This window comes from Roseobacter sp. HKCCA2468 (assembly GCF_037805105.1).
GTDB lineage: Bacteria > Pseudomonadota > Alphaproteobacteria > Rhodobacterales > Rhodobacteraceae > M30B80.
The window spans coordinates 1,079,401-1,135,826 of record NZ_JBBLYN010000001.1; the positions used below are offsets into that span (position 1 = coordinate 1,079,401).

Annotated in this window: 54 protein-coding genes (2 of these 54 only partly in view); 23 read left to right on the forward strand and 31 right to left on the reverse strand. The window is 56.3% G+C overall.

The genetic code is table 11. From position 1 onward, the window contains the following. Positions 1-147: the 3' end of a phytanoyl-CoA dioxygenase family protein gene (locus tag AAC620_RS05405; RefSeq protein WP_340243230.1), read on the forward strand. Its footprint begins 744 nt before the window's first position; the window shows 147 of its 891 coding nt (coding positions 745-891); its start codon lies off the left edge, out of view; it ends in the stop codon at positions 145-147. Between the two features lie 18 nt (positions 148-165). On the opposite strand, the gene AAC620_RS05410 is transcribed toward AAC620_RS05405, so the two are convergent. From AAC620_RS05410 to AAC620_RS05430, 5 genes are read right to left on the reverse strand one after another with little or no spacing between them, the layout of a single operon-like run. Then, a complete protein-coding gene (locus tag AAC620_RS05410) occupies positions 166-930 on the reverse strand; it encodes an SDR family NAD(P)-dependent oxidoreductase (protein ID WP_340243231.1) in 765 nt (254 codons plus the stop codon). 15 nt (positions 931-945) lie between these two features. Continuing rightward, positions 946-1,650 (reverse strand): RraA family protein, encoded by a 705-nt coding sequence (locus AAC620_RS05415; RefSeq protein WP_340243232.1) that lies wholly within the window; start codon positions 1,648-1,650, stop codon positions 946-948. Positions 1,651-1,665: 15 nt separating this feature from the next. After that, complete coding sequence (locus AAC620_RS05420) at positions 1,666-1,995, reverse strand: AzlD domain-containing protein (protein WP_340243233.1); 330 nt, start codon at positions 1,993-1,995, stop codon at positions 1,666-1,668. Then, entirely contained in the window at positions 1,992-2,717 is a 726-nt protein-coding gene (locus AAC620_RS05425; RefSeq protein ID WP_340243235.1) for an AzlC family ABC transporter permease, read from the reverse strand. Before AAC620_RS05425 ends, AAC620_RS05420 begins: the two co-directional genes overlap by 4 nt. Next, positions 2,717-3,244, reverse strand: coding sequence for a hypothetical protein (locus AAC620_RS05430; RefSeq protein ID WP_340243237.1), 528 nt, complete (start codon positions 3,242-3,244; stop codon positions 2,717-2,719). Before AAC620_RS05430 ends, AAC620_RS05425 begins: the two co-directional genes overlap by 1 nt. Positions 3,245-3,367: 123 nt before the next feature. On the opposite strand from AAC620_RS05430, the gene AAC620_RS05435 reads away from it, so the two are divergent. After that, the gene (locus AAC620_RS05435; protein ID WP_340243238.1) at positions 3,368-5,149 is read left to right on the forward strand and encodes an IlvD/Edd family dehydratase; all 1,782 of its coding nucleotides are present in this window, start codon (positions 3,368-3,370) and stop codon (positions 5,147-5,149) included. A gap of 36 nt (positions 5,150-5,185) precedes the next feature. Then, on the forward strand, positions 5,186-5,923 hold the full coding sequence (locus tag AAC620_RS05440; RefSeq protein WP_340243240.1) for an SDR family oxidoreductase: 738 nt from the start codon (positions 5,186-5,188) through the stop codon (positions 5,921-5,923). Positions 5,924-5,979: 56 nt separating this feature from the next. Here the strand turns inward: AAC620_RS05440 and AAC620_RS05445 are convergent, their stop codons facing one another. The 8 genes from AAC620_RS05445 to AAC620_RS05480 all read right to left on the reverse strand — a co-directional run bounded on the left by AAC620_RS05445 (position 5,980) and on the right by AAC620_RS05480 (position 14,755). Next, positions 5,980-6,882: a DMT family transporter gene (locus tag AAC620_RS05445; RefSeq protein WP_317656131.1), complete on the reverse strand. Its 903-nt coding sequence runs from the start codon at positions 6,880-6,882 to the stop codon at positions 5,980-5,982. 7 nt (positions 6,883-6,889) lie between these two features. Continuing rightward, positions 6,890-7,612, reverse strand: coding sequence for an SDR family oxidoreductase (locus tag AAC620_RS05450; RefSeq protein WP_317656133.1), 723 nt, complete (start codon positions 7,610-7,612; stop codon positions 6,890-6,892). After that, positions 7,609-8,499, reverse strand: coding sequence for an NAD(P)-dependent oxidoreductase (locus AAC620_RS05455; RefSeq protein ID WP_317656135.1), 891 nt, complete (start codon positions 8,497-8,499; stop codon positions 7,609-7,611). The genes AAC620_RS05450 and AAC620_RS05455 overlap by 4 nt, the downstream gene beginning before the upstream one ends. Positions 8,500-8,519: 20 nt before the next feature. Beyond that, positions 8,520-9,584: a Gfo/Idh/MocA family protein gene (locus tag AAC620_RS05460; RefSeq protein WP_340243242.1), complete on the reverse strand. Its 1,065-nt coding sequence runs from the start codon at positions 9,582-9,584 to the stop codon at positions 8,520-8,522. A gap of 10 nt (positions 9,585-9,594) precedes the next feature. Then, positions 9,595-11,085 carry a UxaA family hydrolase gene (locus tag AAC620_RS05465; protein ID WP_340243244.1) on the reverse strand — a complete coding sequence of 497 codons (1,491 nt, stop codon included), beginning with the start codon at positions 11,083-11,085 and terminating at the stop codon, positions 9,595-9,597. A gap of 103 nt (positions 11,086-11,188) precedes the next feature. Next, positions 11,189-12,817, reverse strand: coding sequence for a TRAP transporter large permease (locus tag AAC620_RS05470; RefSeq protein WP_340243245.1), 1,629 nt, complete (start codon positions 12,815-12,817; stop codon positions 11,189-11,191). A 2-nt stretch (positions 12,818-12,819) separates the two neighbouring features. Continuing rightward, entirely contained in the window at positions 12,820-13,623 is an 804-nt protein-coding gene (locus tag AAC620_RS05475; protein WP_317656139.1) for a TRAP transporter small permease subunit, read from the reverse strand. A 118-nt stretch (positions 13,624-13,741) separates the two neighbouring features. Next, entirely contained in the window at positions 13,742-14,755 is a 1,014-nt protein-coding gene (locus AAC620_RS05480) for a TRAP transporter substrate-binding protein (RefSeq protein ID WP_340243246.1), read from the reverse strand. Positions 14,756-14,987: 232 nt separating this feature from the next. Between AAC620_RS05480 and AAC620_RS05485 the strand changes: the two genes are divergently transcribed. The 3 genes from AAC620_RS05485 to AAC620_RS05495 all read left to right on the forward strand — a co-directional run bounded on the left by AAC620_RS05485 (position 14,988) and on the right by AAC620_RS05495 (position 17,583). Then, positions 14,988-15,683: a GntR family transcriptional regulator gene (locus AAC620_RS05485; RefSeq protein WP_340243247.1), complete on the forward strand. Its 696-nt coding sequence runs from the start codon at positions 14,988-14,990 to the stop codon at positions 15,681-15,683. Between the two features lie 3 nt (positions 15,684-15,686). Then, positions 15,687-16,532: a fumarylacetoacetate hydrolase family protein gene (locus AAC620_RS05490; protein WP_317656143.1), complete on the forward strand. Its 846-nt coding sequence runs from the start codon at positions 15,687-15,689 to the stop codon at positions 16,530-16,532. Between the two features lie 70 nt (positions 16,533-16,602). Further along, positions 16,603-17,583 (forward strand): LysR substrate-binding domain-containing protein, encoded by a 981-nt coding sequence (locus tag AAC620_RS05495; protein WP_340243250.1) that lies wholly within the window; start codon positions 16,603-16,605, stop codon positions 17,581-17,583. 2 nt (positions 17,584-17,585) lie between these two features. On the opposite strand, the gene AAC620_RS05500 is transcribed toward AAC620_RS05495, so the two are convergent. Genes AAC620_RS05500 through AAC620_RS05510 form a run of 3 tightly spaced genes read right to left on the reverse strand, consistent with a single transcriptional unit; the run spans position 17,586 to position 20,237 of the window. Beyond that, a complete protein-coding gene (locus tag AAC620_RS05500; protein ID WP_340243252.1) occupies positions 17,586-18,338 on the reverse strand; it encodes an SDR family NAD(P)-dependent oxidoreductase in 753 nt (250 codons plus the stop codon). Between the two features lie 37 nt (positions 18,339-18,375). After that, complete coding sequence (locus AAC620_RS05505; RefSeq protein WP_340243253.1) at positions 18,376-19,422, reverse strand: transketolase family protein; 1,047 nt, start codon at positions 19,420-19,422, stop codon at positions 18,376-18,378. Further along, entirely contained in the window at positions 19,419-20,237 is an 819-nt protein-coding gene (locus AAC620_RS05510) for a transketolase (protein WP_340243623.1), read from the reverse strand. Before AAC620_RS05510 ends, AAC620_RS05505 begins: the two co-directional genes overlap by 4 nt. 224 nt (positions 20,238-20,461) lie before the next feature. Between AAC620_RS05510 and AAC620_RS05515 the strand changes: the two genes are divergently transcribed. Both AAC620_RS05515 and AAC620_RS05520 read left to right on the forward strand, forming a co-directional pair. Beyond that, on the forward strand, positions 20,462-21,802 hold the full coding sequence (locus AAC620_RS05515; RefSeq protein ID WP_340243254.1) for an NAD(P)H-dependent oxidoreductase: 1,341 nt from the start codon (positions 20,462-20,464) through the stop codon (positions 21,800-21,802). A gap of 10 nt (positions 21,803-21,812) precedes the next feature. Beyond that, entirely contained in the window at positions 21,813-23,762 is a 1,950-nt protein-coding gene (locus tag AAC620_RS05520; protein ID WP_340243256.1) for a transketolase family protein, read from the forward strand. Here the strand turns inward: AAC620_RS05520 and AAC620_RS05525 are convergent. From AAC620_RS05525 to uxaC, 4 genes are read right to left on the reverse strand one after another with little or no spacing between them, the layout of a single operon-like run. Beyond that, complete coding sequence (locus AAC620_RS05525) at positions 23,759-25,186, reverse strand: mannitol dehydrogenase family protein (protein ID WP_445322438.1); 1,428 nt, start codon at positions 25,184-25,186, stop codon at positions 23,759-23,761. The two genes, AAC620_RS05520 and AAC620_RS05525, sit on opposite strands and share 4 nt — an antisense overlap. After that, entirely contained in the window at positions 25,176-25,922 is a 747-nt protein-coding gene (gene kduD / locus AAC620_RS05530) for a 2-dehydro-3-deoxy-D-gluconate 5-dehydrogenase KduD (protein WP_340243261.1), read from the reverse strand. The genes AAC620_RS05525 and kduD overlap by 11 nt, the downstream gene beginning before the upstream one ends. Next, entirely contained in the window at positions 25,919-26,743 is an 825-nt protein-coding gene (kduI, locus tag AAC620_RS05535) for a 5-dehydro-4-deoxy-D-glucuronate isomerase (RefSeq protein WP_340243263.1), read from the reverse strand. The genes kduD and kduI overlap by 4 nt, the downstream gene beginning before the upstream one ends. Positions 26,744-26,756: 13 nt before the next feature. Beyond that, on the reverse strand, positions 26,757-28,160 hold the full coding sequence (gene uxaC, locus AAC620_RS05540; RefSeq protein WP_340243265.1) for a glucuronate isomerase: 1,404 nt from the start codon (positions 28,158-28,160) through the stop codon (positions 26,757-26,759). A gap of 83 nt (positions 28,161-28,243) precedes the next feature. Between uxaC and AAC620_RS05545 the strand changes: the two genes are divergently transcribed. The 3 genes from AAC620_RS05545 to AAC620_RS05555 are packed head-to-tail and all read left to right on the forward strand — an operon-like array spanning position 28,244 to position 30,809. Next, the gene (locus tag AAC620_RS05545; RefSeq protein ID WP_340243266.1) at positions 28,244-28,990 is read left to right on the forward strand and encodes a GntR family transcriptional regulator; all 747 of its coding nucleotides are present in this window, start codon (positions 28,244-28,246) and stop codon (positions 28,988-28,990) included. Further along, a complete protein-coding gene (locus AAC620_RS05550) occupies positions 28,990-29,868 on the forward strand; it encodes a phytanoyl-CoA dioxygenase family protein (protein ID WP_317656158.1) in 879 nt (292 codons plus the stop codon). The genes AAC620_RS05545 and AAC620_RS05550 overlap by 1 nt, the downstream gene beginning before the upstream one ends. A 29-nt stretch (positions 29,869-29,897) precedes the next feature. Further along, positions 29,898-30,809, forward strand: coding sequence for an AEC family transporter (locus tag AAC620_RS05555; protein ID WP_340243270.1), 912 nt, complete (start codon positions 29,898-29,900; stop codon positions 30,807-30,809). Here the strand turns inward: AAC620_RS05555 and AAC620_RS05560 are convergent. Continuing rightward, on the reverse strand, positions 30,806-31,789 hold the full coding sequence (locus AAC620_RS05560; protein ID WP_340243271.1) for an aldo/keto reductase: 984 nt from the start codon (positions 31,787-31,789) through the stop codon (positions 30,806-30,808). The two genes, AAC620_RS05555 and AAC620_RS05560, sit on opposite strands and share 4 nt — an antisense overlap. Positions 31,790-31,939: 150 nt before the next feature. Here AAC620_RS05560 and AAC620_RS05565 point away from each other — a divergent pair, with 150 nt between their 5' ends. The 4 genes from AAC620_RS05565 (at position 31,940) to AAC620_RS05580 (ending at position 35,408) form a co-directional block, all read left to right on the forward strand. Beyond that, positions 31,940-32,719, forward strand: a complete 780-nt coding sequence (locus AAC620_RS05565) for an SDR family oxidoreductase (protein ID WP_340243273.1) — start codon at positions 31,940-31,942, stop codon at positions 32,717-32,719. A 78-nt stretch (positions 32,720-32,797) separates the two neighbouring features. Then, complete coding sequence (locus AAC620_RS05570; protein WP_340243274.1) at positions 32,798-33,730, forward strand: BKACE family enzyme; 933 nt, start codon at positions 32,798-32,800, stop codon at positions 33,728-33,730. Beyond that, the gene (locus AAC620_RS05575; protein ID WP_340243275.1) at positions 33,717-34,463 is read left to right on the forward strand and encodes an SDR family oxidoreductase; all 747 of its coding nucleotides are present in this window, start codon (positions 33,717-33,719) and stop codon (positions 34,461-34,463) included. Before AAC620_RS05570 ends, AAC620_RS05575 begins: the two co-directional genes overlap by 14 nt. Before the next feature lie 117 nt (positions 34,464-34,580). After that, a complete protein-coding gene (locus tag AAC620_RS05580) occupies positions 34,581-35,408 on the forward strand; it encodes a glycosyltransferase family 2 protein (protein ID WP_340243277.1) in 828 nt (275 codons plus the stop codon). 5 nt (positions 35,409-35,413) lie between these two features. On the opposite strand, the gene AAC620_RS05585 is transcribed toward AAC620_RS05580, so the two are convergent. Further along, positions 35,414-35,878 (reverse strand): DUF1178 family protein, encoded by a 465-nt coding sequence (locus tag AAC620_RS05585; protein ID WP_340243279.1) that lies wholly within the window; start codon positions 35,876-35,878, stop codon positions 35,414-35,416. 85 nt (positions 35,879-35,963) lie between these two features. After that, complete coding sequence (locus AAC620_RS05590; RefSeq protein WP_340243281.1) at positions 35,964-36,440, reverse strand: NUDIX hydrolase; 477 nt, start codon at positions 36,438-36,440, stop codon at positions 35,964-35,966. A gap of 157 nt (positions 36,441-36,597) precedes the next feature. Here AAC620_RS05590 and AAC620_RS05595 point away from each other — a divergent pair, with 157 nt between their 5' ends. Then, complete coding sequence (locus AAC620_RS05595; protein ID WP_340243283.1) at positions 36,598-37,155, forward strand: glutathione peroxidase; 558 nt, start codon at positions 36,598-36,600, stop codon at positions 37,153-37,155. Positions 37,156-37,160: 5 nt separating this feature from the next. Further along, positions 37,161-38,294 (forward strand): acetoin utilization protein AcuC, encoded by a 1,134-nt coding sequence (locus AAC620_RS05600; RefSeq protein WP_445322439.1) that lies wholly within the window; start codon positions 37,161-37,163, stop codon positions 38,292-38,294. Positions 38,295-38,348: 54 nt separating this feature from the next. Here the strand turns inward: AAC620_RS05600 and AAC620_RS05605 are convergent, their stop codons facing one another. Together AAC620_RS05605 and AAC620_RS05610 are read right to left on the reverse strand one after the other, a co-directional pair. Then, positions 38,349-39,836, reverse strand: a complete 1,488-nt coding sequence (locus tag AAC620_RS05605; RefSeq protein ID WP_340243285.1) for an NAD(P)(+) transhydrogenase (Re/Si-specific) subunit beta — start codon at positions 39,834-39,836, stop codon at positions 38,349-38,351. Positions 39,837-39,854: 18 nt separating this feature from the next. Continuing rightward, positions 39,855-41,429 (reverse strand): Re/Si-specific NAD(P)(+) transhydrogenase subunit alpha, encoded by a 1,575-nt coding sequence (locus AAC620_RS05610; RefSeq protein WP_340243287.1) that lies wholly within the window; start codon positions 41,427-41,429, stop codon positions 39,855-39,857. A 235-nt stretch (positions 41,430-41,664) separates the two neighbouring features. On the opposite strand from AAC620_RS05610, the gene kynU reads away from it, so the two are divergent. From kynU to moaA, 3 genes are all read left to right on the forward strand, one after another. After that, a complete protein-coding gene (kynU, locus tag AAC620_RS05615) occupies positions 41,665-42,855 on the forward strand; it encodes a kynureninase (protein ID WP_340243289.1) in 1,191 nt (396 codons plus the stop codon). 127 nt (positions 42,856-42,982) lie between these two features. Then, a complete protein-coding gene (locus AAC620_RS05620; RefSeq protein WP_317656175.1) occupies positions 42,983-44,257 on the forward strand; it encodes a DUF3422 family protein in 1,275 nt (424 codons plus the stop codon). 41 nt (positions 44,258-44,298) lie between these two features. After that, entirely contained in the window at positions 44,299-45,309 is a 1,011-nt protein-coding gene (moaA, locus tag AAC620_RS05625; protein WP_340243291.1) for a GTP 3',8-cyclase MoaA, read from the forward strand. Between the two features lie 10 nt (positions 45,310-45,319). Here the strand turns inward: moaA and AAC620_RS05630 are convergent, their stop codons facing one another. Further along, positions 45,320-46,483, reverse strand: a complete 1,164-nt coding sequence (locus AAC620_RS05630; protein WP_340243292.1) for a M20 aminoacylase family protein — start codon at positions 46,481-46,483, stop codon at positions 45,320-45,322. 85 nt (positions 46,484-46,568) lie between these two features. Then, positions 46,569-47,927, reverse strand: coding sequence for an exodeoxyribonuclease VII large subunit (xseA, locus tag AAC620_RS05635; RefSeq protein WP_340243294.1), 1,359 nt, complete (start codon positions 47,925-47,927; stop codon positions 46,569-46,571). 86 nt (positions 47,928-48,013) lie between these two features. On the opposite strand from xseA, the gene purD reads away from it, so the two are divergent. Further along, complete coding sequence (purD, locus tag AAC620_RS05640; protein ID WP_340243296.1) at positions 48,014-49,276, forward strand: phosphoribosylamine--glycine ligase; 1,263 nt, start codon at positions 48,014-48,016, stop codon at positions 49,274-49,276. A gap of 21 nt (positions 49,277-49,297) precedes the next feature. On the opposite strand, the gene phaR is transcribed toward purD, so the two are convergent. The 3 genes from phaR to phaC all read right to left on the reverse strand — a co-directional run bounded on the left by phaR (position 49,298) and on the right by phaC (position 52,388). After that, positions 49,298-49,858, reverse strand: a complete 561-nt coding sequence (gene phaR, locus AAC620_RS05645) for a polyhydroxyalkanoate synthesis repressor PhaR (protein ID WP_340243298.1) — start codon at positions 49,856-49,858, stop codon at positions 49,298-49,300. Between the two features lie 170 nt (positions 49,859-50,028). Beyond that, positions 50,029-50,484 (reverse strand): Phasin, encoded by a 456-nt coding sequence (locus AAC620_RS05650; RefSeq protein WP_317656184.1) that lies wholly within the window; start codon positions 50,482-50,484, stop codon positions 50,029-50,031. Positions 50,485-50,615: 131 nt separating this feature from the next. Continuing rightward, positions 50,616-52,388 carry a class I poly(R)-hydroxyalkanoic acid synthase gene (gene phaC, locus AAC620_RS05655; protein ID WP_340243300.1) on the reverse strand — a complete coding sequence of 591 codons (1,773 nt, stop codon included), beginning with the start codon at positions 52,386-52,388 and terminating at the stop codon, positions 50,616-50,618. 158 nt (positions 52,389-52,546) lie between these two features. On the opposite strand from phaC, the gene phaZ reads away from it, so the two are divergent. Further along, positions 52,547-53,803 carry a polyhydroxyalkanoate depolymerase gene (gene phaZ, locus AAC620_RS05660; RefSeq protein WP_340243301.1) on the forward strand — a complete coding sequence of 419 codons (1,257 nt, stop codon included), beginning with the start codon at positions 52,547-52,549 and terminating at the stop codon, positions 53,801-53,803. Here the strand turns inward: phaZ and AAC620_RS05665 are convergent. Continuing rightward, positions 53,800-54,570, reverse strand: coding sequence for an alpha/beta hydrolase (locus AAC620_RS05665; protein ID WP_340243303.1), 771 nt, complete (start codon positions 54,568-54,570; stop codon positions 53,800-53,802). The two genes, phaZ and AAC620_RS05665, sit on opposite strands and share 4 nt — an antisense overlap. A gap of 135 nt (positions 54,571-54,705) precedes the next feature. On the opposite strand from AAC620_RS05665, the gene thrS reads away from it, so the two are divergent. Further along, a protein-coding gene (gene thrS / locus AAC620_RS05670; RefSeq protein ID WP_340243305.1) for a threonine--tRNA ligase crosses the window boundary here: on the forward strand, positions 54,706-56,426 show its 5' portion. It continues 232 nt past the right edge of the window; 1,721 of the gene's 1,953 nt are visible here — the first part of the coding sequence; it begins with the start codon at positions 54,706-54,708; its stop codon lies off the right edge, out of view.

Here is a 56,426-nt window from a genome sequence, read left to right on the forward strand (position 1 = left end):
TTGCAGGAGCGCATCATCACGGGCAAGGCCTGCCTCACACCGCGCCTCGAAACAGTGCCTGTGCGCATGCCTTTACCGCCTGCGCCTGACAATAGCTCAATTTTCAAAACGCAAGAAAGCGCAGGCGCCAAAAGCGCCTTTCGCTAACCTTAAGGCGTTCGCCCTTTAATAGGTCGCGCGTCCCCCCGACAGATCAAACACTGATGCGGTGGTGAAGGAATTTTCGGGGCTGACAAGCCATGCAATCATGGCGGCAGCCTCATCCACCTCAAGGAAGCGATTGCGCGGAATTTTTGAGAGCATGTAATTGATATGCTCTTCCGTCATCTGGTCAAAAATCGCCGTGCGCGCGGCCGCGGGTGTGACGCAATTCACCGCAATATCGTGGCCTGCACATTCCTTGCCCAAGGATTTGGTAAAGCCAATCACCCCCGCCTTTGAGGCGCTATAGGCGCTAGCATTGGGGTTGCCCTCTTTGCCCGCAATAGAGGCGATATTGACGATGCGGCCAAAATTGCGCGCCTTCATCCCTGCGATCACTGCCTTGTTGGTGAAATAGGTGCCAAGCAAATTGATTTCGACCACGCGGCGGAACTCGTCATTGCTGTAATCCTCAACCACCGCGTTTGCCCCAGCAATGCCCGCGCTGTTGACCAGAATGTCGATACGGCCCAATGCGGCCTCGGTCGCCTGTGCGGCCGCTTCAACCGATGCATAATCGCTGACGTTACAGCCAAAGGCCTGCACTGACCCAAGGCTGGAAAGCTGTGCCACTGCCTTGTCGTTCAAATCGGCATTGATGTCCCAAAGCGCCACAGATGCGCCTGAGCGTAAAAGGCGCGCGGCCACCGCATAGCCAATCCCTTGGGCCCCGCCTGTCACCACCGCGCACAAACCGCTGAGGTCGATTTTGCTTTCTGCTTTTGTCATGTCTTGTCCCTTCCCTTAATCCACTATCTTCGCACGACCATCCGCGATCATCGCGGCAATGGCAGGCATCTCGCAAAACCCATTGCGCACTTTTTCATCAAGCGCATCTTCTGCTGCGCTGATCTCGCCTATGGTGGCGATCACCTCGTCAATCCGCGAGAAAGGCACGACCACAACGCCGTTGATATCCGCCACAATAATGTCGCCGCTGTGAACCTGCCGCCCCCCGACAACCGCCCCAAAGCCCACGCGAGCGGGGCCATTGGAATAAGGCGAATTGGGGCTCAGCCCCGTGCAAAATACAGGCAGGCGCGTTTCTAGAATTCCCTCATAATCGCGCATCTCACCATCTGTGACAAAGCCTGCGGCCCCTTTGTTCTTCAGCATGCCACAGAACCGATCCCCAGAGGCCGAGCAATTCTTACCCCCATTCATTGCAGCCACCACGATGTCGCCCTTTTGGAGAATATGAAGCGCGCCCATCGTAGCGAGGATTTCTGCGGGGCCATTTTCGGCCACCAAGGCCACGCCAACCGTGGTGTAAAGACTGCGATCCCCTGTGGCTGCAAAAAGTGGACGGATAAGGCTTTCCATCGCGCCCTGCCCCTCCATCGCATCACAAACATAGCCCGTTGGGATACCTTCAAAGGCCGCGACCTGCGCCGCTGTGGGACGGGGGAAGTTTTCTCGGATGGTCAAAATCGGCGGCTCGTGGATCATGGTGGTCTCTCTTTCTCACAAATTAGGCAACAGGACTTGCAACGCATAAAGCGTGCCCATGCCCGCACATATCGACCAGATAACGCCAAAGCGCAGACCGATCAGGAAAGCCGCCAAAGCGGCCACGATGCGGATAGGATCAATCTGCCCCCCCGTGGCCTCGGGCCACATAACCAAGGGCGCAACCAAAGCAGGAAAGACCGATACACCGACATATTTCAGGTGCAACTGCGCCCAATCTGGCAGGCTGCGGCCCCCGAATATCCCCAGAAAGGAAAAGCGGATCAGGAACGTGCCAATCCCCAACAAAAGCGTCAAAAGCCAAAAATCGCCCGTATCGATCATGCTGCCCCCTTGGCCTTGCGGCGGCGCAAGAACAACTCGGCCTGCGCGCCAGCAATCAGGCCCGACAGTGCCGCAACGATCAACCCCAGCGACCATGGCAGCCATGCAAAGGCCAAGGCCATCAGGGCGGCGACAAAGGCCGCAAATACATGAGGGGCCGACCGCAACAAAGGCGCGGTCAGGGCGATAAAGCATACAGGCACGGCAAAATCCAAAGATAAGGAGGCAGGAATGGCCTCACCGATGACCGCACCCAAAAACGTGCAGCCATACCAAAACGGACAAATCAGGGCCATGCAGCCAAAGTAATAGGCGACCCGATGGGCGGGCGGCATATCAGGGCGGTCTTCATAGGTGCGCACAGCCACCGCAAAGGCCTGATCTACCATCAAATAGGCCATCAGCGCGCGGGTCGAAAATCGGGCGTGCCCCACATAAGGCACAAGGGCGGCCGAATACATAGCCATCCGCAAATTCACAACAAGCGCGGCCAAAAGTGCGATGAACACGGGCGCTTGGTCGCTTAATAGGGCGACCGCGGTGAACTGTGATGCCCCCGCAATCACCAAAACGGTCATTGTCATCGTTTGCAGCAGATCAAGCCCCGCATCACGGGCCACCACGCCAAAGAGCATGGAATACGGCACGACAATCAGAATAAAGGGCGCGCAGTCGAAATACCCCTTGAAGAAGGCTGCGCGCGTTGTGGTGATCTCGCGCATTAATTCTCCCTGCCGCGCAGGGTCAGCCGTGCATAGGCAAGACCCGAAGTTGTGGCCTGACATTGCGCTTTTTGGCGCTGTATGGCTTCGGCGTCGTATTCAGACAGAGCCATGGCCAATTCCTCCATGCGATCACATTGCAAAAGGCCGCTGAGAATATCGTATTTCAATTCGATACTGACCAAAGTTGAAATCTCATCGGAGGCACTGGCGCGCAGATCGCTCATGCCCGCGCTGATCCCTGCATCCAACTGGCTGCGCGCTTCGCGAAAACACAGGGCCGCAACTGCGTTCATATCATCAGGCTCGGACAGGCATGGTTCGATGGCCGCGCTGACACAATCCAACAGCTGCGCTTCGGTTTCGATTCGCTCGGAAAGGCAGGCGTTAAGGGTTTCGCGGGCATCTTGCGCGGCCACTGGCACGGGGCTAATCAGCCAAATTCCAACAGCAATCGCGGAAACAGCAATCGGTTTCATAATGATTTCCACCTTCAAATCGCTTTGCTCTTGCATTTGGTATACCATTTGAATTTTCTATCACAAGAGAACCATGGAAAATGGTGTACCAAAATCGCGATTGCTTTGAGGGCGTGCAAAGAGACACACCGCTTGGCGCCAAATCGACAGGGAGAGGATTGGGAGAAAAAAATGTCCAACACCCGTGCAAATAAACGCTTCCGCTCGCAAGAGTGGTTCGACAATCCTAACAACCCAGGCATGACCGCGCTATATGTCGAGCGTTACCAAAACTCGACCTTCACCCGCGAAGAATTGCAAAGCGAACGCCCCATCATCGGGATCGCGCAAACGGGCTCGGACTTGGCACCTTGCAACAAGATCCACGTGTTTTTGATGGAACGGATCAAGCAAGGCATCCGCGAGGCAGGCGGTGTGCCAATGGAATTCCCCGTGCATCCAATCCAAGAGACTGGAAAACGCCCGACCGCCGCGCTGGATCGAAACCTGCAATACTTGTCTTTGGTCGAGGTTCTGCACGGCTATCCGATTGACGGGGTTGTGCTAACCACGGGCTGTGACAAGACCACGCCCGCCATGCTGATGGGGGCCGCAACTGTCGACCTGCCAGCAATCGCGCTCAATGGCGGCCCGATGTTAGATGGCTGGTGGAATGGCAAGCGCGCAGGATCAGGCATGATTGTCTGGGAAAGCCGCCGCCTTTTGGCTGCAGGCGAGATTGATTACGAAGAATTCATGTCGCGCGTCTGCTCCTCTGCACCCTCTTTGGGGCATTGCAATACGATGGGCACAGCCTCGACCATGAACGCGATGGCGGAAGCCTTGGGGATGTCTCTCACAGGCAATTCCGCAATTCCCGCCCCATTCCGCGAGCGGATGGCGATGGCCTATGAAACGGGCAAGCGGATCGTGCAGATGGTTTATGAAGACCTCAAACCCTCAGACATCATGACACGCAAGGCCTTTGAGAATGCCATAGTCGTCAACGCTGCGATTGGCGGGTCGACCAACGCCCCACCACATTTGCAGGCCGTTGCCCGTCATATCGGCGTTGAGCTGAATGTGCGCGACTGGGAAAAGATCGGCTATGATGTTCCCTTGATGCTGAACATGCAGCCTGCGGGCGAGTATTTGGGGGAAAGCTTCTTCCGTGCGGGCGGCGTGCCTGCGATCATGGCAGAGCTGCGCAAAGCGGGCCGCATCCACGAAGATGTAATGACCGCAACAGGCCAGAGCATGGGGGAAAACCTAAATGGTCACAGCTCGCGCGATCACAGTGTAATCACCACCTACGACAAACCCCTGCGCAAGAATGCTGGGTTTAAGGTTTTGTCAGGCAATCTCTTTGACAGCGCCTTGATGAAAACATCCGTGATCTCTGCGGATTTCCGCGAGCGCTTTCTCTCGGAACCTGGAAATGAAGGGGTGTTCGAGGCAAAGGCGGTCGTGTTTGAAGGCCCTGAAGATTACCATGACCGCGTGAATGACCCCGCACTTGATATTGATGAACGCACGATCTTGTTTATTCGCGGGGTTGGTGCGGTTGGCTATCCTGGTTCGGCGGAGGTGGTGAATATGCAGCCACCAGATCACATCATCCGCCAAGGCATCAGCCACCTGCCAACAGTGGGCGATGGCCGCCAATCTGGCACATCCGAAAGCCCCTCGATCCTCAACGCCTCACCTGAAAGTGTTGTTGGCGGTGGTCTTGCCTATCTTCAAACGGGCGACATGGTGCGACTGGATTTCAACAGCTCGACCTTGAACGCTTTGGTGGACGATGCCGAATGGCAGGCCCGCATTGATGCTTGGAGCCCACCAGAACTGCGCCATCAAACCCCATGGCAGGAAATTTACCGCACCCATGTGGGGCAATTGGCTGATGGTGGCTGTTTGGAATTGGCGACAGCCTATCAGAAAATCGGACGCGATCTGCCGCGTGATAACCACTAAGGCACGCGCGGCAGCGCAATACGAAGGAGGCCTCTTATGGGCAAGACGATTATCATCACTGGGGGCGGCGGCGGCGTTGGCCGTGCTACAGCGCGCCATTTCCTTGAACGGGGTTGGCGCGTGGGTCTGATTGGACGGCGCGCCGAAGCCTTGGAGGAAACGGCACAGGCCCATGATCACGCGCTGATCCTGCCCTGTGATGTGACCGATGAGGCGCAGGTTGAGCGTGCCTTTCACTCCGCATATGAGGCATGGGGGCATTTGGATGCACTGTTCAACAATGCAGGTGTCAGTCTCGGCGGCGCACCGATTGATGAACTCTCCGTCAGCGATTGGCGCAACCTGATTGATATCAATGTCACAGGCAGCTTTATCGCCGCGCGCGCGGCCTTTGGCATCATGCGCAAGCAATCCCCACAAGGGGGGCGCATCATCAATAATGGCTCGGTTTCCGCCTATGTGCCACGTTGGGGGTCTGCCCCCTACACCGCATCAAAGCATGCGATCACAGGGCTCACCCGTTCCATCAGCCTTGATGGACGTCCCTTCAACATCGCCTGCGGTCAGATTGATATTGGGAACGCCCTAACGGATATGGCCGAAAAGATGACCAAGGGCGTGCCGCAGGCCGATGGCAGCATCGCGATTGAGCCCGTGATGGATGTGGCCCATGTGGCCGCGTCCGTTCTGCATATGGCGGAATTGCCGCTTGAGGCGAATGTGCAATTCATGACCGTCATGGCCACGAATATGCCCTATATCGGGCGCGGCTGATCCGTTCAGCACAAGCAGTAGTGCAAAGGGGGCGCACCATGAGGGTGCGCCCCTTTTCATTCGGGCAGAACGGGGCGCTTTCCCTTTTGCCGCTCGCGCTGCCAAATATAAAGGCCCGAAGCGATGATGATCGCCGCCCCTGCCAAGGTCCAAATTGTGGGGTAAGTGCTGAATATCACAATCCCCACCAAAGCCGCCCAAAAGACTTGCGTGTAAATAATCGGCGCAAGGATCGAGGCATCCGCCCACCGATGCGCGGTGGTGGCTGCAATATGCCCCAACGCGCCAAAGCCGCCGATAATGCACAGGATCACCCATGCCAAAGGTGTCTGGGGCCATACCCAGACATTCAGTGCGAATGGGGCCAAGGCAACAGTGGCAATGCCGCTTGACCAGACCTGTTGGGTGGCATTGGTTTCGATCCCCGCCAAAAGTCGCGTCATGATGAAATAGGTGGAGGCCATCAATAGCGTTCCAAGGCTGAGGATCATCGCGGGGTGGAATTCTGCCCCCCACGGCTGGATCACAATCAACACCCCTAAAAAGCCCACACAAACCGCAATGATACGGCGCAGACCCACCTTTTCACCCAAGATGGGGATCGCCATAAGCGTGATCACAATCGGCCCTGCAAAAGAGATGGTTGTGGTCACAGTAATCGGCAGGAATTTCAGCGCCTGAAAATTCATGATTGTGCCGATAAACAGCGCACAAGAGCGCAGAATTTGTTTTGTTGGCGCATTCGAGTGAAACACGCCCCGCCCTTCCTGCGGCAAATAAATCGCCAATGCATAAATGAAATGACCCGCATAACGGGCAAAGACAATCTGCAAAACAGGGATACCCGCAATGCTCAGCCATTTGGCCGAAGTGTCAATGCATGTGAAAAAGATCACAGCCAAGGCCATGGTCAACACACCTGCAAGCACGCGGTTTTCTCTGGGGGCGGGGGCGCTCATGATTGGGTTACATCGTCATGCCGCCGTCAATGGCCACGCATTGACCCGTCATATATTTGCTTTCATCGCAAGACAGATACACGACCAGTTCGGCAATCTCATCAGCGGTGCCAAGCCGCCCCATGGGCTGCCGTGCCACGAAATCTTTCATCGCTTGCTCATAATTGCCCGTGGCATGCAACCGCCCCTGAAGGCTTGGCGTATCCACTGTGCCTGGCGCGATGCAATTGGCGCGGATCCCGCGGGTAATGTAATCAGCCGCCACCTGTTTGGTCAGCGCAATGGTCGCCCCCTTTGATGTCCCGTAGATAAAACGGTTCGGCAAACCCCGAAGGGATGAGCAGACTGAAGCGATATTCACAATCGCCCCATGGCCCCGCTCAAGCATCCCAGGCACGGCGGCCTGTATGGCATGAAAATGCGCCCGCACGTTCAGGTTCATCGCCAGATCAAACTCGTCATCGGTGGCTTGTTCAATCGTGCCAGAATGCACAACGCCTGAGCAGTTCACCAAGACATCGGGCTGTGCCTTGGTCACGGCTTCAACCAAAGCTGCCTTATCGAGAACGTTCAACGCAAAGCTTTCAGCGACATCGAGATCGGTGAGGAATTTATCATGCAAATCCGTAGCAATGACATGCGCCCCTTCACGCGCAAGGGCGATTGCACTGGCCCGCCCAATCCCCTGCCCTGCGGCTGTTACAAATACACGCTTCCCTTGCAGTCTCATGATGATTTCCTTCCCAAATTTTCTGCCATCCAGTCCACAATCTGTGGCACCATCAAATCCCCCGCACCGCCTGCGACAATCTCAGCCAGTGTCGCATTCGCCGCGCCCGACATACGGCTATTGAGGCCCAAATCTTCGGCCATTTGCCGATAATATCCGACATCTTTGGCCGCATTTTGTGCCGAAAACGCCAGATCAATCTGCCCGTCCGTGGCGTAATTGCGTATAAATTGCATCATGCCCGAATGGTTTGGCCCCGCTGCCATCACCTCATAAAGCGATTGGCGCGCGATCCCCGCCTCATCGGCCAGTGCAAAGGCCTCGGCCATCGAAATCGCCGTGGTCATCGCAAAGTAATTATTGATCAGCTTGATCGTATGGCCGTTGCCAAGTTTGCCGAGATGAAAGACGTTTTCGCCCAAGATATCCAAGATGGGCTTCACGCGCGCATAAGCATCTTCATCCCCCGCACACATGATATTCAACTTGCCCTCATAGGCATGGGCAGGGGTGCGCCCCAAAGGCGCATCAAGGTAAATTGCGCCTTTCTCGGCCAGAGCCGCCCCGATCTTTAGCGTGGAGGCGGGCAATGATGTGCCAAAATCAATCACAATTTGGTCAGGCTTTGCTGCCGCCAAGACACCTGTATCGCCAAACATGCGCGCCTCAACCTGTGCCGATGTTCCCATGCAAAGCATCACAATATCGACCGCCGCCGTTAGGCTTGCCGCATCTGTCGCCTCAACCGCGCCTTTTGCAATCGCCGCCTCAAGGCCGCTGCGGTCTTTATGACCCAAAACCGTGACAGGGTGGCCTGCATCCAAGAGGCAAGACACCATCGCGCGCCCCATAAGGCCGAGCCCGATAAATCCAATATGTGCCGTCATGCGCTCTCCTTTTATGCTCTTTAAATACCACGGAAATCTGGCGGCACTTCACCGCGTGCCACGGGTTGCCCCTGTTTGGCTGATAGGGCGGTGGCCAAAGTGGCCTCCATCGCCGCCAGACCATCGGCACCGCTGCACAAGACATCATCCGCCTTGCCCGCCATTAGGGCTGCAAACCGCTCCATCTGTGCGCGGATTGGGTCAATGCGCGCGAAACTTTGCCCTGCATCCGCCGACAGGCCCTTTGACCATTCCACCTCGCCCTCATAATCGGCGCGCCAGAGTTTCAGCGAAGGGAATTCCAAAGCACCTTTGGTGCCCGTGATACGGAGGTAATCCTGACCCGTTCCTGCAATGGCGGGGTTTTCATATGTGCCTGCCTCAAAGCTCCAAGGTGAGGCACCTGCATCTGAGATCAGAAATGACCCCAACGCCCCGTTTTCAAAGCGGAGCGCAAGGGCGGCTGTGTCCTCAATCTCAAAGCCCCGCCGCGCCGAGGATGTGAGGGCAGTCACCTGTGACAGATCACCGATTAAGAACCGAAGCAGGTCTATCTCATGGCTGAGATTGGTCATCAATGGCCCCGCACCTGCACTGCGGCGCCATAGCGGGTCGTAATAGCGGTCATGTTTGCGCAACGACCAAAGGCCTTGAACCCCAACCAAATCGCCAATGCCAGCAAGCCGTGCGCGGGCGGCAATGGTGAATGGGTGGCAGCGGCGGTGATGACCTGTCACCAAAGGCACGCCTGCTGCATCCGCCGCATGGATTACGGCACGGCCCTCGGCCATGGTCGCGGTTAGAGGTTTTTCTACAATCACCCCCAAGCCCTGACCAATCAGATCAAGCGCGTTTCGGTGATGGGCGGGTGTCGGTGTGGCAATGACAGCGGCAGCGGTGGCCTTTGGCACATCCTCAAGGCTTGCCACCATCGGTAAGCCCTGCGCAGCCAAATCTGCGCGGCGTGTCTCATCTGCCTCGACAATTGCGGTCAAAGCGATAAGCGGCGAGGCCTGCGCCACCTCGACATGGCGCAGGCCGATTGAGCCTGCGCCAATTATACAAAGCGGAAGTGGCTGACCCAAAGCTGCCCCCTTACATCACCGCGCCAACTTGCCATGGCACGAATTCAAAATCGCCCAAGCCCTGCGCTTCGGATTTTGATTTTTCGCCCGAAGCCATGCGCAACCATGCTTCGTAAATCTCGCGGCCAACCTCCTCAACCGAAGCGCCTTCGGTCAAGATGCGGCCTGCATTCACATCCATATCTTCAATCAAGCGATTATACATTTCGGTATTGGTCGCCACTTTGAGCGTGGGCGATGGTTTAGATCCAAAGGCAGAGCCGCGCCCAGTCGTAAAGACGACCAAATTACAGCCACTGGCGATTTGCCCCGTGACGCTTGCAGGGTCATAGCCAGGGCTGTCCATGAAGGTGAAGCCTTTGGCGGTGACAGGCTCGGCATATTTATAAACCCCTGTCAGCGGTGTGGTGCCCCCCTTGGCCGCAGCCCCCAAGGATTTCTCAAGAATAGTGGTCAAACCGCCCTTCTTATTGCCAGGCGAAGGGTTGTTATCCATCGAGCCCCCATTGCGCGATGTATAGCCTTCCCACCATTTGATCAGCTCAATCAGCTTATCGCCCACCGCGCGATCCGCCGCACGGGCCGTCAAAAGATGCTCTGCCCCGTAAATCTCGGGCGTTTCGGCCAAGACACCTGTGCCGCCCTGTGCAACCAAAAGATCACAGGCATAGCCAACCGCAGGGTTCGCCGTAATCCCCGACCACGCGTCAGACCCCCCACATTGCAGCGCCACCATCAATTCGGACGCAGGGCATTTCTCGCGCTTCACATCATTCACCACGGGCAGCATGGCGTTGATCTTTTCAATTCCCCATTCCACCGTGCGGCGCAGACCGCCGATGTCTTGGATATTCATCGTCTGGAACAACGGGCCAGGCTTTAATCCATAGGCCTCGATCAACCAGTCGATCTGCATCATCTCGCAGCCCAGGCCCGCCATCAGAACGCCACCCACATTGGGGTTGCGCGCATAGCCCCATAGCGTGCGCTGGAGCAGTTCAAACCCCGTGCCATCGCCCCCCATGGCGCAACCTGTGCCATGCACAAAGGCCACAACGCCATCCACATTTGGATAGTCGGCCAGACGCTCGGGCGTGAAATGTTCGGCAATCAACCTTGCCGCTGTGGCCGAGCAATTCACACTGGTCAGAACCGCGATGTAATTGCGCGTTCCAACCCGCCCTGTCGCGCGGCGATAACCCATGAAGTAATCGGTTTCTGTCGCAGGGGGCACGGGGTGCAGGTTGGTGGCAAACTCATAATCGGTATCCACATTTCGGAATTCCAGATTATGGGTATGCACATGCGCACCCTGCGCAATATCTTCGGCGGCATAGCCAATGATCTGCGCATATTTGCGCACCGGTGCCCCTTTGGCGATGTCAGCGGTCGCGATTTTATGGCCGCGCGGGATCAGTTCGCGCGCGCCCTCCTCGCCAACCTCCAAGGCCTGCAAGGCCGTAACTACATTATCCGCTTGAGAGAGACGCACCGTTTTCATGGATGAATGACCTAACCTAACAAATGGCCGTTTGACGACAGAGCGCGCGCAAGGTGTGTGACCCTCGCGCGCGCCCCAATGATGTTTGACCTGTCCCCTGAGATCAGAGGAACAATGTCACAATGGGTGGCCAAATCAGCAGAACGCTGAGGGCCAGAAGCTGAAGCGCGATAAAGGGCAAGAAACCACGGAAAATCGCTGTCAGCGTGATATGGGGTGGCGCCACCGACTTGAGGTAGAAGGCCGCAGGGCCAAAGGGTGGCGACAGGAAACTGACCTGCATGTTCATACAGAACACCACGCCGAACCAAATGGCGACCTGACGCGGATCAAGTTCACCGAAGATGCCAATCTCCTCAACAGGCAGACGCAACACAATCGGCAGGAAGACAGGCATCACCAAAAGCACGATACCAATCCAATCCATGAACATGCCCATGATGAGGAAGATCAACATCATCATCAGGATCACGCCCATCGTGGGCAGATCAGAGGCCACAATCAGGTTCGCCACATAGGTGGGGCCACCCGCCAATGTGTAGGCCGCCGCAAGCGAAGCTGCACCAATCGTCACCCAGATAATGGTGCCTGTGGATTTCAGCGTGCGCATGAGGCTGTCCCAGACGATGTCAAAGGTCATCTCACGGCGGATCAGGCCGATGACAAACACCGCGACAACGCCCATGCCAGCCGCTTCGGTGATCCCTGTGATCCCCATGTAAATCGAGCCAAGAACAACCCCGATCACAACAGTCGGTGCAATCAGACCTTTGCCCATCTCCCACCCTTCGGCGGTGCGCTCTTTGCCAACGATGAAATAGACCGTCACAGCCGCGATGACGAAAGCCCCGATAATATAGGGAATGTCAGACACCATCCCCAATGGGATCGGATCGACACCTTCGGTGACCACGTTTTCGCCCGTTACAGTGAAGAACAAGGCGCGCAGCAACAAAACACCTGTGATCCACATGGTGAACTTACCCAAAAAGCCAAGGAACCGCAGCAGCTTCTCGCTGCCTTCTGGCATACCTGGTTCGGCCTCAGGCAAAGGCGCAAGGCTTGGGTTTAGATTGGTGCGCACCAAAATATAGACGATAAAGAAGGTCGCCAACATAAAGCCCGGCAAGAAAGACGCCGTGAACAACGCTTTGATCGAGGTTTCGGTGACAAGGCCGTAGAAGATCAAAACGATGGACGGGGGGATCATGGTGCCAAGCGAACCAGACGCGCAAATCGTGCCGATGGCGAGGTTCTGGTTATACCCCAAGCGCAGCATCTGAGGCAGGGCGATCAGGCCCAAGAGAACAACCTCACCGCCGATGATCCCCGACATCGCCGCCATGATTACCGCCATAATAGCTGTCACCACAGCGATCCCGCCGCGGGTGCGGCTGAGCCAGACATTGAGCGAGGAATACATATCACGCGCGATGCCGCAGCGCTCAAGCAGCGCCGCCATAAAGATAAAGAGCGGCACAGATATGAGAACGTAATTGGTCATTTGACGGTAGACCGCTTGGGCAACAACCGACAAAGGCCCGCGTCCAAAATCTTTGAACAACAGTTCAGGCCCAAACTTCATGACCAAGACAACGATTGCCAAGAAGGCCGAGGCAAAACCCAAGGGCATACCAATCGCCAAAAGGGCGAAGATGCCAAGCAGCAAGACAAGGCTGATCGTAGCGAGACTATCGACCTTGAGCCAAGCAAAGAGTTCTAAAAATTCCATCTTTATTGCTCCAAGGTCTTGCGGATGTTTTCGATTTCGATCTCATCGATATCGTCATGCGCCAGATGTTCAGGGGCTTTGTGCCAATCAGAAATCAGGTTTGAAACAGCCTGCACGGCCACCAAAGCAATGATGAAGAGAATGGCAGGTTTAACAACACCTGGAATGGGTGGATCCCACGCCGTGCCAAATGTCTCCATTCGCATCATGCGCGTCACCGCGTCCGTGTATCCGCCCCAAATCATCGCAACGGCGAACAAAACGATCAGAACGGTTGAAAAAACATCCGCAGATTTCTGTGCCCAACGGGGCATCATGTCATAAATCACGTAGATACGGATATGGCTACGCTGCTGCATGGCGTATTGGCCTGCAAACAGGAACACGAAGGCCGCAAGCCAGAGAGACAGCTCATTGGCCCAAAGCGTAGGCTGGCCAAATACGTAACGCGCGACAACCTCGTAAAACATCACAAGAACGATCAACGCGGTCATCATCATCGCCATACGCGATGTCACAAGCGACAACACATCAAAAAAACCATTCGGCTGGGATTCAATCGCGCCTTTGGTGTCAGACAGGTAGAGTGATGCACAAACAAATGTGCCTAAGATGGCCAACAGCATAACCGCTACAAGCGGACGTCCCGCAGGGCGGATCATCTCATGCATCCCAATGGGATCTTCGAAGGCAAGCTGACCGAAAACCATATAGGCGTAAATCAAGGCCGTAATCACCCCAAAACCAATCGCAGCACTGCGTATCGGTTTTCTCAGCGATCCCAACCAAAGGCTGTCTTGAGCCATTGCCTTCCTCCCCCTTGAGGTAAAAATTTGAAAAGAAGGGTAAGCCCCCGCCATTCGGGGGCTTACATAACTGGTTGGTTTCAGACGCACTTACGCGCCTGAAACCTTTTGGGTCAGATTAGTTGATCAGACCAAGCTCAGTCATATAGGCAACATGGCTATCAACCAGTGCTGCAGCTTCAGGCGAACGGGTCGCCCAGTCAGCCCATGCTTCTTGAGCGGCCGCACGGAAGGTCGCGCGATCTTCAGCCGACCAGTCATAGAGGGTCACGCCCTGCGCAGTCAGCTCGGCTGCAGCGGCCGCGTTGGCGCGGTCGTTGTAGAGAGCGATCTGGAAGGACAGCTTCTGCCATGCAGTCTCAATGATACGGCGCTGCTGTTCTGTCAGACCGTTCCAGACATCAAGGTTACAGGCCAAGTGGTCAGATGGCATCGAGTGGAAACCAGGATAGGTTGCATGGCTTACGATGTCGTAAAGACCAAGACCCACGTTGTTGGCCAGACCAGATGCGTCCGCACCATCAATGATGCCTGTCTCAAGCGCGGTAAAGATTTCGGTGAAATCCATCACGATTGGGGTTGCGCCGAGTTTTTCGAAAATCTCGGTTTCCATGCCTGGAGGGGAACGGAACTTCCAGCCAACCAGATCTTCAAACCCTGCCAATGGGCGCGATGAAGACATGGATTCTTGGCCGTAGATCGACCAACCAATCAGCTGCATGTTATATTCGTTGTAAAGCTCCTGCGCTGCCTCATAGCCGCCACCGTAGTAGAGCCATGAATACTGCTGCCATGCGGTTTCATAGCCGCCCATGATGTCGCCAACGAACTGGAACGCAGGGTTCTTACCTGTCTGGTAAGCACCGCCTGTCGCGTCACAATCTAGGATGCCGTTGATTGCAGCGTCAAAGGTTTCAACCGAGCCAACAACCGAAGACGAATAGAACATTTCGATGGTGATGTCGCCGCCAGACATGGTCTGAACATCATCCACCCACTGGGCCAGACGCTGACCTGTTGGGTGCTCAGTCGCGTAATGCGTTTGAATGCGCAAAGTGACAGGTTCTGCGATTGCAGCACCTGCGAGCAAAGCGGTTGCCGCCGCTGTCGTGAACAAAGTGTTGAGTTTCATCTCTTCCTCCCTTGATGGGGCCATTTCGACCGCCATTTTTCACCAGTTGCGCCAAATTCAGGTGCACAACTACGATGGTATACCATCTGAGAATCAACGCTAGCCAAACCCGTATCGACAATCAACAGGTTTTGGTATACCAAAATCCAAGAAGTCGGTTTTTCTGAGTATATCCGTTCACGCGTGCCTTCTTTAATCATGATTTCACTGCATAAAATGAGGGACAAGACCAGTGCATGATGATGCGACATTAGCGGAACAAGTCGCCCAACAATTGCGGCGCAGTATCTTGCGCGGCGATTTGCTGCCGGGTGAAGCGGTCAAAGAACGCGATACGGCTGCCGCTATGGGCGTGAGTCGTACCCCGATGCGCGAAGCCATCCGAATCTTGTCAAAAGAAGGCTTGCTTGTTCTGCGCCCCTCTCGCAGCCCGATTGTTGCGGAACTGGATTTCAAATCCGTCTCCGATCAGGCTGAAGTGCTCATCGCGCTAGAGAAACTATCCGCAGAATTAGCGTGCCAAAATGCCACCGAAGAGGATCTCGCCCATCTGCAAGAAATCGTGGATTACATGGCCGCGCATTTCTATGAAAGTGATCCGCTTGACATGTTCGAGATTGATATGTCTTTTCACACTTCGATCGCACGCGCCTCGCACAACCAAGCCTTGGAAGAAACCCATCGCGCCTATCTGCAGCGTCTGTGGCATGCCCGTTATTTGGCCGCGCGCCAGCGCCGCAACCGCGAACGCGTGGTGACCCAACATACCGTAATCCTCGCTGCAATGCGCGCCCGAGATGTGCAAGCGGCCCGTGATGCAATTGACGCGCATCTTTGGCAGTTGGCCGAAGACATTCGTCAGCAAATTACAATGCAATCCGCCCAAATGGGCGAGGAGCCAACACTGTCTCAAAAAGTAGGAGAATAAGAGATGAAGTTATTGCGCTACGGCCCCGCTGGTCAGGAAAAGCCCGCTATTTTGGATGCTGATGGCCAAGTGCGCGACCTGTCGGGCCATGTCGCCGATTTCGCAGGCGCAGCCGTGTCACTTGAGGCTTTGGACGCAATCCGCAAAATCGACATCTCAACGCTACCCGTTGTTGCCAATCCTGGTCGGATTGGGGCCTGCCTTGCCTCTGTGCCGAATTTCTATTGCATTGGCTTAAACTACGCCAAACACGCCGCCGAGACGGGCGCAGAGCCCCCAAAAGAGCCCATCATTTTCTCTAAAGCGACCTCATCCTTGTCTGGCCCGTTTGACCCTGTGGTCATTCCGCGCAATTCGGTCAAAGCCGATTGGGAGGTCGAGCTTGGCGTGGTGATCGGCCGCGAGGCGCTTTATGTCAGCGAGGCAGATGCGCTCTCTTATGTGGCGGGCTATTGCACCATCAACGATGTCTCTGAGCGCGAGTTCCAAATCGAAAAAGGCGGTCAGTGGATCAAAGGCAAATCCGCCCCAACCTTTGGCCCTACAGGCCCCTATCTGGTCACGGCAGATGAGGTTGGCGACCCGCAAAAGCTAGGCCTAACCTTGTCGCTCAATGGCGAGGTTGTGCAGGACTCGAACACCGATGATATGATTTTTGGTGTCGCGAAAATCATCTCCTACATGAGCCAATTCATGAAACTGGTTCCGGGCGATATCATCGCGACAGGCACGCCTTCGGGCGTAGGTATGGGGATGAAACCGCAACGATTCCTCAAGCCAGGCGATGTGATGGAGATCGAAGTGAAGGGTCTCGGCGCACAAAAGCAAACAGCCGAAGCTGCAAGCTAAGGCCATCTAAGTTTCCCAAGGCGGGGTTCGCCCGCCTTGGTTTTTTTATGTTTGGCCAGAGTTTGACCCCATGTCGCGCACGCCCAACCTTAACGGCTTTCTGTATTTCGAAACCGTGGCACGGCGGGGCACAATCAGCCGCGCCGCCGAAGAGATGTCCGTGTCACCCTCGGCGGTCAGCCAACAAATCAAACTTCTTGAACAAAATCTGGGCGTAAAGCTGTTCCGCCGCCAGGGGCGTATGTTGAGCCTGACGCTCGAAGGCGAGCAACTGTTTCAATCGGCCTCCGTGGCGCTTCGCATGCTGCGCGACACAAGCCGTCATTTCAAACGCGGGCGCGAAACTTATCAGCTGAATATGCGCGTCACCCCCAGTTTTGGGGTGCGGTGGTTGGGGCCCCGCCTGTCTGATTTCATCGCCCGCCATCCCGATTGGGATCTTCACATTGATGCGGCCCCCGACCCCACCGATTTCGACCGCGAGATGATGGAACTGGATCTGCGCTATGGCACGGGGAATTGGCCCGGTTATCACAGCGAAGCGGTGTTTGACGATTGCGTGGTTCCCCTGTGCAGCCCCGACTACCTAAAAGAGCTCCCACCAAGCGGCGATGCGGCGGCCACCCTTGCCGCGGCACGTCTCATTGGCACGCCACGGGCCTTGTGCCAGTGGGACTATTGGCTGAACCACAATGCCATCACCCTGCCCGAACGGCATATGCCGATTTTGATGGATCGCTCCTCTATGGCGCTGCAACTGGCCGTGGATGGGGTTGGCGTGGTGCTCGATAGCATGTCCTTAGCTATGCCCGAAATCGCCGAGGGGCGGCTTGTGCCAGTTCTGCCGCAAATTCCCGTTTTGCGCTTTACATCCTATTGGGCGATCTGCCCGAGCCGCTATATCAAGCGGCGCGCCGTGCAAGAATTTCTTGCATGGTTAAAATCGCAGACCAAGGATTTCGAAACTGAAATCACCGCTGCCTGCGCCCGCCACGGATTGCGTCAAACCCGTATAGAATTCGACCTCGAGCGGGCGGCAGAGCAGCATTAGGTTTAGTGGATCAGCGATCCGCCATTCACATCCACCTCAGAGCCCGTGACATAGGCCGAAAGATCAGACGCCAAGAACAAGGCGCAACCTGCCACATCCGAGGCTTCGCCTGCGCGCCCCATCGGGATGCCCGCAAGAATCTGCACCTTCATCTCAGGGGTCAGCTTGCCCGCCGTGATGTCGGTCGCGATAAATCCTGGGCAAATCGCATTGGCACGGATGCCATCAGGCGCCAATTCCCGTGCCATTGCCTTGGTCAGGCCCAAAACACCCGCCTTGGCTGCCGAATAATGCGGCCCGCCAAAAATACCGCCGCCCCGCTGTGCCGACACCGATGACATATTCACAAGCTTGCCACTTTGGCGCTCACGCATATGCGGGATTACAGCCTGACTCATATTGAGCGTGCCAAGCAGGTTCACATCCAACACCGCATCATAGTTTTCATGGCGAATTTCCATGATCTTTAACGGCTGTGTGATGCCTGCATTATTGACCAAAATATCTATCTTGCCATAGGCCTCGAGGATCACAGCGACCGCACGGTCGCAATCCTCTTTACGGGTCACATCGCAAGCAAGCCCGAGATGGCCTGCACCCAAATCAGCGGCGGCTTCTTCGGCTTGGCCCTCGTCCAAATCCAAGATTGCCACTTTTGCGCCATGCTCCACGAAAAGCTTTGCCGTGGCCTTGCCCAATCCGCGCGGGCTTGCAGCCCCTGTGATGATGGCAATCTGTCCGTCCAGTAAACCCATTCTCGCTTCTCCTTTGACCGCGCCGCGCGGCGCGTGGTTATTGGTCGACCCAACGGCGCAGTTGCTCTGCAATCCGTTCAACTGTGATCCCGTATTGGTCATGCAGGCTTGGCAATGCACCTGCGTCCAAAAATTCATCTGGCAAGCCAATTTGGCGCAATGGCACGAAGACATCATGCGTCATCAGCGTCTTGGCGACCGCATCACCAAGCCCGCCTGTGATCGAATGATTTTCTGCAACCACCACAAGGCGCCCGTTTTTTTGTGCCTCGGCAAGAATTGTGTCTTGATCCAAGGGCTTGATGGTTGGGCTGTGCAACACCGCAACGCCAATGCCATCTTGCGCCAGAACCTGCGCCGCATCCAAAGCGCGCATGGTCATGATCCCTGAAGAAATGATCAAAACATCCGCGCCCTCGCGCAATATCTTGGCGCGACCAAGCTCAAAACTATAATCATACGCGCCCAACACATTGGCCACTTGTCCGCGCAAAAGCCGCATATATGCAGGGCCGTTATAGTCTGTGATGGCGCGCGTGGCCTGTGCCACATCCACCGCATCGCAAGGGTCAATCACCACCATATTGGGCATCGCCCGCATGATCGCCATATCTTCGGTCGCTTGATGGCTTGGGCCATAGCCCGTGGTCAGACCTGGCAGCGCGCAGACGATTTTGACGGGCAGGTTTTCCTCTGCAATCGCCATGGCGATAAAGTCATAGGCGCGCCGCGCGGCAAAAACCGCGTAGGTGGTGGCAAAGGGCGTAAACCCTTCGCGGGCAAGCCCTGCTGCGGCCGACATCAAAAGCCCTTCGGCCATACCCATCTGATAAAACCGCTCGGGATAGGCCTGCGCAAAAATATGCAGATCGGTGTATTTCGACAAATCGGCAGACAACCCCACGATATCCGCACGGGTCTTGGCCAAGTCCACCAATGCATGACCAAATGGCGCTGCAATTGTCTCGCGACCTTCGGCATCGAGAGAGGCGATCATAGCAGATGTGCGCACTGCATCTGCGCCACTTGCGCGGCTGCGGGGGGTATATTTCGACTTTCTGCGGGAATGGGGAGGGATGCTCATAGCGGCTTTTTCTCCTCATGCTCAGCCAAGGCCTTGGCCCATTCATCGGCTTCGACACGGATAAAATGCGTTTTCTCACGGCTCTCAAGAAAGCTGATCCCATGACACATTTTGGTATTGCAAATAATAACACGAGGGCATGGATTGGGATGCGTTTTGGCCGCATCAAAAGCCGCAACCACCGATGCCAAATCATTGCCATCCACCTCTTGGGCGAACCAGCCAAAGGCCTCCCATTTCGGCGCTTCTGCCCCTTGGGCCAAGGCCGCACGACTTGGCCCATCGGCCTGTTGATTGTTGAAATCAACGATCGCAATCAGGTTGTCCAATTTCCATTGGGTGGCCGACATCACGGCCTCCCAAGTCGAGCCTTCACCCAGTTCGCCATCTGACAACAGATTATAGACGAAGGCAGGGTTATTCTTGCGTTTCAGACCCAAGGCTGCGCCCACCGCAATGCCTAACCCATGACCAAGCGATCCGCCTGTGATCTCCATTCCAGGCGTATAGGCGGCCATGCCCGACATCGGCAGGCGGCTATCATCCATGCCATAGGTGGCGATTTCATCCTCGGGCAAAATCCCCGCTTCAATCAGCGCCGCATAGAGCGCGATCGCATAGTGACCTATGGAGAGATAAAACCTATCGCGCCCTTCCCATTCTGGATCATCGGCGCGCAAGCGCATCGCATGAAAATAGGACACGGCCAAAACCTCAGCGACACCAAGCGCCTGCCCGATATAGCCTTGCCCCTGCACCTCGCCCATCAACAGCGCATTGCGCCGAATGGCCCAAGCCCGTTGCGCCAGCGACATATTTGCTCCGCTCTGGCTCACAACACCCCTCCCTGCATGCTCTGCGGTTTCCCCGTGATATCCGCGCAGAAGATGCGGCAGCGACAGGGCGAAAAACAAGACCAGATAAATGAATTATCTTTAAGCCCTGCTTTAAGATAATGCTCAAAAAAATGATGGTTATTGTCGCAGCCGTCCCGTTATCAAAGATAGGGCTTGTGCCGCAACCAATAGGGAAAAAGATCATGAACCTGTCACGACTGCTTGCCGAATATAACGCCGCCAAGGGGCCTGTGCGTATTGGTTTGATTGGGGCGGGAAAATTTGGCTCAATGATCCTCGCGCAGGCAAAGCACATCAAGGGCTATCACATTGTGGGCGTTGCTGATCTTGATATCAGCAAGGCCAAAGCCTCCTTTGCGCGCGTTCATTGGGCTGCCGAGGCCTATGACGCCCCGACCCTCTCTGACGCGTATAAGACGGGCAAAACCTGCATTACCGATGACGCGCAGGCCTTGATGGAATTTGATGGCATCGACTGCGTGATTGAGGCCACAGGGCATCCGATTGCAGGCATCCGCCATGCGCTTGCCGCCATTGAGGCGGGCAAACATGTGATCATGGTTAATGTTGAGGCCGATGTTTTATGTGGGGCCTATCTGGCCGCGCGCGCCCGTGAAAAAGGTGTGGTCTATTCCATGGCCTATGGCGATCAGCCCGCCGCCATTTGCGAACTTGTCGATTGGGTGCGGGCGAGCGGCTTTGAATTGGTCGCCGCAGGAAAGGGCATGAATTTCTGCCCGCATTACCGCTATTCGACCCCCGACACGGTCTGGGGCTTTTTCGGGTGGAGCGATGAAGAAGTCGCTGCAGGTGATTTCAATCCAAAAATGTATAACAGTTTCACCGATGGCACGAAGGCGGCGATTGAAATGGCCGCGGTCGCCAATGCCACAGGGCTTGACTGTCCAGAGGATGGCTTGGCCTTCCACCCTGCGGGGCTGCATGATCTGGCACGCGTATTCAAACCCCAATCCGAAGGCGGGCAATTAGCCCGTGCGGGTTTGGTCGATATCGCAGCAAGTCGCGAGCCCGATGGGCGGGTGGTGATGAACAATATCCAATACGGAATGTTCGTCACCTTTCGGGCGCCCGATGAATATACGCGGGCCTGCTTTCAACAATATGGGCTCTTGACCGATGACAGCGGGTGGTATGGGTCGATGTGGCGGCCGTTCCATTTGATCGGCCTTGAAACATCGGTTTCCGTGTTGAATGCGGTTTTGCGAGGCGAGGCGACAGGCAGTTCAACGCTTTACCGCGCCGATGCAGTCGCAACCGCCAAAGGAGATTTCAAAGCAGGCGACTATTTGGACGGCGAAGGCGGGTTCAAAGTGTGGGCCAAGGCAATCCCCGCCACGCGCGCGGCCAAGGTCAATGCCTTGCCAATCGGGCTTGCACATCACATCAAACTCAAGCGCGACATCGCCCGCGACCAGATCGTGACCCTAGACGATGTCGAAATTAAAGACGATCTCGATATATTTGAGATGCGCCGTGCCTTGCGCGAAATGGCCAATGGCTAGGGAGGGCAGCATGAACATCCAATCCATGGCGGATTCAATCCGCTTTTTGGCACTTGATACGATTGTGGCAGCGGGTGAAGGTCATCAAGGCGTGCCGCTTGGCATGGCCGAGATTGCCGCAACGCTTTACGCCAATCACCTCAAGGTTGACCCCAAAAACCCGCTCTGGCCCGACCGCGATCGCGTGGTTCTCTCCAATGGTCATGGATCTATGTTGCTTTATGCGCTGTTGCACCTCTCAGGCTATGAAAAGGTTGATCTTGCGGCGGTGAAATCTTTTCGAAAATTGCACTCGGTCTGCGCAGGCCATCCCGAGATTGAGCAAGATGCAGGGATTGAGATCACCACGGGGCTGCTTGGCCAAGGCATCGCCTGTGCGGTTGGCATGGCCGTGGCCGAAGAACGGATGCGCGCAGAATTTGGCGCTGATCTCTGCGATCATCGCACATGGGCCTTTGTGGGTGATGGCTGCTTGCAGGAGGGCATTGGCCAAGAGGCGATTTCACTGGCGGGTCACTTGCGCTTGGGGCGTCTGACATTTCTTTGGGATGACAATCATATCACCGATGACGGCGACACCGCTTTGTCGATCAGCGAGGACATTCCCGCCCGTTTCACCGCGGCGGGATGGCATGTGGTCGAGGTGGATGGCCATGATATCGCCGCGATTGATGCCGCCATTCTATCTGCAAAGTCTGACCCCCGCCCCTCTTTGATTGCGTGCCGCACCACAATCGCGCGCGGCATCCCCCGCCTTCAGGGGCAACGCGGCGGACATAGCGCGCCACTCTCCCCGAAAGACGCGGCTGAGGCGCGCGCTGCGCGCAACTGGACGCACGAGGCCTTTGTGATCCCGCAAGACATTTATGCCGATTGGACAGCCGCAATGTCCCGTGGAAGAGGTGCCGCGCGGGATTGGGCCGCGCGTCTAAAATCCGACCCAAAGGCCACAGAATTCACCCGCCGAATTGAGGGCATATTGCCCCAAAACTGGCCGCAAATTATGGCCGATATTGAGGCGCGTTTAACAGCAACGGACGCAGCCCGCGCGACAATCGCCTCATCGGGTGATGTTTGCGAAGGATTAGAGGCAGCTTTGCCCGAGCTGTGCATTCTCTGCGCAGATTTGGAGGCCCCCACAAATCACAAGCGCGGTCGCACGGCCTTTGGCCCTGAGAACCGCCAAGGCAGCTATGTGCATTGCGGTGTGCGCGAGCATTTAATGGGGGCAATGGCCTGTGGGATCGCCGCCCATGGCGGGCTAATTGCGGTCAATGTGACCTATCTGGCCTTCGCCGATTACGAGCGCCCTGCAATGCGGATGGCCGCCTTGATGGGGCTGCCCGTGCTTTTTGTCTTTAGCCATGACTCCATCGGGGTCGGGTCGAATGGGCCAACCCATCAGCCCGTTGAAATCCTCGCCAGTTTTCGCGCTATGCCGAATTTCTGGGTGATGCGCCCAGCCGATGCGCGCGAAACAGTCATGGGGTGGGATCAAGCCCTGCGCCGGAAATCAGGCCCTACCCTTTTGGCGCTCAGCCGTCAGGACTTGGTGCAGCTGCCCTCCGTCATGGGTTGTGCCAATGGGGGCTATATCCTGGCAGGCGAAGACCCTCGCGATATCACGCTGATTGCAACAGGCAGTGAAGTTGCACTTGCGCTTGACGCGGCCGCACAGTTGCAAGAGGCAGACATCCGCGCCACGGTTGTGTCGTTGCCCTGTTGGGAAATTTTCGAAACTCAAAGCCCCGCGCAGCGCGCCGCAATCCTGGGCACGGGGCCCAAAATCGGTATTGAGGCCGCTGTGCGGTTTGGGTGGGATCAAATCCTTGCCCCAGAAGATCCGTTTATCGGCATGACGGGCTTTGGCGCCTCTGCAAAAGCGCCCGAACTCTTCGCCCATTTCGGCATCACAACCGAGGCCATTGTTGCCGCCGCCAAAGCACGGCTTGCGCGTTAAGTCGCAAGATAAGTCTCTAGCGTTTTGCGCACCCCCTCACGGGATAGGGCTAGATAGGCATCCGTCACGGGCGCATGAATAGCAGCGGCAAGGCTTGGGTCGAAGATCGCCTCAAGGCCCAAAATTCGTGTAACCGCCTCGGCCTCATCCACGCCTGAATGAGCGGCGCGCAGGACATCGGCCATAGGATCGCGCAACTCAATCGCCTCCCCCGCCTCGTCAAAGCCAGCGGTGTAGCGCATCCACCCTGCAACAGCGAGGACCAGACCCCGATCCTCAGCCCCCTTTTTGCGCGCCGCGCGCAATGTCCCAAGCAGGCGTTGCGGTAATTTCTGGCTGCCATCCATCGCGATCTGCCATGTGCGGTGCTGGATCGCGGGGTTCTTGAACCGCGCCCGCAAGGCTGCGGCATAATCTTCAAGCGATACACCCTCAGGCGGGGTCAAATGCGGAATGATCTCGCGCGCCCAAAGACGTTGCGCATAAGCGTCAAACACGGGATCAGCCATAACATCCGTGATCGTATGATGCCCCGCAACATAACCCAAATAGGACAAAGCCGAATGGGAGGCGTTGAGCATCCGAAGCTTCATATCCTCATAGGGGGCGACATCTTGCACCAACTCCGCCCCGACCTGATCCCATGCAGGGCGCACACCGCCGACAAAATCATCCTCCATCACCCATTGGCGATAAGGTTCGTGCACCACGGGTGCGGCATCGGCAAAGCCCGTCAGGCGCGCCACTTCTGCGCGTGTCTCATCGGTCGTAGCGGGCACGATCCGATCGACCATGGTTGACGGAAAGGCCCCATGATCCGCGATCCATTGCGCAAGATCTGGGTCAAGAATTTGTGCAAATTCCAAAACCAGCCCGCGCAAAAGTTTCCCGTTATGAGGTAGGTTATCACAGCACAAAACGGTAAAGGGCGGGATGCCCGCCGCCTTGCGCAAGGCAAGCGCGCGGATCAGATAGCCAATGCTGCTTTGCGGGCTGTCATGGGTCAAATCATGGATGATATCAGGGTGATCTCGATCCAACGCGCCGCTTGCGGGATGGTGGCAATAGCCTTTCTCCGTGACGGTCAGCGAAACAATTTTGACCGAAGGGTCTGCCATTACGGCCAAAACCGCAGAAGGGTCTTCTGGGGCAACCAAAACCGCGCTTAGGCTTGTAACAAGGAGAAGCTCTGCACCATCTGGGGCTAGTTCCAAAGCGTGATAAACAGCGCCTTGCGGTTGCAGCGCATCACGGGTTGTGGGCGATTTGAGAGAAACCCCGATGATCCCCCAATCCCCACCTGCCTTTGCCATAGCCTGCTGCGTGTAAATTGCGCCATGCGCGCGAAAAAACGCGCCAAGGCCCAAGTGAACAATGCCCGGGCTTGGGGCAGGTGCCGTGCGGGTCAAAGGGTTATCGGGCAAGCCATCCTCCATCTACATTGATCACCGCACCATGAATATAAGCCGCCGCAGGCGAGGCGAGAAAGGCCGCCGTATGACCAATATCTGACGGCTCGCCCCATCGGCCTGCGGGAATGCGCGCCAGAATTGCCGCATTGCGATCGGCATCTTTGCGCAGGTTTTCCGTGTTGTTGGACACAACATAGCCCGGCGCAATCGCGTTGACATTGATGCCGTCTGCCGCCCATTCATTGGCCAAAATTTTGGTTAAACCTGCAACCCCATGTTTTGAGGCCGTGTAAGCAGGCACGCGAATGCCACCCTGAAACGCCAACAATGAGGCAATATTCACCACCGCTGCGGGGCCGCGCGGCGCGTGCTCGAGATGCGCCTTGGCGAAGGCCTGCGTGGTAAAAAACAACGCCTTGAGATTTACATCCATCACCGCGTCCCAATCTGCCTCCGTATAATCGAGACTGTCCTCGCGGCGGATGATGCCCGCGTTATTGACCAAGATGGAATAGCCCGCGCCCGCAAAAATTTCGCGCGCGGCCATGGGATCCGCAAAATCAAGGATCATCTCATCGGCAATACCGCCCTTCGCCGCAATCGCCGCGCAAGTTTCAGCGCAGTTGCGCCGCCCCGCACAAGTGACAGATGCCCCTTGATCGGCCAAGGCAAGGGCAATGGCCTGACCAATGCCTGTATTCGCCCCCGTCACCAAGGCCCGTCTGCCTGCGAGGGAAAACGCGCTCATCGCAGATCCTCCAGATCGACAAAATCCATATCCGTGAAATCGACATTATCCCCCGCCATGGCCCAGATGAATCTGTAATGCCCATGCCCTGCGCCCGCGTGAATTGACCACGGCGGCGAAAGCACAGCCGCCTCATTTCCCACAACCAGATGACGGGTTTCTTGCGGTTCCCCCATCAGATGCAGCACCCGCGCCTGTGGTGCCATATCCCAATAAAGATAGGCTTCCATGCGCCGATCATGCGTGTGTGGCGGCATCGTGTTCCAGACCGATCCTTGCCCCAAAGTGGTGTAGCCCATGACCAATTGGCAGCTCTCCATCACCAAAGGATGGATGAATTGGTTGATCACGCGCTCATTGGCCGTCTCAGCCGCGCCCAAGGCCACGCGGTTGCTGTCTTTCGGGGTAAGATGACGATGTGGATAGCGGTGATGCGCGGGGGCGGAGGTAATGTAAAACCGTCCCGCCCCTGAGAAGGTCACATCACCCGCACCCATCCCAAGATAAAGCACATCGCCCTGCGCCATCTCCCACATCTGACCATCCGCGCTGACTTGGCCTGTGTCCCCAATATTGACGATGCCCATTTCACGGCGCTCCATGAAACTGGCCGTGCGCGTCTGTGCAATTTTATCAAGGCGCAGACTGCCACCATTTGGCACAGCGCCGCCAAGGGTGAAGCGGTCATAATGCGTATAACACAGCTTGATCTTGCCGCTCTCAAACAGACCTTCGACCAAAAAGGACGCGCGCAACATTTCCGTATCCATACCCTTTGCGTGATCAGGGTGAATGGCATGGCGGGTTTCAACCTCGATCATCAGGGCAGTCCTTTCAAAGTTTATAGGCACGGCGCGCAAGCCCCGTGGTTAAGTCCTGCATCAGATCACCCGCTTCGCTTTCGTCCAAGCGTCCCGTGACAATCAATTCCGCCAAATAGGCCGCATCGACCCGCCGGGCGACATCGTGGCGCGCGGGGATCGAGCAAAAGGCACGCGTGTCATCATTGAACCCTGCAAGGTTATAGAAGCCTGCGGTTTCCGTAACCGAACGGCGAAAGCGCATCATCCCTTCATAGCTGTCATGGAACCACCAAGGCGGGCCCAAAAAGAGACAAGGATATACCCCCGCCAAAGGTGCCAGTTCGCGGGCGTAGCTGCTTTCATCCAAGGTGAATAGGATCAGATGGAACCCGTCCGCGCGGCCAAATTCCTGCAACAAAGGGCGCAGCGCGGTGACGTAATCGGTGCGTTGCGGGATGTCGTAACCCTTATCCCGACCAAAGCGCGCCAAGACCCAATCGGAATGATTGCGCTGTGATCCTGCATGTATTTGCATCACCAAACCATCTGCAACCGACATGCGCGCCATCTCTGTCAGCATTTGCGCGCGAAACAACTCGCGCGTGGCGGGATCAGCCTTGCCTGTCATGACATCGTCAAACAGGGCCGCGGCCTCGGCCTGCGCGAGATTGGCAGTGTTGGCAGTTGGGTGGCCATGATCAGTCGCAGTTGCACCCAAAGATGCAAAATACGCTCGGCGGGTATGATGGGCCGCGAGATAACTCTCCCATGTTACAGCACCGCCACCATGCGCACAGAAGGCTTCGACATTGCCTATGAACCCATCAAAATCAGGATCGATAACCGCGTCAGGCCGATAGGTGGTGATGACGCGACCCTGCCATCCGCTGTCGCGGATCCTGCGGTGATGGGCCAAGTTATCAAGCGCGCTTTCCGTGGTTGCGAGAACCTCTAACTTGAACCGCTCAAATAGGGCGCGGGGCCGAAAGGCGGGGCTTGCTAATTTCTCGTTGATGGCATCAAAAGCCGCGTCTGCCGTCTCTGGCGATAGTCTTTGATCTAGGCCAAACAAATCTTGCAGCGCGTGGTCAATCCACATCCGCGAAGGGGTTGCTGCAAAAAGGCGATAGTGCCGCGCAAACAACCGCCAGATTTTGCGCGAGTCCCTTTCCACCGCACCACCATCGGCACGCGGCACGCCTAAATCCTCTAGCGCGACACCTTGGGAATGAAGCATCCGAAACACATAGTGATCGGGCGTGATGAACAGTTTGGCGGCGTCTTCAAAGGGTTCATTCTGCGCGAACCACTGGGGGTCAGTATGACCATGGGGTGAGATGATCGGCGCATCTTTGACCTGCGCATAAAGCGCACGGGCCAGCGACCGCGCTGTAGGCTCTGTAGGAAACAGGCGGTCTTCGCTTAAAAAGCCCATAGGCGGCCCCTTTTGGTTAATCTTCTTGCAAACTGATATGCTAGGATATAACCTAGGTCAATCAGACAGGGATTGATCCTGAAATGACCCAAGATATGCCACTCATATCGCTTGACCGAACCGCCCGCCCTGCGATCGCGGATTTGGTCTATGGGGAATTGCACAAACAGGTGCTCAACCTTGACCTGAAACCCGGTGAGAAGCTGTCAGAAGCTGAGATCGCAAAACGGTTTGAAGTCTCCCGTCAACCGGTGCGCGATGCATTCTACAGGCTTTCGAAAATGGGCTTCCTGCTGATCCGCCCGCAACGCGCCACATTGGTATCGTTGATCTCCACCCGGGCGGTGATGCAGGCCCAGTTCATTCGCATCGCGCTTGAGGCTGAGGCCGTGCGCCATGCGGCCACGCGGCTTACTGCGGCAGATATTCAAGCATTGGAGGGGCTGATCGCAGAACAGGCCGCCGCCAAAGACGCGGGCGACAAGCTGCGGTTTCATGCCGCCGATGACGCCTTCCACCGCGAAATCTGTTTGCGGGCGGGCCTAGAATTTACATGGGACCTGATTGCCGAAAACAAAGGCCATATGGATCGGGTCAGAATGCTGTCCTTGGCGTTTTCATCGCAAACGGCATGGGATGATCATATCGCGCTGACCCGCGCCTTAGCTGATCGTGATCCTGATGGCACGGCAGAGATCATGCGCGCGCATCTCTCCCGCATTCATGAACAACTGATCCGTATTCGGGCCGAGCATGAAGCCTATTTCGAAGATGACGACCCAAGCGAGGCATCCCTGCCCCTTGGATTACGGGAAAAGAGGATGCCCTGATGCAAGAACCTGCCGCACGCAACGGAACCCATCTCGCCCCTGATATGATCGCGCGCTACTGGGAGGATGGGTTTCTCTTTCCAATAGATGTTCTGTCACGCGATGAGGCGCAAACCTATCGCACCCAACTAGAATGGGTCGAGCGCGATTGGTTAGAGGGTGATTTGCCCCTGCCCCTGAACACCTATAAGCGCGTCAATGCGCAACTGGTGATGCCCTTTGTGCATGAGATCGCCACCAAACCACAGGTTTTAGATGTGATCGAGGGCATCCTTGGCCCTGACATTTTGATCTACAGCGCAGAATTTTTCATCAAGAACGCGCAAAGCGATCAATATGTCTCGATGCATCAAGACCTGACCTATTGGGGCATGGGCACCACCTCTGAGATGGTCACCGCTTGGATCGCCCTTTCGCCCGCAACACGGGCGAGTGGTTGTATGGATTTCGTCAAAGGCAGCCATAAATCCGAAATTCTACCGCATACCGATACGTTCAATGAAAAAAACCTATTGTCGCGCGGCCAAGAGATTGCGGTCGATGTGGCCGAAGAAGACAAAACCGCGATTGAGCTTATGCCGGGGCAAATGTCGCTTCACCACGGGCTGACCATTCATGGCTCTGGCCCGAATATATCGGATGATCGGCGCATCGCAGTGGTTGTACGATATGTGACGCCGCAAGTGGCGCAGAATATGGCGGATCGGGATTACGCGATGCTTGCGCGTGGCATTGATCGGGTGGGCAAATTCATCCATTACACCGCCCCCCAAACCCTATTCGAGCCACGCGCAGTTGATCTCTACGATGAAATCAGGCAGGCGCGCGCCAAGGCCATGATGGCAGGCGCCAAAGCGCAAAAAGGCATCTACGCCTAAGGCCCTCTAAACACAGAAAGCCCCTCCCCATGCTTGCGATGCTGCATGTTCTGACACGTGACATTTTGCCAGTCTTTGCCATGATGGCGCTTGGCTTTCTCTTGGGGCGAGCCAAGGTGATCAGTGGCGCGGATGCAAGCGTCTTGAACCGCGTAGCCTTTCTGACGTTGCAACCCGCGCTTTTGTTCCCGCTGATCAACAAGCTTGATTGGCACGCCTTTCAATTTGACGCGATTGGGCTCTATGCCGCCTGTCAGGTGATTGTATTTAGTCTGACCTATGTGGTTTGCCGCTATGCCCTGCGGCGCGAGAGGTTGGAGGCGTGGCTGCTGGCAATGGCCACGATTTTCGTCAACACGCTGCTCTATATTTGGCCAATCTCCTATCTGATTTATGGCGAGGTCGCAGCCCTGCCCATCACGGCTATCGTGGCATGGGACGCAACTGTAACTTTTGCGTTTTTCATCATTACAACCGATTTGATGGCAAACCCCGATGCGGGCATTCGCCAATCCCTGCGCCGTATGACACGCAACCCTGTGTTGATTGCCATCGCGTTTGGGGTCGTGACCAATCTGGCGGGTTTGGCTGCACCTGCGCCTATCTTAACGGGGCTTGATTTTGCGGGCGCGGCGGCAGCCCCGTTGACCCTCTTCGCGCTTGGCGTGATCTTGTCAGGCCACCCTTTGACCCCCAATGCCACAGTGATGGCGGTGTCTGGCCTCAAATTGCTGGCGTTTCCCGCTTTGGTTTACGCGGCCCTCCATTTGGGCGACCGCCCCATGCAATGGAACACACTGATTGTGCTATGCGCCGCAGGCCCTGCGGGAGCGATGTCCTTCGCGCTTGCCATGTTGCACGGGGTGCGCACCGATGTGATTGCGCCTGTGATTATCTGGACATCAACCCTGTCGCTGATTTCGCTGGCATGGTTGGCTTAGCAATATCGCTCAATCGTGCGCATATGGTGATAGGAATAGCGATCCCCATGGGCAAACCCAACGGGCAGCACCGCCTCGATCTCTGCCATATCTGCATCGGAAAGACTGATCTCATCGGCGCGGGCCCATTCCATCAGATGCGCCGCTGTGCGTGTTCCTGGAATAGGCACAAACCCCGCCCCACGCTGCAGCACCCATGCCATGGCCAACGCAGAAACTGGCACAGATTTCGAATGCGCCAAAGCCTTGAAGCGGTCAATCAGCGCCTTGTTCTTCGGGTAATTCTCGGCGGAAAAACGCGGAATATCACGGCGCAAATCACCTTCGGCCATCTGCCCCGTGTCAGGATAGCTTTCGCCAAAGACACCGCGGGCCAGAGGTGAAAACGGCACGAAAGTGATCTCCAATTCCGCGCAGGTCTGGATCACCCCCAATTCAGGCAATCGCGACCACAGCGAATATTCGCTTTGCACCGCGAGAGGCGGCAAAATCGCATGTGCCGCACGGATCGTAGAAGGGGCCACCTCTGAAAGGCCATAGCCGCCAATCTTTCCTTCTGTGATCAAATCCCCCATCACCCCCACAGCCTCTGCCAGTGGCACATCAGGATCACGGCGGTGAAGGTAGTAAAGCGCCACATGATCCACACCAAGCCGCGCAAGCGACCCTTCAATCTCGGTGCGGATATGCTCGGGGCGGTTATTCACAGGCGCGGCAGGGTCGCGCTGAATGCCGACTTTGGTCGCGAGAACCACATCCCGCGGGGCCTTTTTCAGCCAAGCGCCCAACACCTGTTCCGAGCGGCCCATGCCATAGACATTGGCCGTATCCAGAAAGGTGATCCCCATCTCATAGGCCTGATCAAGGCAGGCGTGGCTTGTGGCCTCATCGGTTTCGCCAAAGACGCCCGCAAAGCTCATGCAGCCCAACCCAATCGCCCCAACCCTTGGGCCATTGGCCCCCAGTTTGCGCTGTTTCATTGCTGCCTCCTGCCTTGCTCTCTTTTTGACCTGCCTATAGGGCCGCGCGCAGGCCCGCCTGTCAAGGCAGGGCAAAACTTGGCCCTTTTCAAGGCGTTAGAATTTGCCCAAAGTAACCCCATGGGATCAACCAAGGGAGGGGTATGTTCCATGTCCATTCTTGCGTCACTAACGCCACCAAAGGGTCTGCGGGTCTTGATCACTGCAGGGGCGGGCGGCATTGGCAAATGCATTGCAGACGGGTTTGTCGAGACAGGCGCGCGGGTGCATATTTCAGATATCAACGCCGCCGCATTAGACGCCGCAATAGGCGGGGCCATCACGGGCACGCGCGCCAATTCCGCCGATCCCAAAGATACAGAACGCCTCTTTTCTGAGGCTTTGGATCACTTGGGCGGATTGGATGTTGTCATTGCCAATGCAGGTATCGCAGGCCCGACCGCCACTGTTGATGCAATCGCCCCCGATGAATGGGATGAGACATTAGAGATCAACCTAAAAGGGGCCTATCTCGCGGCCCATCACGCGCGCTTGGAATTGGTGAAATCTAAGGGACAATTCATTGCGATCTCATCAGTTGCAGGGCGATTGCCCTATGCGTTTCGCACACCCTATGCCGCCTCGAAATGGGGCGTAGTGGGATTGGCAAAATCCCTTGCCGCTGAACTTGGGCCAGATGGGGTGCGCGCCAATGCAATCCTTCCTGGCATTGTGGAAGGCCCGCGTATTGACGGCGTTATTTCCGCCCGCGCCAAACAGACAGGCGTCAGTTTCGAGGAGATGCGCGAGACATATTTGGGCAAGGTTTCGCTGCGCCGTATGGTCAGCCCCAAGGATATCGCCGCAATGTGCCTGTTCCTGTCTTCCGCAGGGGGCGCGAATATCTCAGGCCAAGCCCTCAGCGTCTGCGGGGGGGTCGAAACCTTATAACCTTGCTTGACCATTGGCCTTCTGGCCCTAGCACTAACCACAACACTGACCCACTACAAAAAACGAGAGCATCCTCAAATGGCTAAGCCGCGTAAAGTCATCATCACCTGTGCTGTCACAGGCGCGATCCATACCCCGTCCATGTCGCCCTATCTGCCTGTCACCCCGCAAGAGATCATTGATGACGGGATCAAGGCATTTGAGGCAGGCGCGTCTATTCTGCACCTCCACGCGCGCGACCCTGAAAACGGGCGCCCCACACAAGACCCGGAGATGTTCTGCAAATTCCTGCCGCAACTCAAACAGGCGACCTCAGCGGTGTTGAATCTCACCACGGGCGGCTCGCCGCATATGACCGTGGCGGAGCGGATGCGCCCCGCCGCAGAGCTGAAGCCCGAAGTGGCCTCTCTCAATATGGGTAGCATGAATTTCGGACTTTACCCCATGCTCAACCGTTTCAAAGAATTTAAACATGACTGGGAGCGCGAGCATCTCGAAAACAGCCGCGACCTTGTCTTTAAAAACACCTTTGCCGATATCGAACATATCTTGCGCACGGGTAATGCCAACGGCACGCGGTTCGAGTTTGAATGCTATGACACAAGCCATCTCTACACTTTGGCGCATTTCGTGGATCGCGGCTTGGTCAAGGCCCCGTTCTTGGTTCAAACCGTCTTTGGCCTCTTGGGCGGCATTGGCGCGCATCCCGAAGATGTCGCGCATATGAAGCGCACGGCAGATCGTTTGTTTGGGGATGCTTATGTGTGGTCGGTTTTGGGTGCTGGGCGCAACCAATTGCCCGTGGCGGCCCAAGCCGCCGCACAAGGGGGGAATGTCCGTGTCGGGCTTGAGGACAGTCTTTGGGCGGCCCCGGGCCAATTGGCACAAAGCAATGCCGACCAAGTCAAAAAAGCCCGCGCTCTTCTTGAAGGCCTAAGCCTGGAGGTGGCAACGCCTGACGAAGCACGCGAGATGTTGGATTTGAAGGGGGCGGGTGATGTCGCCTTCTGATTTGAAAGGCGCGGTCATCGTTACGGGTGGCTCACGCGGGATCGGCGCTGCAACAGTGCGCCGCTTGGCCCTCGCAGGCTATCAGGTTCTGTTCACCTATCACAGCAATGCCGCCGCTGCAGACAGCCTATGCGCAGAGCTTCACGCCAAGGGCGCGCAAGTGGTGGCCCTGCAATCCGATGCGGCTGACCCCGCCGCAGCGGAGGCGGTGGTGGCCGAATGCATCGCGCACTTTGGGGCGCCAATTGCGCTCTTTGCCAATGCGGGCACCACGGGCCCTGCCCTGCCATTGCGTGACCTGAACATGGCAGACCTAAAGCGTGTTATCGACACCAATCTTCTGGGCGTCTTTGCGATCACCAAGGCCGCCACTGCCGCGATGTCCGAAGGTGCGTCTGTGGTTTTGATGTCGAGCCGCGCAGCAAAATTGGGCGGTGCAGGCGAATGGGTGCATTACGCCGCGTCAAAGGGGGCGATTGATACAATGACCCTTGGCCTTGCCCGCGAATTGGGGCCCATTGGCATCAGGGTCAATGCGGTGGCGCCAGGTTTGATCGATACCGAAATCCATGCTGCCGCAGGCGTGGGAGATCGTTTGGTTACCAAGAAAAACGATGTTCCGATGCGCCGTATCGGACGGGCTGATGAGGTCGCGGAGGTTGTCGCATGGCTGATTTCTGACGCGGCAAGCTATGTCACCGGCACCATCGTGGATGTCTCAGGCGGACGCTAAGCGTTAGACCAGTTCACGCAGCCCGCGCCCTGCCGCCCCCTGTCTTGCGCATCAAGGCAGAATAGTGATTTATATTTATCTATAAAAATATAAATCACGGGCGGGTGTCGACTGAAAATGGCGGGCAGCGCAACGATACTGACAGAATTGACCAAGCGTAAATCACCTCACGGGCGGGTGATGGCGGTTTCCATGATGAAGGATGAGGCGGCCTATCTGCTGGAATGGGTGGCGCATCATCTGGCCGTTGGGTTCACGGATATTCTCGTCTACACCAACGATTGCTCGGACGGGACAGTCGAAATGCTACAGCGCCTTGAGGAATTGGGCCTGTGCTATCACCGCGAAAACGTGATCCCAGAAGGTCACAAACCGCAGCCCTCTGCGCTGAACCATGCACAGGCCGAGCCCTTGGTTCAATCCGCCGATTGGGTGTTGGTGTTTGACGCGGACGAGTTTCTCGCAATTTCGCACCCCTCTGGCACTTTGGATGGGATGATCACCGATGCCGTAAACCGCGGCGCAAATGGCGTTGTCATCACATGGCGCATTTTCGGGTCGGGTGGCGTGGTCGATTGGTCACGCGCCCCTGTGACTGAACAATATCTGCGCGCAGCCCCGCACCATGACAGCCTCGCTTTTCACGAAGCCCGATTGGCCACGCTAAAATCGAACCCCAGCTTTAAGCAAATCATCGCAAGCCTGCGCGCGGCGCATGAAACACCATACAGCGCTCTGAGCAGCGTTTTATTCACCCAACCCCTGCCCCCCGTTGCAAGGGATATGGTCGCGCAACTGCGCGCAGGCGGTCATAGCGATCGAGAAATCGCGCAAATGATTGCTCAGTCCCCCCTCATCGCGGCAAAAGAGGCCGAGATTGACGCAGCTGATGCCGCCTTTTATCGCGGGTTGGGGCTTACGCCGATCCGAACGTCACCAGAATAGCGGCGTTAATTTGCCTTTGACTTTGGCAAGAAGGGCAAGGGCGCAATTTGCACCCCGTCCTCAACCAGGGCTTTTGCCTCCTCAGGGGCTGCTTCGCCGTGGATCATGCGCTCGGGCGCGGTGCCATCATGGATTGCGCGCGCTTCTTTTACAAAATTCTTGCCAACATAGGTCGAATTTTCTTCGACATGTTTGCGCATCGCTTGGATCATTTCCTGAAGTTTGCCATCGGGGGCGCTTAGCGCCCCTGTCGGCGGGGTGCTTGGCACAGGCAGGTTATGTGCAATTTGAGGGCTATCGCCTTCGCTTGGGGCGACACGAGGCGCCATGATCGCCTTTGTGACATCAGAAGATCCGCAAACACCGCAAGACAGCAATCCCCGCTCCGCCAGATCGTCAAAGGCGGCAGCAGATTGGAACCAACTGTCAAACCCGTGCCCTTCGGCACATTTCAACGCATATCGGATCATAGAGGCCCTAATTGTGGCGAAAACGTCAGAGTGCAAGTGGGGCTAAGTGTTACATCCTGCACATTGCCCCCTGCAAGGGCCAAAATTACGTTGCAGGGGGTGGTGGCAGAAACCCTTTCAGGATCGCCTTAAGGTCAGGTTCCCGCACCTTTGACGCGGCCTTCTTCGGGGAAAACCATTTGCGCCGCCGTTCCCCCGCTTCGGGATATTTATCGGCCAAAGATTTCACCTCGACAGGAAAGACGGACACGATACAGGGCACTGGATCGGCGCTATCAATCTCTTTGGAATAGGAATAAAGCCCGACACAAAGGTCTAGGGTCGTGCCGCGCACACCTGCCTCTTCCCATGCCTCTATCCCTGCGGCTTCGGCGGGGGTTTTGCCATCCATGGGCCATCCTTTGGGGATGATCCACCGCTCACTGTCACGCGAGGAGATCAACAAAATCTCAACGCCTTTTTTCTTGCGGCGAAAACACAGCGCTGCGAATTGCGAGCGCGGATCCCGTTTGGATGCCCCCTCAACCCGTAATGGCCCTTGCACTGTGCGAAGATTGCTCATCGCGTTTTATCACCGCTCTTTGTTATATTCGTTATGCCCCAGTCTGCCGAACTTTCCCAAGAAAAGCAAAATAAACCATGAATTTTTCAAGCGAGGATGGGCGCATGTAGCACCCGCGCCCTTGATCGCTTTGGCATTTCGACTAACTTTTGCACAAATGCCAATCGAAGGAGCAGCATTGATGACAGTCTCAGGGATTTTGGCCAAATCCGTTTTGGTTTGGGCTGTGGCCACATCAATGGCCATGGCTGTCGAGGATTTCACATTTCCTTCGATTGATGGCGGTGAATATCGGTTTTCAGACTGGCGCGGGCAACCGATTTTGGTGGTAAACACGGCATCGCAATGCGGCTTCACACCACAATATGAGGGATTGCAGGCCTTGCATGATCGTTATGCCGATCAGGGATTGATTGTATTGGCCGTGCCTTCCGATGATTTTGGGCAGGAACTGGCCAGCGAGGCCGAAGTGGCCGAGTTTTGTGAATTGAATTACAATTTGACCCTTCCGATGACCGAGATCACGCGGATTAAAGCCCCCGATGCACATCCATTTTTCGAATGGCTCGCACGCGAACATAATGCGCGGCCATCATGGAATTTTTCAAAGTTCCTCATTGATGGAAATGGTGAATTTGTCGAGGATTGGTCAAGCCTGACAGGCCCGACAAGTGGCGCGATCATTCGGGCGGTTGAGCGCGAATTGGCGCGCTAGTCCCTGTGACCACACCCGTTTTTCTTGGCTCCGAGATATATCGCGGATCAACCTATGGTGCGTGGCACCCCTTGCGCATTCCGCGTGTCTCAACTGTGATGGATTTATGCCGCGCCATGGGGTGGCTGAGCGCCGCGCAATATCGCCAAAGCCCGCGCGCCAAGCCAAAAGCCCTAACTGCATGGCATGACCGCCTCTATATCGAGGCGCTCATGCGCGCTGAAGAAACCCAAGATGTGGATGACGCGACCCGCGCGCGCCATGGCCTTGGGACTGTGGCAAACCCCGTCTTTCCCGAAATGTATCGCCGCCCCGCCACGGGGGCAGGTGGCGCGCTTTTGGCGGTTGAATTGCTGCGCGCAGGCGGTGTTGTGTTTCATCCAGGCGGTGGCACGCATCACGGGCTGCCCGACCGCGCAAACGGGTTTTGCTATCTCAATGACCCTGCGCTTGCGATCACGGCGTTGCGACAGCAGGGGCTGACGCGCATCGCCTATGTCGATATGGACGCCCACCATCCAGACGGGGTGGAGCATGGGTTCAAGGGCGCGACCGATGTCTTGATGATCTCTGTGCATGAAGAGCGGCGTTGGCCATTTACAGGGGCGCTGGACGATGATGGCGGGGGAAATTGTCTAAACCTGCCCGTCCCGCGCGGGTTTCATGATGCGGAAATGGCACTCATTCGCGATATGCTGATCTTGCCCGCCCTTGCGGCGTTTTCCCCTGAGGCGATCGTGTTGCAATGCGGTGCAGATGCGGTGACCGATGATCCGCTCTCAAGGCTCTGTCTCTCTGCGCAAAGCTATTGGGACATGATCGCTGCCGTTCAAGCGTTGCGCTGTCCCCGCCTATTGGTGACAGGGGGTGGGGGCTATAACCCGTGGACAGTCGCCCGCGTCTGGAGCGGGATTTGGGCCACACTCAGCGGGCAAGATATTCCTGACCGCCTCCCACAAGAGGGCGAAGCGGTCTTGCGGGGCCTATCTTGGGCAGGGCATTCGAAAGGGAAATCACCACCCGCGACATGGTTCACGCAGTTGCATGACAACCAAGACGAAACACCAATTCGCGACACAATCCGAGATCGCATTGCCCTGCTCTCTGCGCGCCCTGCGGCGCAGGGCGTTTTGCCATAAAAAAGGCGGCCCCGAATAGGGGCCGCCTGATTGTCATTCGCGCACCACAAGGTCTTAGGCGATTTTCGGCAGCAAGCTGTCGATTGAGGCCTTCGCATCGCCATAGAACATCCGCGTGTTCTCTTTGTAGAAAAGCGGGTTCTCAATTCCCGAATAGCCCGTGCCCTGCCCCCGTTTGGAGACGAAAACCTGCTTGGCTTTCCAGCATTCCAACACAGGCATCCCTGCGATTGGCGAGTTGGGGTCTTCTTGCGCGGCTGGGTTCACGATGTCGTTTGAACCGATCACGATGGCCACATCGGTGGATGGGAAATCCTCGTTGATTTCATCCATTTCCAGAACGATGTCATAGGGCACTTTGGCCTCTGCAAGCAGAACGTTCATGTGACCGGGCAAGCGGCCTGCAACGGGGTGAATGGCGAAACGCACGGTTTTGCCCGCCGCGCGCAGTTTGCGTGTAAGCTCGGCCACACCTTGCTGTGCCTGTGCCACCGCCATGCCATAGCCTGGGATGATGATGATGCTGTCGGCCTCGTTCAGCGCATTGGCCACACCATCGCTGTCGATTGCGATTTGCTCGCCCTCAATGGCCTGCTGCTCGCCTTTGGCACCGCCAAAACCACCCAAAATCACGCTGATGAAACTGCGGTTCATGGCTTTACACATGATGTAGCTGAGGATGGCACCCGAAGAGCCCACCAAAGCCCCCACAACAATCAACAGATCATTGCCAAGGCTAAAGCCAATCGCCGCCGCCGCCCAACCTGAATAGCTGTTCAGCATGGACACAACCACGGGCATATCCGCGCCGCCGATCCCCATGATCAGGTGATAGCCAATAAAGAGAGCCAGAACTGTCAAGGCAATCAATGTCCAGCCGCCTGCGCCGCCCAAATACATCGCGGCCAACGCCAAGGATGCGGCAGCGGCAGCAGCGTTCAAGATATGCCCGCCAGGCAATTGCTTCGCCGCACTGTTCACACGCCCTGCAAGTTTACCATAGGCGATGACGGAACCCGTAAAGGTCACAGCACCGATCCAAATCCCCAAGACCAATTCAACGCGCAAAATGCCAACTTCAACGGCGGTTTTCTTTCCCAACAGCGCCGCGAAATTGGACAGGGTGCCAAGCATGTCATAAACAGGCGCCGCAATCGGGCCTTTGGGTTGCGGGAAGGCCATACCTGCCTCGCGCAGAACCTCGCCCACGCTGACCAATTCAAGATGCGCGTTAAAGCCCACGAAAACGGCAGCAAGACCCACCAAGGAGTGCATGATTGCCACAAGTTCAGGCATTTGCGTCATTTGCACCTTGGTGGCGAGTTGATACCCAACCCCTGCGCCTGCCACGATCAAGACCAATGACATCAGCCACAGCCCCGAACCTGGGCCAATTAAGGTGGCCGAAATCGCAATGGCCATGCCTGCGATGCCATACCAAACCGCGCGCTTGGCACTTTCTTGTCCCGACAAACCGCCCAGCGAGAGGATGAAGAGGACGCCCGCGACTGCATAAGCCGCAATGGTGAAACCGAAATCCATATCTGATACCCCTGCTGCTTACGATTTCTGGAACATGGCGAGCATCCGCCGTGTCACGAGGAAGCCGCCGAAAATATTAACTGCAGCCATAAAGATACCAAGGGCCGCCAAGATCGTGATCAGCGCAGAGCTCGAGCCGATTTGCATCAGCGCGCCCAAGATCACAATCGAGGAAATCGCATTGGTCACCGCCATCAAGGGCGTGTGAAGGCTGTGCGCCACGTTCCAGATAACTTGGAACCCGATGAACACTGACAGCACAAAGACGATGAAGTGCTGCATGAAGCTTGCAGGCGCAATCAAACCCACGCCCAAGACCAACGCGGCACCAATCGCCAGAAGGGTAACTTGGCTCTTCGTCTGCGCCTTGAAGGCGGCGATCTCTTGCTCCCGCTTTTCTTCGGGCGTCAGTTCTTTGGGCTTTTCACGCTTCTGCGCGGCAATAGCCGCCACTTTGGGTGGGGGCGGTGGGTAAGTGATCTCACCGCCAAACACCGCAGTTGCCCCGCGGATCACGTCATCCTCCATGTTGTGCACAACCTGCCCATCCTTTTCGGGGGTGAGATCGGCCAACATATGGCGGATATTCGTGGCATAGAGGGTTGAGGATTGCGCCGCCATACGGCTAGGGAAATCGGTGTAGCCGATAATCACCACGCCATTATCGCTGACAATCCGCTCATCTGCCTTGGTCAATTCACAATTGCCGCCCCGTTCTGCGGCCAGATCGATGATCACCGAGCCAGGCTTCATGCTTTCGACCATGTCTTTGGTCCACAGCAATGGCGCAGGGCGGCCTGGGATCAAGGCCGTGGTGATCACGATATCCATATCTGGCGCGATCTCGCGGAATTTGGCCAATTGCTTGGCTTGGAACTCAGGACTTTGGGGAGGGGCATAGCCACCAGTCGCCGCCCCATCGGGCAATTCGTCATCTGAGAATTCAAGGAATACGAATTCCGCGCCCATGGATTCAATCTGTTCTGCAACTTCGGGACGCACGTCAAACGCATAGGTGATTGCGCCCAAAGATGTGGCCGTGCCGATGGCGGCTAGGCCCGCAACGCCTGCACCAACGACCAAAACCTTTGCAGGGGGAACCTTGCCTGCGGCAGTCACCTGACCTGTGAAGAAGCGGCCAAAGTTATTGCCTGCCTCAATCACCGCGCGATAGCCTGCGATATTCGCCATTGAGGAGAGCGCATCCATTTTCTGCGCACGGCTGATGCGGGGCACCATATCCATTGCGATCACATTGGCACCTTTACTGCGGGCCAATTCCATCAACGCCTCATTCTGGCCGGGCCAGAAGAATGAAATCAGGGTCTGCCCCTCGCGCAAGCGCTTGACCTCAGCCTCTTGGGGCGGGCGCACTTTGATCACAACATCCGAAGCTTTGCACAAGGCCGCCGCTGTTTTCACAACGCTGACGCCAGCCGCCTTGTAAACTGCGTCTGAAAAGCCAGCTGCTGCACCCGCACCTGTTTCGATCACGCATTCATGGCCAAGCTTCTGCAATTGCGCCGCGCTGTCGGGTGTCATCGCAACCCGCGCTTCGCCCTGTTCGATTTCTTTTAAAGCGCCAATTTTCACGCTACATTCCCTCCAGTTTTTGGTGGCTCCCGCCCCCATAACAACTGCCGCAGATGGATACAACGGCCCAATCCGCGACATAATATTTCGTATACAACCGCATACCGCGCAATATCTGTTCAAAACAAGAATTGGCTCAAGTTTCGGCAATGTCCAGAGGCAGAACGCAGCCGCGCCAGATCAATTGACCTCAACGGGCAGATGCGGCAGCAATTCGAAAAGAGGAGAGGCCAAGATGACAGATTTCACCAAAACCCGTGCGGCGTTCCATATTCCCGATGGGGTGATCTATCTTGATGGCAATTCCCTCGGCCCCCTGCCCTTGGCGGCACAAGCAGCAGCCAGCCAGACCTTGACCGACCAATGGGGTGAGATGTTGATCACCGCATGGAACCGCGCAGGCTGGATTGATCTGCCGCGCAAATTGGGGGATCGCATCGCACCGCTGATTGGGGCTGAGCCTGAAACAGTTCAAGTGGGCGATACATTATCCTTGAAACTTTATCAGGCACTTGGGGCCGCTTTGGCGATGACAGATCGCAAGGTGATCCTAAGCGATCAGGGCAATTTTCCGTCCGATCTCTATATGGCCGAAGGGTTAATCCAAACCATGGGCCAAGGCCACGAACTGTGCTTGGTTGCACCCGAAGCCGTGGAAGCGGCGCTCAGTGACGAGATCGCCGTGCTGATGCTGACCCAAGTTGATTATCGCACAGGCCGCAGGCATGACATGGCGCGCCTGACGGCTCGGGCACATGAATTGGGGATTATCACAATCTGGGATTTGGCCCATTCGGCGGGGGCGTTTCCCGTGCATCTGGCGCAAACAGGCGCGGATTTTGCGGTTGGATGCAGCTATAAATACCTCAATGGCGGGCCAGGGGCGCCCGCCTTTATCTATATCGCCCCGCAGTATCGTGACCAAGCGCATACCGTTCTCAACGGGTGGCTTGGGCACGCGACACCCTTTGCATTTCCGCTAGACTATACACCCGCCACAGGGGTGGATCGGATGCGGATTGGCACCCCTGCAGTGGTGCAGATGCAAATCCTAGATGCCGCCCTTGATGCGTGGCAGGGGGTTGATCTGAATGATCTGCGTGCGGCCTCAGTCGCGCTTTCTGAGCGTTTGATTACGGGCATTGAGGCCAATTGCCCTGATTTGCGCCTCGCAAGCCCCCGCGACCCCGAGCAACGCGGCAGTCAGGTTTCATTTCATTTTCAAGACGCTTATGCCCTTTGCCAAGCTCTGATCGCGCGCAGTATCATCGGAGACTTCCGCGCGCCCGACATTCTGCGATTTGGAATTGCGCCGCTTTACATCGGCACGGCTGAAATTGACGCAGCCATTGGCGCAATTTCGGAAATCATCAAAGGCCGGCTTTGGGATCGCCCCGAATGGAAGATACGCAACGCAGTGACCTAAGGCTGCCTGATTGCATACCGCTGTGTGCAGATAAACCTTTAAAATACAAATAAATTTTTGGTTTACATATCCAAAAATTTTCGTCAGTTTGAAGTATCTTCCCCCCGCCTGAAAGGCGTGACGGCATATGCTACAAGATCATCCGCTGCGCTATGCGCTTGCCAATGAGTTGCACGCGCGGCCCTTTCCTTCGCTGAACGCGCCTTCGCAGGCTTTGTTCCTCGCGATCAAACAGCCGCAAAATGCCGCCAAGCGCGACCGCGCTCTTGATCGCGCGCATCTTATCGCGCTGCTTGATCGGTTTGGCGCCGCGCATCCGCAGCCTGATGCCACCCATTATTTCGGTGATATGGGCAAGTTCCGTATCAAATGGGAGATGCACACGGAATTTGTGACCTATACCGTCTTTGTGGACGGGCCAGAAACACGCGCCTTTGATCCTGAGCTGTGGCAGGTCTTTCCCGAGGCGTGGCTAAAATCCGCACCCGGTGCGCGGATCACATCCCTGCATATTCGCGTGGCCAATGCCCCAAGCGATGCCCAAATCGCACAAGAGATTGACGAGTGGTTCGTTCCAGAAAGCCTTGCCGTCAGTTCGGTTCTCGATGGAAGTGCTGTGATTGCGGGCGATTTTCGCATTGATAGCGGCGGGCATATGCGCTTTGCCGTGTTTGTGGATAGCGAGACAGGTCAACGGCGTATCGGCCGCGTGGTACAGCGTATTTGCGAAATCGAAACCTATAAAACCATGTCCATGCTCGGCCTTCCGCGCGCGCGCGATATTGGCGCAAGGATGGGAGAGTTGGACGAAACCCTGTCGCAACTTGTCGCTGATATGAATGGTGACTTGGCACAGCCCGAAGACACGCTTGATCAACTTCTCTCCATCGCCGCGGAATTGGAGAAATTACAATCCGAAAGCGCGTTTCGCTTTGGGGCCACCACCGCCTACAACGCGCTCGTCAATCAACGCATCAATGTGCTGCGCGAAGAGCGGTTCGCGGGGCGGCAAACCTTTGCGGAATTTATGATGCGCCGCTTTGACCCCGCCATGCGAACCGTCAAGGCGAATGAAAACCGCCTGCAACAGATCACAGATCGCGCCATTCGCGCGGGCGATTTGTTGCGCACACGGGTCGATGTGGGACGGTCTGCGCAGAACCAATTGCTGCTGGAAAGCATGAACAAACGCGCGGATCTGCAGTTGCGGCTGCAAAAAACGGTTGAGGGTCTTTCGGTCGTGGCCATCAGCTATTACGCCATCAATCTGGTGGCCTATCTTTTGGCCCCTTTGTCCGAACCTTTGGGGATTTCCAAAACCACACTCACAGCCGCTGCGGTGATCCCTGTGATCGGGCTTGTCTGGTTTGTGATCAACCGCCTGCGCCGCCATATCGAATGAGGGCTTGCGCAGGGTTTATGCGCTGATTTAGGCTCGCGCACATGAACACGACCGCGCCTTTAATCGACCCATTTGCCCGCGCGATTTCCTATCTGCGCGTCTCCGTCACGGATCGCTGCGATTTTCGCTGCGTCTATTGCATGGCGGAGAATATGACATTCTTGCCCAAGGCCGAATTGTTGAGCTTGGAGGAGCTGGATCGGCTTTGTTCCAGTTTCGTCAATCTTGGGGTCAAGAAACTGCGGATCACAGGCGGGGAACCCTTGGTGCGCCGTGGCATCATGACCTTTTTCGAGGCGATGGGACGGCATCTGGAAACAGGCGCGCTCGAGGAATTGACCCTCACCACCAATGGCAGCCAACTCAGCCGCTTTGCGCAGCCGCTTTATGATTTGGGGATGCGGCGGATCAATGTGTCGCTTGATACGCTGAAGGATGACAAATTCGCCGCCATCACCCGATGGGGCCGCCTGCCCCAAGTCCTCGCGGGGATTGAGGCCGCGCGCGCCGCGGGTCTGCGCGTCAAAATCAATGTGGTGGCCCTTAAAGGGTTCAATGAGGATGAATTATTCGACATCCAATCCTGGTGCGCGCAGCACGATATGGATCTCACTTTCATCGAGGTGATGCCAATGGGCGATCTGGGAAATGAAGACCGCCTAGACCAATATTGGCCCCTGTCAGATTTGCGCGCGCGTCTCGCCACGCGCTTTACCCTGACCGATCTGACAGAACGCACAGGCGGCCCTGCCCGCTATGTCCGCCTTGAGGAGACAGGGCAGAAAATCGGGTTCATCACGCCGCTCACACATAATTTCTGCGAAAGCTGCAATCGCGTGCGCCTGACCTGCACGGGGCAGCTCTATATGTGCTTGGGGCAAGAGGACATGGCCGACCTGCGCGCGCCCTTGCGCAACAGCGATGATGACGCGCTTCTGCAAGAGGCAATCCGCAATGCCATCGCCCGCAAACCCAAGGGCCATGATTTCGACTATTCCCGCCAAAAAGTGGCAGGTCAGATGTCACGGCATATGAGCCATACCGGGGGGTAGGTTTACCCCTTCAGCCCACCGCCATCCGCCGCTCTACAATCTCGGCCCACCACGAACATCCTGCGGGGATGGCTTCATCGTTGAAATTGTATTTTGGGTGATGCACGCCTGCGCTGTCACCATTGCCGACCAGAATATAGGCCCCCGGGCGGGAATTGAGCATGAAGGCGAAATCTTCGCCACCCATGATCAGCGGCGCTTCGACACAATCGCCTGAAACGGCGCGGGCGACTTCGGCGGCGAATTCGGTTTGCTCGTCCGAATTGATCATCACAGGATAGCCGTGGTGATATTGCACTTCAGCCTGCCCGCCAAAGCCCTCGGCGGTGGATTTGGCAATCGCGGTAATCCGCGCTTCGGCCAATTCGCGCAGATCAGGGTCAAGCGTGCGCACCGTGCCGCGCAGATGGATTTTCTCAGGGATCACGTTATAGGCCTCGCCCGCGCTGTGCATCGCCGTCACCGACACCACCACCTGTTTCACAGGGTCGGCATTGCGGCTGGCGATGGTTTGCAGGGCAAGCACCAGATGGCTGCCCATCACCACAGGGTCAATCGTGTCTTGCGGTTTGGCGGCATGGCCCCCTTTGCCCGTCAGGTAAATATCGAATTGATCGGTCGCGGCGAAAAATGGGCCGGAGCGGATCGCGAATGCGCCCGTAGGCATCCCCGGCCAATTGTGCATCCCGTAGACCTCTTGGATGCCGAAGCGCTCCATCATCCCGTCATCAACCATTTCGCGGCCGCCACCGCCGCCCTCTTCGGCGGGTTGGAAGATGATGGCAACTGTGCCATCAAAATTGCGCGTCTCAGCCAGATATTTTGCGGCACCAAGCAACATGGCCGTGTGCCCGTCATGGCCGCAGGCATGCATTGCACCGGGTGTTTTCGAGGCATAATCAAGCCCCGTTTCCTCATGGATCGGCAGGGCATCCATATCTGCGCGCAACCCGATGCAGCGGCCCGATGCAGTGGATTTGCCTTTGATGATGCCCACAACCCCTGTGCGCCCTAAGCCCGTAACCACCTCGTCACAGCCAAATTCGCGCAACCGCTCGGCCACCACAGCCGAGGTGCGATGGGTTTCAAACAGGATTTCTGGGTTCTCGTGCAGATCGCGCCGCCACGCGGTGACTTCGGGCAGCAATTCGGCAAAGCGGTTTTTGATCGGCATAAGAGGCCCCTTTCTTGAGCATAGGTTGTCTCACGAAAACTATAGCCCGCCGAGATAGGGCAGCAAGCGGATTCCCACCGCCCCGTTACGGGAGCGGCTTAACCTGCGCCTTGCCATCGGCCAGTTCAACCTCAACCTCGGACGCCGTGCGCAAAGCCGCGGTTGTGGTGATCAACCCCGTCTCATTGCGCAACACCGCATAGCCACGTTTGAGCGTTGCCGTGTAGCCGAGGCTTTGCCGCATCCGTTCAAGGGCATTCAGTTTTTGCTGTGCATCTGCAATCGCGCGGCTCAGAACCGAGGGGCGCAAATTGGCGCAAGCGCGCTCATAAGGCAGGCGCTTTTGCGCCAAAGCACGATCCAAGGCAGGTACCAGTCGCGCGCCCACAGTTTGCACATGATGGCTGCGGGTTTGCACGGATTGCACCAATGCAGGCTCAAGCCTGTCTGCCACGCGATCAAGGCGCTGCTGCGCAGTCTCAAGCAGTGACGCGGGGCGCGGCAAGGCCCGCGAGAGATCCGCCAGTCGCACACGGCGCTGCGTGACACCCGCCTGCGCCCCCCGCGAGAGGCGCGCGCCGCAATCTTGAACCCAAGTGAGGATATCCATCCGCACAGGCACCGCACGCTCGGCCGCAGCGGTCGGTGTGGGCGCGCGATAATCGGCTGCAAAATCGATCAAGGTGGTATCGGTTTCATGCCCCACAGCGGAGATCAAGGGGATCCTGCTTTCGGCTGCGGCGCGCACCACGATTTCCTCGTTGAACCCCCACAGGTCTTCAAGGCTGCCCCCGCCCCGCGCCACGATGATCAAATCAGGACGGGGTATGTGCCCCCCTGCGGCGATGGCGTTAAACCCCCGAATGCCTGCCGCCACTTCTGGCGCACATTTCTCTCCCTGAACCGCGACAGGCCAGATCACGACCTGCCGTGGGAAACGATCCCGCAGGCGGTGCAAAATATCGCGGATCACCGCCCCAGAGGGCGAGGTAACCACACCGATCACCTCAGGCAAAAAGGGCAGCTCTTGCTTGCGCGCGGCATCAAATAAACCCTCAGCAGCCAGTTTCATACGGCGCTGTTCCAACATCGCCATCAAGGCACCCGCCCCTGCAGGGCGCATATCCTCGATCACCAATTGATATTTCGATTGGCCTGCAAAGGTCGTCATGCGCCCCGTGGCGACAACCTCCATCCCCTCTTCGGGTCTGTGGGATAGGCGCGCGGCTGTGCCCTTCCAGATCACGGCATCCAAATTTGAGCGATCATCTTTCAAGGTCAAATAGATATGACCAGAAGCAGGGCGCGAAATACGGCCCAATTCGCCGCGCACGCGGATATGCGAGAACTCTCCCTCAATCATGCGCTTGACCGCGCCAGAAAGCTCGGTGACAGAGAACTCGGGCGCGTTTCCGCCCTCGGCTTCTTCGATCAAATCCGACATCTGCCCCTCATCCCTTGGGTTGGCTTGCGTTGATTTCCCTCGCAGCTTAGAACGCGGCAACGAAAAGGCCAAGTGGAGCGGATGCGATGAATATCTTGATTTTGGGCAGTGGTGGCCGTGAACACGCGTTGGCTTGGGCGGTTCTGCAAAACCCCAAATGTGATACGTTGATCGTTGCCCCTGGCAATGCGGGGATCACCCAAATCGCCGCTTGTGCTGATATCGATATTCTTAACCCGCAGGCGGTTGTGGATTTTGCTGCCGAAAACGCGATTGATTTTGTGATTGTTGGGCCCGAAGCCCCCTTGGCCGAGGGCGTGGTAGATGCCTTGTCACAATCGGGCATCTTGGCTTTCGGCCCAAGCCGAGAGGCGGCGCGGCTTGAGGCCTCCAAGGCCTTTACCAAGGAAATCTGTGATGCGGCCAAGGCACCGACTGCCGCCTACGCGCGGTTCACCGATGCAGCATCCGCGCGGGACTACGTCACAGCACAAGGCGCGCCCATTGTGGTCAAGGCCGATGGTTTGGCGGCGGGCAAAGGCGTAATCGTAGCGATGACCCTGACCGAGGCGTTAGACGCGATTGACGATATGTTTGGCGGCGAGTTCGGCGATGCAGGTGCCGAGGTGGTGATCGAAGAGTTCATGGAAGGTGAAGAAGCCAGTTTCTTCATTCTATCTGATGGCGCATCCATCCTGCCTATTGGCACGGCCCAAGATCACAAACGCGCCTTTGACAATGATGCGGGGCCGAATACGGGTGGCATGGGAGCCTATAGCCCTGCCCCCGTCCTAAGCGATGAAATCGCCGCGCGCGCCTTGCGCGAGATTGTTCAGCCCACGATTGACGAAATGGCCAAGCGCGGCACGCCCTATCGCGGTGTACTTTATGCAGGGTTGATGATCAAAGACGGCCAAGCACGCTTGGTCGAGTATAATGTGCGCTTTGGTGATCCTGAATGTCAGGTGTTGATGATGCGCCTCGGCGCGCAGGCCTTAGATCTGATGGTGGCTTGCGCGGAACAGCGGCTTGACCAAATGTCGGTCAACTGGGCCGAGGATCACGCGCTGAGCGTTGTGATGGCGGCAAATGGCTATCCCGGATCATATGATAAAGGCAGCGTGATCAACGGGCTTGAGGCGTTGACGCAAGATAGCAACCACATGGTATTTCACGCAGGCACCAAGGAAATGAATGGCGCAATCACAGCCGCAGGGGGGCGCGTTTTAAACGTCACCGCCCGTGGTGAAACCTTGGCCGAGGCCCGCAGCCGCGCCTATGACATGGTCAATAAAATTGATTGGCCTGACGGGTTTTGCCGCTCAGACATCGGATGGAGGGCGCTGTAGCACAGCGCGCCTCCGATGCCGTCACAGCTTGGAGAGCTTGTTTTGCAATTCCGCAAGCTGGCGTTTGATCTGGCTCAGTTCGTCCTCTTCGCTCGCAGGGGTGGGAGTGTCTTCCTCCTCTGCGCTCGGGCCTGACCACCCTTTGCCCAAACCACCAGTCATCGCCTTCATGAAGGCTTCTTGTTGGGCGCGCATGGCCTCGAACCCGGGCATGGAGGCCATCGGGTTAATCGCGCTCATGTTTTCCATCATCGCGGATTGGCCCTGTTTGAGCATATCAAAGGACATCGCGAGAAAATCGGGAACCACGCTTTGTGCTTGGCTTGTGTAACTGCGCACCAAGTCATTCAGCACGGCGATTGGCAAAACACTTTCGCCGCGTGATTCATGTTCTGCGATAATCTGCAACAGAAATTGGCGGGTCAGATCATCCCCTGATTTCAGGTCAACAATCTTCACCTCGCGCCCTGCGCGGATGAACCCCGCAATATCATCAAGCGTCACATAATCGGAGGTCTCAGTATTATAGAGCCTGCGGCTGGCATAGCGTTTGATCAATAAAGGCTCTTGTGCCTGTGCCATTTCATCCTCCCTGACTTACTGTCGCGCGTTCACCCTAGGGATCAGCCTAAGCAGTCGCAGAAAAAAAACAATAATTGTTTTGCAGATGCAAAAAGGGCAGGCGGTGAGGCCTGCCCTTCTTGGGAGCGCGTTGGAAGGGAGGATACCAACGCGGCACAGAAATCTGGAGCTTATGCAGCTGCAGTTGCTGCTTTCTTAGCTGCTGCAGTAACTTCGGCAGTTGCTTTTTTAACAGCTGCAGAAGCTTCTTCAGTTGCAGATTTGCCTGCAGCCATCATCAACTCAACAGTGTCCATCTGAACTTTTTTCGCAACTTCAGCGAAAGCAGCCATGTTTTCAGCTGCGATTTCTGCTTGTGCAGAAGCGAAATCGGTCAGGGCTTTGCTGTAGTCAGCAGGCTCTTCTTTAACTTTGGCAACATCGCCGAGTTTCGCGATGGTGTCTTTTGTCCAACCTGCTTGGATCTCAGCGGATTTCTCAGCGGCTTCAAGAGCAACTTTCGAGAACTTCTCGCCCATCGCGGCAGAGTTTTTGAACGCATCGGTCATTGCCGACATGTCCATTGGGTAAGCCTTCATCATGTCCTGAAGAACTTTTGTGAATTCGTTTGCGGCGGTTTTTGCCATGGTCTCTACTCCAAAAAATATCGCGTGTTTCGCGGGCTGCGTTTGCTGCATATGCAGTATATGTCATGCTGCGCTGCAGCAAGTCAAGCATTTTTCTGCACCGCAGCAAAGGCCAAAAATTTTATGGATTATCAGAGTTCTGGCGTTTCCTTGACATAGGTGCCGGGGGCTTGCGCCAATATTTTATAACCCGACTCACCCAAGCTGCGCGCGGCAACGCGCTTTCCCGAATGGGTGCGCAACCATGCTTCCCATCGAGGCCACCATGACCCTTCGTGGAATTCAGCCTGCTCGCGCCAGTCTTTCACGGAAAGGCTAAGGTCATCATTTGTATAGTGACCATATTTCTTTTTGTTGGGCGGATTGATGATCCCCGCGATATGGCCCGATTGGGACAGGATAAAGGTTTTATCCTTTGACCCCATTTTTTGCACACCGCGATAGCTGTCCTTCCACGCCGCAATGTGATCCGCCTCGCAGGCAATGGCGCAAAGCGGCAGGTCGACATCACTGACCTTGAGCTTCTTTCCCATCAATTCAAACGTGCGCTCAGCAAAATCATTGCTTTGGCAAAGACCTCGCAAATATTGCACGGTCATCTTGCCAGGCAAATGCGTCCCGTCACCATTCCAGTAAAGCAGATCAAAGGCGGGCGGGGCCTCGCCCATCATATAGCTGCGCACCGCAGGGCCGTAGATCAAATCCTTGGCGCGCAAAAAGCTAAAGGTCTTGGCCATATATTTGTTATCAAGCACACCATCTTCGGCAACCTGCCGTTCGATGGCATCGACAAAGTCATTTTGCAGAAAGACCGTAAATTCACCCTGATCGGAAAAATCCGTCAGCGTGGTGAAGAAGGTTGCCGATGAGATCGGCTTTTGGCGGCGTTTTTTCAGCAGCGAGAGCGTGAGGCTGAGGGTGGTGCCTGCAATGCAATAGCCCACCGCATTGACCGCCTTACTCCCCGTGACCTCTTTGGCGACGTCAATAGCCTTGAGATAGCCTTTCTCGATGTAATCTTCGAGGCCCTTATCGGAATAGGATTTATCAGGGTTCTTCCACGACACTACGAATAAGGTATAGCCTTGATCCACAATCCATCGGATCAAACTATTTTCGGGGCGCAAATCCATTACATAATATTTGTTGATCCACGGCGGGAAGATGATCACAGGTTTTTTGTAGACGGTTTCTGTGGTCGGCGCGAATTGCAGCAACTCCATCATTTCATTGCGATAGATCACGGCGCCTTTTGCGGTTGCGATATTCGTGCCCAATTCAAAGGCCGAACCATCGGCCAAGGTTGGCAAGATCTCACCCTTATGGGCCTCAATATCGCGCACGAGGTTCTCTAAGCCCTTCACAAGGCTTTCGCCCTCGGTTTCGACCGCACGCTCCAACGCATCTGGGTTTGTGGCCAGAAAATTTGTTGGTGCAAAAAGATCAACCATCTGTTTTGCAAAGAATTCGATTCTCTGTCGATCTTTATGCTCTAGCCCCTCAAGATCCTTCAAAGAGGCCTCTATGGCATTGGCCGAGATCATATATTGCTGTTTGACATAGTTAAAATAGGGGTGCGTTTTCCACAGCGGATTGGAAAAACGGCGATCATCTGGGGTGTTATCCTCGGGCGGCTCTAGCTTGCCTTGCGCAAGATTCTGTTGAGCTTCGGCGTAATGCGTGACGGAATCAGCCCAAAATTTGACCTGCCGCTCCATTAATTTTGCGGGGTTATTCACCAGTTCCGACCAATACGCCATGCTGGCTTTCATATAGAGATCGGGGCCTGGCCCATTCAGGCCAGGGTCGTTTTGGCCTTTATTTGCGAGGGCTTCAACCAAACGTTGGCTTAACTCTTCCACGCGTTTGAGATTGGTGTTTAACTTTTCTAAATGGTCACCCATGACCCTTGCCTCCTCGCGCGCGGATCGTCACTTTGCTTGATTTTATCCGATAAATGCTGCATTTGCATAGAGAGGCTTTACCAAGGTGAGGGGGTAGGGCTGATTTACCGCAGGGTGCATTGACGGCGCCCAAGCTCAATTTTGGAGATATGCATCCGATGCGACAGCTTCTCACCTATGATTTCATGGAAACCATGCGCGTGACCAATCAATGGCTTGGATCAACCGCGCGGGCGATGTGCTCCTATCCGCAATTCGGGCTTGTGGCCAATCCTGCCATCCAAATGACCGCCGCTTGGGGTGAGGTGATGGAGCGCAGTTTTGCGCGTATGGCGGTAAAACCTGATTGGGGCATTCGCTCCATCACACTCGGCGATGGCCGTGACCACGCTGTCAGTCCAAATGTGGTTCTTCCAAAACCTTTTGGCGATTTGGTGCATTTCGCTGTTGCCGGGCGCGAGGCTATGGCCCGCAAAGTGTTGTTGGTTGCCCCAATGTCGGGCCATTACGCCACGCTTCTGCGCTCGACCGTCATCAGTTTGCTGCCCGATTGTGATGTCTATGTCACCGATTGGCACAATGCCCGCGACATTCCTGTCAGCGCGGGCAAGTTCGATGTCGAGGATTACACCCTCTATCTGGTGGAGTTCATGCGCCACATGGGGCCAGACACCCATGTCATCGCGGTCTGCCAACCCGCCCCACTGACCTTAGCAGCGACCGCCTATCTGGCCGAGGAAGACCCCAAGGCACAGCCCCGCTCATTGACCCTGATTGGGGGGCCAATCGACCCAGAAGCCGCGCCAACGGATGTCACCGATTTTGGCAATCGCGTCACCATGGGCCAGTTGGAACAGTCCATGTTGCAGCGGGTGGGGTTCAAATATGCCGGCGCGGGCCGCATGGTCTATCCAGGCTTGCAGCAGCTTAGCTCGTTTATGGCGATGAATGCCGAAAAACACAGCCGCGCCTTCACCGAGCAGATCCTTCGTGTGGCCAAAGGCGAGGCATCTGACAATGACAAGCATAACCGCTTTTATGATGAATATCTTGCGGTGATGGATATGCCTGCGGAATTCTACCTCTCAACGGTGGATCGTATCTTCAAGAAGCGCGAAATTGCGAAAAATACCTTCACCGTTGCGGGTAAGCCTGTCGATATCGGCAAAATCACATCGGTTGCGGTGAAAACCGTTGAGGGCGGCAAAGATGATATTTCCGCACCGGGCCAATGTGTTGCAGCCCTAGATCTATGCACGGGCCTGCCAGACAGCAAAAAGGCGAGCCACCTCGAGCCTGATGCAGGCCATTACGGGATTTTTGCAGGCAAAAGCTGGCGCAACAATATCCGCCCGCTTGTTCTCGATTTCATTGACGCCAACAATAAGTCCGCGAAGATCAAAGCCGTCAGTTAAACCGCGCTTTCCAGCATTTCATCCAGCCTGCGCGCCAAAAGATCAAGGCAATGCGGGCTGGAAAAACGGTGATCCTCGCCTTTGACCAATTCCAAATGCAAATCATCGCACTGCAAATGCGCAAGAAGGCGCAAAGCCACCGCTTGATCTACCGCCTCATCCTCGGTGCCTTGGAAAAGGCGCACAGGGGCATCAATCACCAAAGGGCTGCGCAGAACCAAATTCTTGCGCCCATCCTCAATCATGCGCTTGGTGACGATCATCGGCTCCCCGTATTCTGAGGGCAGCGCGGTTTGCCCCTGCCCCATGACTTCAGCGCGTTGATCTTCGGAAAAACTGGCCCAAAACCCATCTTCAGTAAAATCAGGGGCAGCCGCGATGCCAATCAGCCCTGCAATCCGTTCGGGGTTTCGGCGCGCCATCAACAGTGAAATCCATCCCCCCATGGACGACCCCACCAAAACCACCCGCTTCGGGGCAAGGCGATCTAAAACCTCCGCGGCGTCTTCGGCCCAATCGCCAATACAGCCCTCGGTGAACGCGCCGCTGCTTTCACCATGGCCAGAGTAATCAAACCGCAAAAAAGCACGGCCACGGGATTTAGCATATTCCTCAAGGAATACGGCCTTGGTTCCCGCCATGTCTGAGCGCAAGCCGCCCAAAAACACCACCATCGGATGGGTGCCTTCTGTCAGATGATAGGCAATGCGGCGAGATTTCGCGGTGATCAGATGGTCGGGCATGGTTTCGCTTTCATGTGCAGGCATATGCCCCCTCCATGCCAAAAACCTGCCCCCCCGCGCAAGAGTTGACACCACATCAAAGCCGCGCCAAAAGACCAAGCAACACTTAACCCGCAACCGGGCGTTTCGTAGGCGCCAAACTGACGAGGAGCTATGGCGATGCCACAGATTTCCCTAACATTTCCCGATGGCAATTCCCGCAGCTACGAGGCTGGCGTGACAGCCGCCGAGGTGGCCGAAAGCATCGCAAGCTCGCTTGCCAAAAAGGCGATCAGCGCCACAGTGAACGGCGCGCATTACGATTTGGCTTGGCCAATTGATGCCGATGCCACAATCGCGATCAACACTATGAAGGACAATGACGCCGAAGCCTTAGAGCTGATCCGTCACGACTTTGCCCATGTGATGGCGCGCGCCGTTCAAGAAATCTGGCCAGATGTAAAAGTGACAATCGGCCCTGTCATCGAAAATGGCTGGTATTACGATTTCGACCGCAAAGAGCCCTTCACCCCAGATGATCTGGGTCGGATTGAAGCGAAGATGAAAGAGATCATCAACGCCCGCGATGCCGTGCGCACAGAAATCTGGGATCGCGCACGTGCAATCGCCCATTACGAAGCGGCAGGCGAACCATATAAGGTCGAACTGGTTGGGATGATCCCCGAAGATCAACCCGTGCGGATGTATTGGCACGGGGATTGGCAAGACCTCTGCCGTGGCCCGCATTTGCAGCACACGGGGCAATTGCCCGCTGATGCGTTTAAATTGATGAAGCTCGCAGGCGCATATTGGCGCGGCGACAGCAACCGCCCTATGCTGCAGCGCATCTATGGGGTGGCGTTCAAAAACCGCGATGACCTCAAGGCGCATCTGACTTTCTTGGAAGAAGCCGAAAAGCGCGACCACCGCCGCTTGGGCCGCGAGATGAACCTGTTCCATATGCAGGAAGAGGCCCCAGGTCAGGTGTTTTGGCACCCCAATGGGTGGCGCATATACACGGCGCTGCAAGATTACATGCGCCGCCGTCAGCAAGATGGCGGCTATGCAGAAGTTAACACCCCGCAAGTGGTTGACCGCCGTCTTTGGGAGGCCTCGGGCCACTGGGAAAAATACCAAGAGAATATGTTCATCGTGGAAGTGGACGAAGACCATGCCCGCGAAAAGGCCATCAACGCCCTGAAGCCGATGAACTGCCCCTGCCATGTGCAGATTTTCAATCAAGGCATGAAGTCCTATCGCGACCTACCCTTGCGGATGGCGGAATTTGGATCATGTAACCGATACGAACCATCAGGTGCATTGCATGGGATCATGCGGGTGCGCGGCTTTACCCAAGATGACGCGCATATCTTCTGCCGCGAAACGCAGATTGAGGATGAAACAAAGCAATTCATCGAGTTGCTTTCAGCGGTTTACAAGGATCTTGGGTTTGAGAAATTCCGCGTGAAATTCTCTGACCGTCCCGACACCCGCGCGGGCAGCGATGAGGTTTGGGACAAGGCCGAAGCGGCACTGAAATCCGCCACCGAAGCGGCGGGATATGCCTATGAGTTGAACCCCGGCGAAGGGGCATTTTACGGCCCGAAACTGGAATTCGTGCTGACCGATGCCATTGGGCGAGATTGGCAATGCGGCACGTTGCAGGTGGATTTCGTTCTGCCTGAACGTCTGGACGCCACCTATATCGGCGAGGATGGCGCGAAACACCGCCCCGTCATGCTGCACCGCGCAATTTTGGGCAGCTTTGAGCGTTTCATTGGCATCTTGATCGAGAACTTCGCAGGCCGCCTGCCCTTCTGGTTGGCCCCGCGTCAAGTTGTGGTTGCCTCTATCGTCTCCGAAGCGGATGGGTTTGTGGATGAGATTGTCGCACTGCTCAA

What these genes read in the sequence shown, in the direction of transcription:
- AAC620_RS05630 (WP_340243292.1), bottom strand. Translation starts at nt 46,483, where the DNA reads ATGCCGATCAAAAACCGCTTTGCCGAATTGCTGCCCGAAGTCACCGCG.
- kduI (WP_340243263.1), bottom strand. Translation starts at nt 26,743, where the DNA reads ATGATCGAGGTTGAAACCCGCCATGCCATTCACCCTGATCACGCAAAG.
- AAC620_RS05495 (WP_340243250.1), top strand. Translation starts at nt 16,603, where the DNA reads ATGTCGCGCACGCCCAACCTTAACGGCTTTCTGTATTTCGAAACCGTG.
- kduD (WP_340243261.1), bottom strand. Translation starts at nt 25,922, where the DNA reads ATGAGCGCGTTTTCCCTCGCAGGCAGACGGGCCTTGGTGACGGGGGCG.
- AAC620_RS05515 (WP_340243254.1), top strand. Translation starts at nt 20,462, where the DNA reads ATGAACCTGTCACGACTGCTTGCCGAATATAACGCCGCCAAGGGGCCT.
- phaZ (WP_340243301.1), top strand. Translation starts at nt 52,547, where the DNA reads ATGCGACAGCTTCTCACCTATGATTTCATGGAAACCATGCGCGTGACC.
- AAC620_RS05415 (WP_340243232.1), bottom strand. Translation starts at nt 1,650, where the DNA reads ATGATCCACGAGCCGCCGATTTTGACCATCCGAGAAAACTTCCCCCGT.
- AAC620_RS05475 (WP_317656139.1), bottom strand. Translation starts at nt 13,623, where the DNA reads ATGGCTCAAGACAGCCTTTGGTTGGGATCGCTGAGAAAACCGATACGC.
- AAC620_RS05430 (WP_340243237.1), bottom strand. Translation starts at nt 3,244, where the DNA reads ATGGTATACCAAATGCAAGAGCAAAGCGATTTGAAGGTGGAAATCATT.
- AAC620_RS05595 (WP_340243283.1), top strand. Translation starts at nt 36,598, where the DNA reads ATGCCAATCGAAGGAGCAGCATTGATGACAGTCTCAGGGATTTTGGCC.
- AAC620_RS05650 (WP_317656184.1), bottom strand. Translation starts at nt 50,484, where the DNA reads ATGGCAAAAACCGCCGCAAACGAATTCACAAAAGTTCTTCAGGACATG.
- AAC620_RS05550 (WP_317656158.1), top strand. Translation starts at nt 28,990, where the DNA reads ATGCAAGAACCTGCCGCACGCAACGGAACCCATCTCGCCCCTGATATG.
- AAC620_RS05410 (WP_340243231.1), bottom strand. Translation starts at nt 930, where the DNA reads ATGACAAAAGCAGAAAGCAAAATCGACCTCAGCGGTTTGTGCGCGGTG.
- phaC (WP_340243300.1), bottom strand. Translation starts at nt 52,388, where the DNA reads ATGGGTGACCATTTAGAAAAGTTAAACACCAATCTCAAACGCGTGGAA.
- AAC620_RS05420 (WP_340243233.1), bottom strand. Translation starts at nt 1,995, where the DNA reads ATGATCGATACGGGCGATTTTTGGCTTTTGACGCTTTTGTTGGGGATT.
- AAC620_RS05445 (WP_317656131.1), bottom strand. Translation starts at nt 6,882, where the DNA reads ATGAGCGCCCCCGCCCCCAGAGAAAACCGCGTGCTTGCAGGTGTGTTG.
- purD (WP_340243296.1), top strand. Translation starts at nt 48,014, where the DNA reads ATGAATATCTTGATTTTGGGCAGTGGTGGCCGTGAACACGCGTTGGCT.
- AAC620_RS05545 (WP_340243266.1), top strand. Translation starts at nt 28,244, where the DNA reads ATGACCCAAGATATGCCACTCATATCGCTTGACCGAACCGCCCGCCCT.
- AAC620_RS05510 (WP_340243623.1), bottom strand. Translation starts at nt 20,237, where the DNA reads ATGTCGCTGGCGCAACGGGCTTGGGCCATTCGGCGCAATGCGCTGTTG.
- moaA (WP_340243291.1), top strand. Translation starts at nt 44,299, where the DNA reads ATGAACACGACCGCGCCTTTAATCGACCCATTTGCCCGCGCGATTTCC.
- AAC620_RS05555 (WP_340243270.1), top strand. Translation starts at nt 29,898, where the DNA reads ATGCTTGCGATGCTGCATGTTCTGACACGTGACATTTTGCCAGTCTTT.
- uxaC (WP_340243265.1), bottom strand. Translation starts at nt 28,160, where the DNA reads ATGGGCTTTTTAAGCGAAGACCGCCTGTTTCCTACAGAGCCTACAGCG.
- AAC620_RS05425 (WP_340243235.1), bottom strand. Translation starts at nt 2,717, where the DNA reads ATGCGCGAGATCACCACAACGCGCGCAGCCTTCTTCAAGGGGTATTTC.
- AAC620_RS05490 (WP_317656143.1), top strand. Translation starts at nt 15,687, where the DNA reads ATGAAGTTATTGCGCTACGGCCCCGCTGGTCAGGAAAAGCCCGCTATT.
- AAC620_RS05480 (WP_340243246.1), bottom strand. Translation starts at nt 14,755, where the DNA reads ATGAAACTCAACACTTTGTTCACGACAGCGGCGGCAACCGCTTTGCTC.
- AAC620_RS05585 (WP_340243279.1), bottom strand. Translation starts at nt 35,878, where the DNA reads ATGATCCGATATGCGTTGAAATGTGCCGAAGGGCACGGGTTTGACAGT.
- phaR (WP_340243298.1), bottom strand. Translation starts at nt 49,858, where the DNA reads ATGGCACAGGCACAAGAGCCTTTATTGATCAAACGCTATGCCAGCCGC.
- AAC620_RS05665 (WP_340243303.1), bottom strand. Translation starts at nt 54,570, where the DNA reads ATGCCTGCACATGAAAGCGAAACCATGCCCGACCATCTGATCACCGCG.
- AAC620_RS05590 (WP_340243281.1), bottom strand. Translation starts at nt 36,440, where the DNA reads ATGAGCAATCTTCGCACAGTGCAAGGGCCATTACGGGTTGAGGGGGCA.
- AAC620_RS05450 (WP_317656133.1), bottom strand. Translation starts at nt 7,612, where the DNA reads ATGAGACTGCAAGGGAAGCGTGTATTTGTAACAGCCGCAGGGCAGGGG.
- AAC620_RS05520 (WP_340243256.1), top strand. Translation starts at nt 21,813, where the DNA reads ATGAACATCCAATCCATGGCGGATTCAATCCGCTTTTTGGCACTTGAT.
- kynU (WP_340243289.1), top strand. Translation starts at nt 41,665, where the DNA reads ATGACAGATTTCACCAAAACCCGTGCGGCGTTCCATATTCCCGATGGG.
- AAC620_RS05500 (WP_340243252.1), bottom strand. Translation starts at nt 18,338, where the DNA reads ATGGGTTTACTGGACGGACAGATTGCCATCATCACAGGGGCTGCAAGC.
- AAC620_RS05470 (WP_340243245.1), bottom strand. Translation starts at nt 12,817, where the DNA reads ATGGAATTTTTAGAACTCTTTGCTTGGCTCAAGGTCGATAGTCTCGCT.
- AAC620_RS05505 (WP_340243253.1), bottom strand. Translation starts at nt 19,422, where the DNA reads ATGAGCATCCCTCCCCATTCCCGCAGAAAGTCGAAATATACCCCCCGC.
- AAC620_RS05570 (WP_340243274.1), top strand. Translation starts at nt 32,798, where the DNA reads ATGGCTAAGCCGCGTAAAGTCATCATCACCTGTGCTGTCACAGGCGCG.
- AAC620_RS05580 (WP_340243277.1), top strand. Translation starts at nt 34,581, where the DNA reads ATGGCGGGCAGCGCAACGATACTGACAGAATTGACCAAGCGTAAATCA.
- AAC620_RS05435 (WP_340243238.1), top strand. Translation starts at nt 3,368, where the DNA reads ATGTCCAACACCCGTGCAAATAAACGCTTCCGCTCGCAAGAGTGGTTC.
- AAC620_RS05440 (WP_340243240.1), top strand. Translation starts at nt 5,186, where the DNA reads ATGGGCAAGACGATTATCATCACTGGGGGCGGCGGCGGCGTTGGCCGT.
- AAC620_RS05575 (WP_340243275.1), top strand. Translation starts at nt 33,717, where the DNA reads ATGTCGCCTTCTGATTTGAAAGGCGCGGTCATCGTTACGGGTGGCTCA.
- AAC620_RS05465 (WP_340243244.1), bottom strand. Translation starts at nt 11,085, where the DNA reads ATGAAAACGGTGCGTCTCTCTCAAGCGGATAATGTAGTTACGGCCTTG.
- AAC620_RS05605 (WP_340243285.1), bottom strand. Translation starts at nt 39,836, where the DNA reads ATGGATTTCGGTTTCACCATTGCGGCTTATGCAGTCGCGGGCGTCCTC.
- AAC620_RS05560 (WP_340243271.1), bottom strand. Translation starts at nt 31,789, where the DNA reads ATGAAACAGCGCAAACTGGGGGCCAATGGCCCAAGGGTTGGGGCGATT.
- AAC620_RS05455 (WP_317656135.1), bottom strand. Translation starts at nt 8,499, where the DNA reads ATGACGGCACATATTGGATTTATCGGGCTCGGCCTTATGGGGCGCGCG.
- AAC620_RS05620 (WP_317656175.1), top strand. Translation starts at nt 42,983, where the DNA reads ATGCTACAAGATCATCCGCTGCGCTATGCGCTTGCCAATGAGTTGCAC.
- AAC620_RS05565 (WP_340243273.1), top strand. Translation starts at nt 31,940, where the DNA reads ATGTCCATTCTTGCGTCACTAACGCCACCAAAGGGTCTGCGGGTCTTG.
- xseA (WP_340243294.1), bottom strand. Translation starts at nt 47,927, where the DNA reads ATGTCGGATTTGATCGAAGAAGCCGAGGGCGGAAACGCGCCCGAGTTC.